The sequence below is a fragment of the Rhodococcus sp. As11 genome (genome assembly GCF_048957735.1).
Taxonomy (GTDB): Bacteria; Actinomycetota; Actinomycetes; order Mycobacteriales; family Mycobacteriaceae; genus Rhodococcus; species Rhodococcus gordoniae.
Genome location: NZ_JARDJE010000007.1, coordinates 228025 through 284436, shown reverse-complemented (window position 1 = coordinate 284436; position 56412 = coordinate 228025). Strand labels below are relative to the sequence as shown.

The 56412-nt window shown below is 67.2% G+C and carries 56 protein-coding genes (2 of these 56 cut by a window edge); 29 read left to right on the top strand and 27 right to left on the bottom strand.

Going from position 1 to position 56412, the window contains the following annotated elements; all coding sequences use genetic code 11:
• The 4 genes in view from PV766_RS12370 to PV766_RS12355 are tightly spaced (each overlapping or abutting the next) and all read left to right on the top strand, a layout consistent with a single transcriptional unit that may run on beyond the window.
• On the top strand, positions 1 to 1056 hold the 3' portion of the coding sequence (locus PV766_RS12370) for an acyl-CoA dehydrogenase family protein (RefSeq protein WP_129975294.1). 141 nt of this gene lie to the left of the window's left edge; 1056 of the gene's 1197 nt are visible here — the last part of the coding sequence; its start codon lies off the left edge, out of view; it ends in the stop codon at positions 1054 to 1056.
• Positions 1053 to 1793, top strand: a complete 741-nt coding sequence (locus tag PV766_RS12365; protein ID WP_129975296.1) for a hypothetical protein — start codon at positions 1053 to 1055, stop codon at positions 1791 to 1793. Before PV766_RS12370 ends, PV766_RS12365 begins: the two co-directional genes overlap by 4 nt.
• Positions 1790 to 2665: an alpha/beta fold hydrolase gene (locus PV766_RS12360; protein WP_421097096.1), complete on the top strand. Its 876-nt coding sequence runs from the start codon at positions 1790 to 1792 to the stop codon at positions 2663 to 2665. Before PV766_RS12365 ends, PV766_RS12360 begins: the two co-directional genes overlap by 4 nt.
• Complete coding sequence (locus PV766_RS12355; protein WP_371053467.1) at positions 2662 to 4359, top strand: AMP-binding protein; 1698 nt, start codon at positions 2662 to 2664, stop codon at positions 4357 to 4359. The genes PV766_RS12360 and PV766_RS12355 overlap by 4 nt, the downstream gene beginning before the upstream one ends.
• A 50-nt stretch (positions 4360 to 4409) precedes the next feature.
• Here PV766_RS12355 and PV766_RS12350 read toward each other — a convergent pair whose 3' ends face one another.
• Positions 4410 to 4739 carry a GYD domain-containing protein gene (locus tag PV766_RS12350; RefSeq protein WP_026002754.1) on the bottom strand — a complete coding sequence of 110 codons (330 nt, stop codon included), beginning with the start codon at positions 4737 to 4739 and terminating at the stop codon, positions 4410 to 4412.
• A 130-nt stretch (positions 4740 to 4869) separates the two neighbouring features.
• Between PV766_RS12350 and PV766_RS12345 the strand changes: the two genes are divergently transcribed.
• The gene (locus PV766_RS12345) at positions 4870 to 5277 is read left to right on the top strand and encodes a PPOX class F420-dependent oxidoreductase (RefSeq protein WP_064062421.1); all 408 of its coding nucleotides are present in this window, start codon (positions 4870 to 4872) and stop codon (positions 5275 to 5277) included.
• Between the two features lie 24 nt (positions 5278 to 5301).
• Here the strand turns inward: PV766_RS12345 and PV766_RS12340 are convergent, their stop codons facing one another.
• On the bottom strand, positions 5302 to 5883 hold the full coding sequence (locus PV766_RS12340) for an HdeD family acid-resistance protein (protein ID WP_129975304.1): 582 nt from the start codon (positions 5881 to 5883) through the stop codon (positions 5302 to 5304).
• Positions 5884 to 5981: 98 nt separating this feature from the next.
• Here PV766_RS12340 and PV766_RS12335 point away from each other — a divergent pair, with 98 nt between their 5' ends.
• A complete protein-coding gene (locus PV766_RS12335; protein ID WP_064062423.1) occupies positions 5982 to 6794 on the top strand; it encodes a DUF72 domain-containing protein in 813 nt (270 codons plus the stop codon).
• A gap of 32 nt (positions 6795 to 6826) precedes the next feature.
• Positions 6827 to 7306 carry a hypothetical protein gene (locus PV766_RS12330; protein ID WP_064062424.1) on the top strand — a complete coding sequence of 160 codons (480 nt, stop codon included), beginning with the start codon at positions 6827 to 6829 and terminating at the stop codon, positions 7304 to 7306.
• Positions 7307 to 7319: 13 nt separating this feature from the next.
• On the opposite strand, the gene PV766_RS12325 is transcribed toward PV766_RS12330, so the two are convergent.
• Entirely contained in the window at positions 7320 to 7832 is a 513-nt protein-coding gene (locus PV766_RS12325; RefSeq protein ID WP_129975308.1) for a MarR family winged helix-turn-helix transcriptional regulator, read from the bottom strand.
• A gap of 70 nt (positions 7833 to 7902) precedes the next feature.
• On the opposite strand from PV766_RS12325, the gene PV766_RS12320 reads away from it, so the two are divergent.
• The gene (locus PV766_RS12320) at positions 7903 to 9315 is read left to right on the top strand and encodes an FUSC family protein (protein ID WP_421097095.1); all 1413 of its coding nucleotides are present in this window, start codon (positions 7903 to 7905) and stop codon (positions 9313 to 9315) included.
• 62 nt (positions 9316 to 9377) lie between these two features.
• Here the strand turns inward: PV766_RS12320 and PV766_RS12315 are convergent, their stop codons facing one another.
• Together PV766_RS12315 and PV766_RS12310 are read right to left on the bottom strand one after the other, a co-directional pair.
• Entirely contained in the window at positions 9378 to 9776 is a 399-nt protein-coding gene (locus tag PV766_RS12315) for a histone-like nucleoid-structuring protein Lsr2 (protein WP_064062427.1), read from the bottom strand.
• A gap of 38 nt (positions 9777 to 9814) precedes the next feature.
• Positions 9815 to 10909, bottom strand: a complete 1095-nt coding sequence (locus tag PV766_RS12310; protein ID WP_255161834.1) for a nucleoside hydrolase — start codon at positions 10907 to 10909, stop codon at positions 9815 to 9817.
• Between the two features lie 41 nt (positions 10910 to 10950).
• Between PV766_RS12310 and PV766_RS12305 the strand changes: the two genes are divergently transcribed.
• Positions 10951 to 11757 carry an acyl-CoA thioesterase domain-containing protein gene (locus tag PV766_RS12305; RefSeq protein ID WP_064062429.1) on the top strand — a complete coding sequence of 269 codons (807 nt, stop codon included), beginning with the start codon at positions 10951 to 10953 and terminating at the stop codon, positions 11755 to 11757.
• Between the two features lie 19 nt (positions 11758 to 11776).
• The gene (locus PV766_RS12300; RefSeq protein ID WP_129975314.1) at positions 11777 to 12427 is read left to right on the top strand and encodes a cyclase family protein; all 651 of its coding nucleotides are present in this window, start codon (positions 11777 to 11779) and stop codon (positions 12425 to 12427) included.
• 49 nt (positions 12428 to 12476) lie between these two features.
• Here PV766_RS12300 and PV766_RS12295 read toward each other — a convergent pair whose 3' ends face one another.
• On the bottom strand, positions 12477 to 13148 hold the full coding sequence (locus PV766_RS12295; RefSeq protein WP_006553137.1) for a FadR/GntR family transcriptional regulator: 672 nt from the start codon (positions 13146 to 13148) through the stop codon (positions 12477 to 12479).
• Positions 13149 to 13335: 187 nt separating this feature from the next.
• Between PV766_RS12295 and PV766_RS12290 the strand changes: the two genes are divergently transcribed.
• Positions 13336 to 15120 (top strand): 2-isopropylmalate synthase, encoded by a 1785-nt coding sequence (locus tag PV766_RS12290; RefSeq protein WP_371053471.1) that lies wholly within the window; start codon positions 13336 to 13338, stop codon positions 15118 to 15120.
• On the opposite strand, the gene PV766_RS12285 is transcribed toward PV766_RS12290, so the two are convergent.
• On the bottom strand, positions 15089 to 15820 hold the full coding sequence (locus tag PV766_RS12285) for a M50 family metallopeptidase (protein ID WP_064062433.1): 732 nt from the start codon (positions 15818 to 15820) through the stop codon (positions 15089 to 15091). The genes PV766_RS12290 and PV766_RS12285 overlap by 32 nt on opposite strands.
• 53 nt (positions 15821 to 15873) lie before the next feature.
• Here PV766_RS12285 and PV766_RS12280 point away from each other — a divergent pair, with 53 nt between their 5' ends.
• Together PV766_RS12280 and PV766_RS12275 are read left to right on the top strand one after the other, a co-directional pair.
• Positions 15874 to 16572 carry an AzlC family ABC transporter permease gene (locus PV766_RS12280; RefSeq protein ID WP_064062434.1) on the top strand — a complete coding sequence of 233 codons (699 nt, stop codon included), beginning with the start codon at positions 15874 to 15876 and terminating at the stop codon, positions 16570 to 16572.
• The gene (locus tag PV766_RS12275) at positions 16565 to 16894 is read left to right on the top strand and encodes a branched-chain amino acid transporter permease (RefSeq protein WP_016933208.1); all 330 of its coding nucleotides are present in this window, start codon (positions 16565 to 16567) and stop codon (positions 16892 to 16894) included. Before PV766_RS12280 ends, PV766_RS12275 begins: the two co-directional genes overlap by 8 nt.
• On the opposite strand, the gene PV766_RS12270 is transcribed toward PV766_RS12275, so the two are convergent.
• The 4 genes from PV766_RS12270 to PV766_RS12255 all read right to left on the bottom strand — a co-directional run bounded on the left by PV766_RS12270 (position 16864) and on the right by PV766_RS12255 (position 21522).
• Complete coding sequence (locus tag PV766_RS12270; protein WP_064062435.1) at positions 16864 to 18102, bottom strand: glycosyltransferase 87 family protein; 1239 nt, start codon at positions 18100 to 18102, stop codon at positions 16864 to 16866. The genes PV766_RS12275 and PV766_RS12270 overlap by 31 nt on opposite strands.
• 232 nt (positions 18103 to 18334) lie before the next feature.
• Positions 18335 to 19561 (bottom strand): zinc metallochaperone AztD, encoded by a 1227-nt coding sequence (gene aztD / locus PV766_RS12265; RefSeq protein WP_421097094.1) that lies wholly within the window; start codon positions 19559 to 19561, stop codon positions 18335 to 18337.
• 168 nt (positions 19562 to 19729) lie between these two features.
• Positions 19730 to 20404 carry a nitroreductase gene (locus PV766_RS12260; protein WP_064062437.1) on the bottom strand — a complete coding sequence of 225 codons (675 nt, stop codon included), beginning with the start codon at positions 20402 to 20404 and terminating at the stop codon, positions 19730 to 19732.
• 110 nt (positions 20405 to 20514) lie between these two features.
• Complete coding sequence (locus PV766_RS12255) at positions 20515 to 21522, bottom strand: NAD(P)H-dependent glycerol-3-phosphate dehydrogenase (protein WP_064062438.1); 1008 nt, start codon at positions 21520 to 21522, stop codon at positions 20515 to 20517.
• 158 nt (positions 21523 to 21680) lie between these two features.
• Between PV766_RS12255 and PV766_RS12250 the strand changes: the two genes are divergently transcribed.
• The 3 genes from PV766_RS12250 to PV766_RS12240 all read left to right on the top strand — a co-directional run bounded on the left by PV766_RS12250 (position 21681) and on the right by PV766_RS12240 (position 25028).
• Entirely contained in the window at positions 21681 to 22130 is a 450-nt protein-coding gene (locus PV766_RS12250; RefSeq protein WP_064062439.1) for a helix-turn-helix transcriptional regulator, read from the top strand.
• A gap of 5 nt (positions 22131 to 22135) precedes the next feature.
• Entirely contained in the window at positions 22136 to 22546 is a 411-nt protein-coding gene (locus PV766_RS12245; RefSeq protein ID WP_026003156.1) for a VOC family protein, read from the top strand.
• An 82-nt stretch (positions 22547 to 22628) separates the two neighbouring features.
• Positions 22629 to 25028 carry an ATP-binding cassette domain-containing protein gene (locus PV766_RS12240; protein WP_421097093.1) on the top strand — a complete coding sequence of 800 codons (2400 nt, stop codon included), beginning with the start codon at positions 22629 to 22631 and terminating at the stop codon, positions 25026 to 25028.
• Here the strand turns inward: PV766_RS12240 and PV766_RS12235 are convergent.
• The 9 genes from PV766_RS12235 to PV766_RS12195 form a co-directional block, all read right to left on the bottom strand.
• A complete protein-coding gene (locus PV766_RS12235) occupies positions 25018 to 26259 on the bottom strand; it encodes a benzoate/H(+) symporter BenE family transporter (RefSeq protein ID WP_064062441.1) in 1242 nt (413 codons plus the stop codon). The genes PV766_RS12240 and PV766_RS12235 overlap by 11 nt on opposite strands.
• A 12-nt stretch (positions 26260 to 26271) precedes the next feature.
• Complete coding sequence (locus PV766_RS12230) at positions 26272 to 29001, bottom strand: helix-turn-helix transcriptional regulator (protein ID WP_064062442.1); 2730 nt, start codon at positions 28999 to 29001, stop codon at positions 26272 to 26274.
• Positions 28998 to 30341 carry an MFS transporter gene (locus PV766_RS12225; protein WP_421097092.1) on the bottom strand — a complete coding sequence of 448 codons (1344 nt, stop codon included), beginning with the start codon at positions 30339 to 30341 and terminating at the stop codon, positions 28998 to 29000. Before PV766_RS12225 ends, PV766_RS12230 begins: the two co-directional genes overlap by 4 nt.
• 100 nt (positions 30342 to 30441) lie before the next feature.
• The gene (locus PV766_RS12220) at positions 30442 to 31239 is read right to left on the bottom strand and encodes a 1,6-dihydroxycyclohexa-2,4-diene-1-carboxylate dehydrogenase (RefSeq protein WP_421097091.1); all 798 of its coding nucleotides are present in this window, start codon (positions 31237 to 31239) and stop codon (positions 30442 to 30444) included.
• Positions 31236 to 32855, bottom strand: a complete 1620-nt coding sequence (benC, locus tag PV766_RS12215) for a benzoate 1,2-dioxygenase electron transfer component BenC (RefSeq protein ID WP_421097090.1) — start codon at positions 32853 to 32855, stop codon at positions 31236 to 31238. The genes PV766_RS12220 and benC overlap by 4 nt, the downstream gene beginning before the upstream one ends.
• Before the next feature lie 31 nt (positions 32856 to 32886).
• Positions 32887 to 33390 (bottom strand): benzoate 1,2-dioxygenase small subunit, encoded by a 504-nt coding sequence (gene benB, locus PV766_RS12210; protein ID WP_064062446.1) that lies wholly within the window; start codon positions 33388 to 33390, stop codon positions 32887 to 32889.
• Between the two features lie 14 nt (positions 33391 to 33404).
• The gene (gene benA, locus PV766_RS12205; RefSeq protein ID WP_064062447.1) at positions 33405 to 34778 is read right to left on the bottom strand and encodes a benzoate 1,2-dioxygenase large subunit; all 1374 of its coding nucleotides are present in this window, start codon (positions 34776 to 34778) and stop codon (positions 33405 to 33407) included.
• Positions 34779 to 35072: 294 nt separating this feature from the next.
• The gene (locus tag PV766_RS12200) at positions 35073 to 36077 is read right to left on the bottom strand and encodes a 2Fe-2S iron-sulfur cluster-binding protein (protein ID WP_129975328.1); all 1005 of its coding nucleotides are present in this window, start codon (positions 36075 to 36077) and stop codon (positions 35073 to 35075) included.
• Positions 36065 to 37276, bottom strand: a complete 1212-nt coding sequence (locus tag PV766_RS12195) for a cytochrome P450 (protein ID WP_016932776.1) — start codon at positions 37274 to 37276, stop codon at positions 36065 to 36067. The genes PV766_RS12200 and PV766_RS12195 overlap by 13 nt, the downstream gene beginning before the upstream one ends.
• A 167-nt stretch (positions 37277 to 37443) precedes the next feature.
• On the opposite strand from PV766_RS12195, the gene PV766_RS12190 reads away from it, so the two are divergent.
• Positions 37444 to 38367 (top strand): AraC family transcriptional regulator, encoded by a 924-nt coding sequence (locus PV766_RS12190; protein ID WP_421097089.1) that lies wholly within the window; start codon positions 37444 to 37446, stop codon positions 38365 to 38367.
• Positions 38368 to 38443: 76 nt separating this feature from the next.
• On the opposite strand, the gene PV766_RS12185 is transcribed toward PV766_RS12190, so the two are convergent.
• From PV766_RS12185 to PV766_RS12175, 3 genes are all read right to left on the bottom strand, one after another.
• A complete protein-coding gene (locus PV766_RS12185) occupies positions 38444 to 38938 on the bottom strand; it encodes a hypothetical protein (protein ID WP_421097088.1) in 495 nt (164 codons plus the stop codon).
• A 95-nt stretch (positions 38939 to 39033) separates the two neighbouring features.
• On the bottom strand, positions 39034 to 40647 hold the full coding sequence (locus PV766_RS12180; protein WP_016932773.1) for a 4-hydroxyphenylacetate 3-hydroxylase family protein: 1614 nt from the start codon (positions 40645 to 40647) through the stop codon (positions 39034 to 39036).
• A gap of 35 nt (positions 40648 to 40682) precedes the next feature.
• Positions 40683 to 41249: a flavin reductase family protein gene (locus PV766_RS12175; protein ID WP_064062451.1), complete on the bottom strand. Its 567-nt coding sequence runs from the start codon at positions 41247 to 41249 to the stop codon at positions 40683 to 40685.
• A 245-nt stretch (positions 41250 to 41494) separates the two neighbouring features.
• Here PV766_RS12175 and PV766_RS12170 point away from each other — a divergent pair, with 245 nt between their 5' ends.
• The gene (locus PV766_RS12170; protein WP_371053481.1) at positions 41495 to 42421 is read left to right on the top strand and encodes an AraC family transcriptional regulator; all 927 of its coding nucleotides are present in this window, start codon (positions 41495 to 41497) and stop codon (positions 42419 to 42421) included.
• Positions 42422 to 42432: 11 nt separating this feature from the next.
• Here PV766_RS12170 and PV766_RS12165 read toward each other — a convergent pair whose 3' ends face one another.
• Entirely contained in the window at positions 42433 to 43230 is a 798-nt protein-coding gene (locus PV766_RS12165; RefSeq protein WP_421097087.1) for an IclR family transcriptional regulator domain-containing protein, read from the bottom strand.
• Positions 43231 to 43422: 192 nt separating this feature from the next.
• Here PV766_RS12165 and catA point away from each other — a divergent pair, with 192 nt between their 5' ends.
• The 5 genes from catA (at position 43423) to PV766_RS12140 (ending at position 48086) form a co-directional block, all read left to right on the top strand.
• Complete coding sequence (gene catA, locus PV766_RS12160) at positions 43423 to 44274, top strand: catechol 1,2-dioxygenase (protein ID WP_129975332.1); 852 nt, start codon at positions 43423 to 43425, stop codon at positions 44272 to 44274.
• Positions 44275 to 44423: 149 nt separating this feature from the next.
• Positions 44424 to 45551 (top strand): muconate/chloromuconate family cycloisomerase, encoded by a 1128-nt coding sequence (locus PV766_RS12155; RefSeq protein WP_016934178.1) that lies wholly within the window; start codon positions 44424 to 44426, stop codon positions 45549 to 45551.
• Positions 45552 to 45588: 37 nt separating this feature from the next.
• Positions 45589 to 45870, top strand: a complete 282-nt coding sequence (gene catC / locus PV766_RS12150; protein WP_064062455.1) for a muconolactone Delta-isomerase — start codon at positions 45589 to 45591, stop codon at positions 45868 to 45870.
• Positions 45871 to 45905: 35 nt separating this feature from the next.
• Positions 45906 to 47042, top strand: a complete 1137-nt coding sequence (locus PV766_RS12145) for an alkaline phosphatase family protein (RefSeq protein WP_064062456.1) — start codon at positions 45906 to 45908, stop codon at positions 47040 to 47042.
• Between the two features lie 75 nt (positions 47043 to 47117).
• Positions 47118 to 48086 (top strand): alpha/beta hydrolase, encoded by a 969-nt coding sequence (locus PV766_RS12140; RefSeq protein ID WP_421097086.1) that lies wholly within the window; start codon positions 47118 to 47120, stop codon positions 48084 to 48086.
• Positions 48087 to 48090: 4 nt separating this feature from the next.
• On the opposite strand, the gene ygiD is transcribed toward PV766_RS12140, so the two are convergent.
• Positions 48091 to 48933 (bottom strand): 4,5-DOPA dioxygenase extradiol, encoded by an 843-nt coding sequence (gene ygiD / locus PV766_RS12135; protein ID WP_421097107.1) that lies wholly within the window; start codon positions 48931 to 48933, stop codon positions 48091 to 48093.
• Positions 48934 to 48953: 20 nt separating this feature from the next.
• Positions 48954 to 49793 (bottom strand): alpha/beta hydrolase, encoded by an 840-nt coding sequence (locus tag PV766_RS12130; RefSeq protein WP_129975338.1) that lies wholly within the window; start codon positions 49791 to 49793, stop codon positions 48954 to 48956.
• Between the two features lie 251 nt (positions 49794 to 50044).
• Between PV766_RS12130 and PV766_RS12125 the strand changes: the two genes are divergently transcribed.
• Positions 50045 to 50674, top strand: coding sequence for a TetR family transcriptional regulator (locus tag PV766_RS12125; RefSeq protein WP_421097085.1), 630 nt, complete (start codon positions 50045 to 50047; stop codon positions 50672 to 50674).
• Between the two features lie 71 nt (positions 50675 to 50745).
• The gene (locus PV766_RS12120) at positions 50746 to 52869 is read left to right on the top strand and encodes an FAD-dependent oxidoreductase (RefSeq protein ID WP_421097084.1); all 2124 of its coding nucleotides are present in this window, start codon (positions 50746 to 50748) and stop codon (positions 52867 to 52869) included.
• Between the two features lie 43 nt (positions 52870 to 52912).
• Here the strand turns inward: PV766_RS12120 and PV766_RS12115 are convergent, their stop codons facing one another.
• On the bottom strand, positions 52913 to 53809 hold the full coding sequence (locus tag PV766_RS12115; RefSeq protein WP_064062461.1) for a LysR family transcriptional regulator: 897 nt from the start codon (positions 53807 to 53809) through the stop codon (positions 52913 to 52915).
• A gap of 155 nt (positions 53810 to 53964) precedes the next feature.
• Here PV766_RS12115 and PV766_RS12110 point away from each other — a divergent pair, with 155 nt between their 5' ends.
• The 4 genes from PV766_RS12110 to PV766_RS12095 all read left to right on the top strand — a co-directional run.
• Positions 53965 to 55338 (top strand): NAD(P)/FAD-dependent oxidoreductase, encoded by a 1374-nt coding sequence (locus tag PV766_RS12110; protein ID WP_064062462.1) that lies wholly within the window; start codon positions 53965 to 53967, stop codon positions 55336 to 55338.
• 247 nt (positions 55339 to 55585) lie between these two features.
• Entirely contained in the window at positions 55586 to 56017 is a 432-nt protein-coding gene (acpS, locus tag PV766_RS12105) for a holo-ACP synthase (RefSeq protein WP_064062463.1), read from the top strand.
• Positions 56014 to 56256, top strand: a complete 243-nt coding sequence (locus tag PV766_RS12100; protein ID WP_016931556.1) for an acyl carrier protein — start codon at positions 56014 to 56016, stop codon at positions 56254 to 56256. The genes acpS and PV766_RS12100 overlap by 4 nt, the downstream gene beginning before the upstream one ends.
• On the top strand, positions 56253 to 56412 hold the 5' end (the start) of the coding sequence (locus tag PV766_RS12095; RefSeq protein ID WP_064062464.1) for an acyl-CoA dehydrogenase family protein. 1028 nt of this gene lie beyond the right edge of the window; only the first 160 of its 1188 coding nucleotides appear in the window; it begins with the start codon at positions 56253 to 56255; its stop codon lies beyond the right edge, outside the window. The genes PV766_RS12100 and PV766_RS12095 overlap by 4 nt, the downstream gene beginning before the upstream one ends.

Here is a 56412-nt window from a genome sequence, read left to right as displayed (position 1 = left end):
ACGATCCCCGACTCCCTCAAGAAGGAGATGGCCGAGATCGGCTTCTTCGGGATCATGATCCCCGAGGAGCACGGCGGTCTCGGACTCGGAGTGTTCGAGTACTGCCTCGTCGCCGAGGAACTCTCGCGGGCCTGGATGAGCGTCTCGGGTCTGCTCGCCCGCGGCAACGGCATGGGCGGCGGCTTCACGCCCGAACAGGAGGCGGCGCTGCTGCCCAAGGTCGCGCGCGGTGAGTATCTCGGTGCATACGCGCTGTCGGAGGCCGAGGCCGGATCCGACGTCGCCAACATCTCGTGCCGCGCCGTGCGCGACGGTGACGACTGGGTCGTCAACGGCACCAAGATGTGGTGCACCTACGCCGACGAGGCCGACTATCTCGTGCTCTTCGCCCGCACCGATCCGAACAAGGATCCGGCCAAGCCACACCGCGGGATCAGCGCCTTCCTCGTCGAGAAGGAACGCGGCGTGTTCCCCGAGGGCATCTCGGGCACCAAGGTCCGCAAGATCGGCTACTTCGGCTGGAGCACCTGGGAGCTGTCGTTCGACGACTTCCGCATCCCGGCCGACACGATGCTCGGCGAGGAGGGCAAGGGCTTCTATCTCGCCGTCTCCGGTCTCGAAGTGGGCCGTGCCCACACCGCCGCCCGCGCCATCGGTCTCGCCCGCGCCGCGCTCGAGGATTCCATCGAGTACGTGCACACCCGGCGGCAGTTCGGCCGTCCCATCGGCGACTTCCAGCACCTGCGGTTCAAGATCGCGAAGATGGCCGCCGACATCGAGGCCGCGCGCCAGCTGATGTATTCGGTGGCCACCGACATCGACACCGGCCGCCGCTGTTCGCTCGAGGCGTCGATGTGCAAGCTCGTCGCCACCGAGATGGCCGAGCAGGTCACCAGCGAAGCCGTGCAGATCCACGGCGGTGCCGGTTACACCACCGACTTCCAGGTCGAGCGCCACTGGCGCGACGCGCGTCTGACGAAGATCTTCGAGGGCACCAGCGAGATCCAGATGCGGATCATCTCCGACGAACTCCTGGGAAGGCCCGAATCGGCATGAGCGCACACACCACCACCCGACCGCTCACCGTGGGAGACCGGGTCACCTCCGAACCTCGTGCCGTGGCCGACGTCCTGACCGCCGCCGGTTCCGTCGCGCCGGCCGGCTCACCCGTCCTCGGTGCCCTCGCCGTCGCGTCGCTCGTCCCACCCGTGCCGGGTGGCGTTCCGTCCGGATTCGACTGGCACGCACATGATCCGGTCTCCGCATCGGACGTCGTCTCGGCGGACGCCGTGCTCACCCGCGTGTCCGGCCGGACGGTACGCCGCTTCGTCCGGCTCGTGGACGCCACCGGTACGGTGCGCGAATCCGGAACCGAGACCTGGTCCTTCGGCGACGAACTGCCGACGGTTCCCGAGTTGGACTTCTGCACTCCTGCCTGGGGCGGCTTGCTGGCCGAGAGTCTCTCCGAGGATCGGGAATTCACCGCGGCGCTGTCCACCTGGGACGGCACCATCGGGTTGCGCAGCGGCGAGACCGAACTGCACCTGCGCATCTACAAGGGCCGCATCGTCGACGTCACCCGGCGCACCCCGCACGGCGCGACGTTCACCTTCGTCGCACCCGACCACGCCTGGGCCGGCCTCGTCCTGTCCGAGGAGAACGACTTCATGCGCCGCGCCATCCGCGGTGAGTTCTCGTCCACCGGAGACGGATACGAGTACCTGCGCCTGACCAAGCCGCTCAACACGATCATCGGGCACGCCCGTGCCCTCGCCCGGAAGGCCCGCTCATGATCGAGGCCCGCTACCTGGAGATCGGCGGAGCGCTCGGCTTCGTCGAGATCGTCACGCCCGACGCGCATTCCGGTAACGGGGTCGACGCGGCGGAACTGCCCACGGTCCTGTGCCTCCACACCGCCGGCCAGAGCGGGGTGCAGTGGCGTCATGTCGCTCGCGCGCTCGCCGAACGCGGTTACCGCGTCGTGGTACCCGATCTGCCCGGGCACGGCCGTTCCGAACCCGCCCCCGGTGGTCCCGTCACGAGTCTCGTCGCCTACGGCGACTGGCTGTGCGCGATGCTCGACGCGCTCGGCATCGACCGGCCGTTCGTCATGGGCTGCTCGATCGGCGGCAAGCTCACTCTCGAGCTCGCGACCCGCCCGGACCGTCCGCTGTCCGGCGCCGTGGCCATGGAAGCCGAGGCCGGCCCGGGGCGTGTCAACGTCGCCGGATTGCGCCGCGAACTCGAGGACGTCGCCGGTCCGTCGCGTTCCGAACGCACCTATCTGGGAACTCTTGCATCCGTGGGCCGTTCGGTCCCGGAATCGAAGGCGCACACGATCGCGCTCATGCACAAGCGGGAGGATCCGGAGATCTCGTCGTCGGATCTCATCGGGTGGGGAACCCACGATGTGCGCGACCGGCTCGACCAGGTGGCCGCACCGATCCACCTCGTCGCCGGTGTCGACGACCCGTGGATCGACCCTGATGCTGTGGCACAGGCCGCGGACGCGATCAACGACGTTCTTCCCGGACAAGCCCGCTTCACGGCACTGGTCGGCATCGGGCACTATCCGATGGAGGAGATCGACGACTTCGCCGCACTCGCCGACACCTGGATCGGTGAGCTGCGCCGGGCCGGCATCCCCGAGGAGGCAGCGCTGTGACCACCACCCGACTCGACACCCTGCCTGCCATGCTCGACGGGCTCGCCGCCGCGAATCCGGACGCACCGATCGTCTACGACATCGTCGACGACGCGGCGGTGGCCCGCAGTCGCGGAGAGTTCCGCGACCGCGTCGCAGCCGTGCGAGGCGAACTCGAACAGATCGGCCTGAGCGCCGGTCGATGCGTCGCCGTGATGCTGCCGAACTGGTCCGATGCCCTCGTGTGGCAGTTCGCGGCCTCCGCGCTCGGTGCGCACGTCATCGGCGTCAACACCCGTTACAACACCCGCGAGGTCGCCCACATCCTCACCGCGGCGCGACCTGCCGTCGTCGCGGTGCCGGCCGCCTTCCACGGACTCGACCTGTTCGGCCGGCTCACGGAGGCCGCGGAGTCCGTGTCCGAGGTGGACACCCCGGTGGTCGCGGTGGTGCCCGGACCGGCGAACGCGTCGGCGTCCCCGGCCGATTTCGACCTCGGTGGAGGGGCCTGGATCGCGGGTAGCGGCGACACCCGTGGTGCGACGGCGCCCGAGACGCCCGACACCGCGACGCTCACCCCGGCGGGTGCCGACGACGATCCCGAGGACCGGATCGCAGTGGCGTTCACGACGTCCGGTTCCACCGGCGTGCCCAAGCTGGCCGCGCACCGCGACAGCGCGATCGTCCGCCACGGTCGCGCCGACGCCGCGGTCATGAAGGTCACCGACGGTGATGTCGCGCTGTGCGTGCTTCCCGTCTCGGGGGTATTCGGTTTCAGCACCGCGATGGCTGCCCTCGCCGGTGGTGGAGCACTGCTCATGGAGACCGTCTTCGACCCGGCGGCCGTGCTGCGCCGCATGCGGGAGGTGAAGGTCACCCATGCGGTGGGCGCCGACGACCTGTTCGGCCGCCTCTACGACGCCTGGCACGAGGGTGACGGCGTCGATCTGTCGTCGCTGCGCTGGGTGGGCATCGCCGACTTCCTCGGCCGCTCCCACGAGATCGCCCGCTGGTTGCGCGACGAGTTCGGCACCCACACCTCCGGTGTGTTCGGCTCGTCGGAAGTGTTCGCCCTCGCGATGCTGTGGAACGCCGACGATCCGGAGTCGGTGCGATGGAACGGTGGCGGTCGCGCGGTCGACACCGCGATCGAACTGCGGGTCGCCGATCCGTACGACGACCGGGTCCTGCCGGCCGGAGAACAAGGCGAGTTGCAGTTCCGCGGTCCGAACGTCGTCGACGCTTATCTCGGCAACCCCGACGCTGCGGCGCGCGCGTTCACCGCGGACGGATGGTTCCGCAGCGGCGACCTCGCGGTCGATCTCGGTGACGGAGGTTATCGCTACGTCTGCCGGATGGGCGACGTGCTGCGCCTGCGTGGCTTCCTCGTCGACCCCGCCGAAATCGAGGTGCGGCTGGCCGAACACCCGGGCGTGGGCACCGCCAAGGTCGTCGGTCTGACCGGTGAGGGCGGCTACACGGAGGCGGTCGGCTTCGTCGTGCCGACACCCGACGCTCCGGCCGGCACCACCGCCGACGCATTGAAGGCGTGGTGCCGCGAGACCCTCGCAGCGTTCAAGGTGCCCACGGCGATCCACATCATCGAGCGGATGCCCACGACGGTCGGCGGTAACGGTTCCAAGATCCGTGCCGTCGAGCTGCGCGAATGGGCCCGGGAGTGGGCCGGTGGCGAGCGCGACTTCCGAAGCGTCTGAACGACCCCCGTGCCGGTACCGGGTGGATCCGGGCCGACGGAGGCGAGCGATCAGCTGTCCGAGCTCCCCGGTGTCCGGTAGCTCGCCTCGCGCCGCGCGGCCTCGTCGACCTGTTCGGGCGTGAGCAGGGCGATCGGCGTGGACCGCGCGGCACCGGACGCGATGGTGCGGAGTTCGAGTGTCGCGGCCGCGATCTCGTCGGGCACTTCGCCGAGCACGTACAGGTCGTGGCCACCGAGTGCGAAGTGCACCGAATCGACCGTCCCACCCACGCTTTCGACCATCCGGACGATGGCGTCGCGCCGGGACGTGCCACCGTCCGTGAGCAGACCGCGGGCGCCGTCCGCGGTGTAGTTCACCTGCCAGAGATATCGCGGCATGATCGTCTCCTTCTCGGGGATGTCGACCTCCATGGTCGGTCCACCTCGCGTCGTTGCGGACGGTTTCGCCGGTAATCGAGGCATAGTCTCGATACGGAAGAGCGCATCCGCCGCATCGAAAGGGAGTGCCGTGCCGAAACGACCGATGCCCGAGGCCGTCGCAGAATTCCTCGCGCAGCCCAACTACGCCACGATCAGTTCCCTGCGCCCGGATGGGCAGCCGGTCTCCGTTCCGACCTGGTACGTCGTCGAGGACGGCCGCATCCTCGTCAACATGGACTCCGGGCGCAAGCGCCTCGAATACCTGCGGAACGATCCGCGGGTCAGTGTGTCGGCGATGGATCCGCAGGATTGGGTCACGCATGTGAGCATCCAGGGACGGGTCGTCGAATTCGCCGACGATCCGTCCCTGGAGGACATCGACCGGATCGCTCGCCACTACACGGGCAAGCCGTACCACGCGCGGGACGGCAAGCGCGTGAACGCGTGGATCGAGATCGATCGCTGGCACGCATGGGGTCGTCTGCGTGATGCCTGAGGCGGGACGGCGGAAGGCCGGTGGTCAGAGGACGCCGGCCTTCTTCGCGACGCTGCGCACCTGGAACGCCAGGATGATGAGCAGCACGCCGAACAGGATCGCGTAGATGCCGAGCAGAACGATCAGACTCAGGATGCCCTCGCCGGGGAAGATCAGCAGCACGATGCCGAACAGGACGGCGACGACGCCCGCGAGCACCGACCACACCCACCCGGAGCCGGGGACCTTCCGGAAGCGGAGGCCACCGACGATGCCGGTGATGCCGAACAGGATGGCGTAGAACGCGATGATGTACAGCAGTGCGAGTGCGGTGATGCCGGGCCAGAACAGCGCGACGAGACCGGCGAGGACGGAGACGACGCCCATGGCGAGCCACCAGCCCCAGCCCTCGGGCTTGTCGCGGATCGACTGGACGACCAGCACGATGCCGTCGATGATGGCGTAGGCCGCGAAGACGACCACCAGAGCCCAGACGGTGATGCCGGGCCAGACGAGGGCGACGACACCGAAGAGAACGGCGAGGATGCCGCGCAGCAGCACCACCCACCAGATCTGCTTCAGCAGTGATCGGAACGGATCGTTGGAAGAAACCGAGCTCGTGGACATGACGGCTCCTGGCGTGTGATGTGATCTTGTAGCCCAGAGGATAAGCGCGGTTGTGGTGCTGCGCGTGCCGAATCGAACCCGAGGTTACGCTCGGGAACGTGGCCGGGGTGAGGATCGGGATATCGGGATGGCGCTATCCGGGCTGGCGCGGAGACTTCTACCCGGAAGGGCTCGTCCAGCGCCGCGAACTCGAATACGCCGCCCACCGGTTCGGATCGATCGAGATCAACGGCTCCTTCTACTCGCTGCAGCGCCCGAGCAGTTATCTCGCGTGGCGGGACGCCGCACCGGACGACTTCGTCTTCGCCGTCAAGGGCGGGCGGTTCGTCACCCACATGAAACGGCTCTCGGGTGTCGACGACGCACTCGCGAACTTCTTCGCCTCCGGTGTGCTCGCGCTCGGCCCGAAACTCGGACCGGTGCTGTGGCAGCTCCCGCCGACCCTCGGTTTCGAGGAGGACAGGCTCGCGGAGTTCTTCGCCCGGTTGCCGCGGACCACGACGGCCGCGGCCGAACTCGCCCGTCGCCACACCGACAAGCTCGCCGACGACCGGGTGTGGGTGGAGGTGGACGCCGAGCGTCCGCTGCGTCATGCCGTCGAGGTGCGGCACCCCGACCTCGCGAGCCCGGAGGCCGTGGAGTTGCTGCGTACGCACGACATCGGGCTCGTCGTCGCCGACACGGCCGGAAAGTTCCCGTTCCTCACCGAGGTCACGAGCGATTTCGTCTATGTGCGGATGCACGGAGACAAGGAGTTGTACGCGAGCGGGTACACCGCCGAGGTTCTCGACGTGTGGGCCGAGAGGATCCGCGGGTGGCTGGGCGACGGCAGGGACGTCTACGTCTACTTCGACAACGACATGAAAGGCTGTGCCCCGCACGACGCGCTCGCGTTGCAGGAACGCCTGTGACCGGGCGTCCACGAGGAGGACAGGAGATCGCTGTGTGGCCCGACCACTGGCCGAGAACGCCGCGGGAGATCGCGGCGGCCACCGCCGATGCGCTCGCCGCCGTCCGCAGCGAGTCGGCCGAGCCCTTCGACGAGGCGGTCGCGGTGCTGGCGGACCTGCCCTACGAGCAGGTCACGGCCGTGCACGCGGGCATGGTCCGGGAGTTGCTCGAAGAACTGCATCCCGACGGACTGGCCGGTGCGGACGTGCAGGCGGTGCTCGAACGCTCCGTCCGCTCCGGACTGCGATGGGTGCCGTCGCTCGAACCCGATGCCGTCGTCGCCGTGCTCACGGGTGCGCTCGGTGTGTCCGATCCCGACGCCGGACGTCCGAGGATCCGTCCCGAGCAGTATCTGGCGGCCGGGTTGCTCGTGGTGGCCGACCTCGTCGCTGCGCGCCGCGTGGCTCCCGAGGCGTACCTGCGCCGCGCCGTGAGCGAGATCGAACGGGCCGAGACGCACGAGATGCCCTGACCGTCGTCGGGGTTCAGTTCGGGTAGTGGTTCTCGACGTTGCGGACGACTCTGCGCAACAGGTCGGACAGGGTCTGCAGTTCGTCGTCGCCGAGCCCTTCGAGCATCTGTTTCTCGCGTGCCAGTCGCCGGGGGAACTCTGCCTCGACCAGTGCGCGGCCTTCGTCGGTGAGGGTGAGCAGCACGACGCGGCCGTCGCGCTCGAGTCGTGTGCGTTCGACGAGACCGAGTGTGGCGAGTCGCTCGGTGTGCTTCGTGGTGGACGCACCGGAGATGCCCGTGATCGAGGTGACCTCGCTGGCACGTAACGGATGGTCGCTGCGGGCGAGCGCGCTGAGCACCTCGAACTCGCTGCGGCTGATGCCGCTCGGTTCGAGTTCCCGATCGAAACAGGTGAGTGCGAGCGACCCGATGCGGGTGATGCGGCCGATCACGTCGATGGGGCGGAGGTCGAGGTCGGGGTAGTGAGCGGTCCATCCGAGACGTACGCGATCGACGTAATCGGGCTGGGGTGTCTCGGAGGGCATGTGGCAAGTCTAACGGCCGCGGACAAACAATTTCATAGATATTTTACTGGTGAAGTAATAGAGTGGACGGATGCTCGACCGCCGACTCGACGACCGCCCTCAGCTCCGTCACGCCCGGGGAGCGCTCGCGCATCCACTGTCGGTGAGTGCGTGGAAGGACGCCCTCGAGGTGCGTCACGGCGACCCGACCGTGGCCGTCGCGCTCCGTGTGGGGTTCGCGACGATGCTCGCTCTCGTCGGCGGTGGTCTGCTCGGTTACGCGCAGGTGGCCGGTTTCGCCGCCCTCGGTGCACTCACGAGTGCCTTCCTGAGATACGAGCCGTATCGGCGTCTCGCGGTGCGACTTCCGTGGGTCGGTCTCGGCATCGTCGGGTACACCGCGTTCGGTGCTGCGCTCGGCGCGATGGGTGCTCCACTGTGGGTGCAGATCGTCGTGCTCTCAGTGGGTTCGGCCGTCGCGTACTGGGCGTTCACGGCCTTCTCCCTCATGGGCCCCGGCCCGGTGATCCTCATCTTCGCGGCCGCCGGCGCCGCCGGTTTCTCCGACGGATGGGAAGATGCGGGCCTGGTTACCGCCGCTGCGGCGATCGGTGCGCTGCTCGGATACGTCGTGGCGATGCTGCCCGCGCTCTCCCATCCCCACACGCCCGCTCGTCTCGCGGTCGCGCGTGCCCTCGCGGCGGTCTCCGACGTCGAAACTCGCGGTGCGGAAGCCGTTCCCGTAGCGCGGCAGAGCATCCGGAAGGCGCGCGAGACCGTCGCACTCAACGCTCCGCGGCGTCCGGACGCCCATGTCCACGAACTGGTCGCCCTGCTCGACGCGGCCGAGACGGTGCTCGACAGCGGACCGCACGACACCTTCCGCGCGCGCCGCGGCGACTTCACCCGATTCGAGTCGGAACTTCGGAAAGCACGGCGCGACATCGAGATTCCACGCGTCGATGTCGAGGGCCGGCCGGTGCTGCCGACGCCGCCCGGCTTCGTCCGTGAAGGATGCGGTCGTCTGCTCGACCGCCTCGTGCTGATCGGAGCGGCCCGGATCTTCGTGGCGTCGTTGCTCGCCGCGTCGCTCGCCGCACTGATCGGGCTCGACCATCCGTTGTGGGCTGCGATGGGTGCCCTGGCGGCGCTGCAAGGACTGAACTACCGCAACACCGTTCAGCGCGGCATCCAGCGTCTGATCGGAAATGTCGGCGGTGCGATGATCGCTGCCGTGCTGCTCGCGCTCGATCCGGGCTACTGGCCGGTGGTCGCGGCCGCCGTGCTGTTCCAGACGCTCACCGAACTCACGGTGACCCGGAACTACGGGCTCGCCTCGGTCGGGGTCACGACGATGGCGTTGCTGCTCACCGGTCTCGGGCAGCACGCGGGTCCGGGCCTCGCCGTCAACCGGGTCGTCGACACCGTCATCGGCGTGGTCGTGGGCGTGATCGTCGCTGCGGTGACCATCCGACGCGACGACCGGCACCATCTCGTCGCGTGACGAGACGGCACCGGTCGTCGGTGGTGCTCATGGCCTGCTGCCGGAAAGCGGCGGGGTGATGCTCAGGAGTGGGCGGCTTCGAACCGCTCGAGGATGTGCCGCGGGATCCGGCCGCGCGAGCTGACGTCGTAACCCTTGTTACGAGCCCAGTGTCGGATCGCGGCCAGTTGCTCCGGCGACCGAGTGGGCGGAATCGCCTTGTGGGTTCCCGCCGTCCGTGTGCGGGCTCGTGCTGCCGTCGTCTTCGGCGTGATGGTGCGGGTGGTCGACGCGGGCTTCGCAGGTGCCTTCTCGTGAAGCCACGGGCGGAGTACCGCCAGGAACTTGTCTGCGTTCGCCGGCCGCAGGTCGATTTCGTACTCGTCGTCGTCGACCGTGATGCGGAACGACTGCGCCAGGCCGTCCATGATCGGTTGGCCGTCGATATCGTCGAAATATTGGACGCGCACTTTCTGTGCCACGTTTTATCTCCTTGTCCCCGAACTGTGCGCTGTCGACGCTAGTTCTTACTCGGGGGTAGGCTCAAATCGCGAATGTACGATCCCACTCGCTCGACGAAATGATCGAAGAACTCGGCCGGGCGGGTGCCCGCCACGATAACCGCGTTCGGCGTCCTCTGCCACATACCGGACAGATCGGCGACCGTCGTACCCCGGGTGAGCCGCCCGTCGAGTTCGACGTCGACCGTCGCGGGCCGGGAGGTGTAGGGAACCGCGCCCAGCGCGACCGCCGCGGCGAACGGGTCGTGCACGTGCGCGAGGAAGCCCAGGCCCTGATCACGATGGAACTCCATGTAGAACCGCAATGCGTCGGAGATGTGGCGGACGAGAGGGACATCGGCCGTCGATCGCGTACCGCGCGGGGCGTCCGGGGAGAGTTCCCCGGAGCGGGGCACCCCGACGACGTCCCCGATCCGCGCGACATGCTCGGGGTACATCTCGATCGACTCGGTGACGTCGAGCGGGCACACGATCGGCCGCCGGTCCGGAGGCGCGATCGAGAAGGCGTCGAACACGACCTTGGCGGCCTCCGGATCCACCGCGACGTTCCATTCCGAGGTCGGTGTCGTATTACCCGGATGGTGGAAACATCCACCCATGATCACGAGGCGACGCAACCGCGTCGGCAGCCCGGGGTCGATACGCAGGGCGAGCGCGAGATTGGTGAGCGGACCGGTGACGAGCCCGGTGAGCTCCCCCGGATGCTCGCGGGTGAGATCGACCCATGCCTGCGCGGCCGATCGCGACGACCGCGAGCGCGACGCAGCGGGAAGTTCCGCGTACCCGATCCCCTGCGGACCGTGGGTGTCCTCGGTGGTCATCAGCGGCGCGACCAACGGAACCTGCGATCCGGCAGCCACTTCGATGTCCGGCCGGCCGCACACCTCGAGCCACGACAGAGTGTTGGCGGTGACCTGGTCCACCGGCACGTTCCCCGCCGTGCACAGGGCGGCGACGATCTCGGCTTCCGGGCTCGCGACGAGATAGAGCAGGGCGAGGGCGTCGTCGATGCCGGTGTCGACGTCGACGATCAGGCGGGTACGGGTGGCCGGAACATCGGGTTCGTGTACGTGCACGATCCCATCTTGGGGCATCCCGATGAGCGCGCCGCGTCCGGTGCTGGGAGAATTTTCGAATGCACGAGCGTAAGAACCGCGGTTATTTCACCGAGGACGACGGTGTCTACCTGCCGACGAAGTACGCGACCAGTCCGTGGTCGGACACGATGCTCAACGGGCCGTGTGTGAGTGGCCTGGTGGCGCGTGAGCTCGAGATCCACCATGCCGTCGATGGTTTCGTCCCGTCCCGGTTCACGCTCGATCTCTTCAGGCCGGTGCGCAACGAGCCGATCACCTTCACCACCACCCGGGTGCGCGACGGCAACCGCATCCGCGTCGCCGACGCGAACCTGATGCAGGGCGGTGAGGTGTCGGCGCGCGCGACGCTCACCTTCCTCCGTAAGTCGGCACCGCCGCCCGGATCGGTGTGGATGCGTGGTGAGTCCCCGACGCCTCCGCCCGGTTCGCCGGAGACACAGCCGGGACCGCTCGAGTACTCGTCGTGGTACGGCAGCGACGGCCCGGGATGGACGCGGGTGCGGTCGGAACACCAGAACTCCGATCGCAAGCGCCTGTGGTCGCGGCAGCTGTCGATCATCGTCGGCGAGGAGCTGTCGCCGTTCGTCAACACCGCGACCGTCGGTGAGGGTACGTCGTTCGTGACCAACTGGTCGGACAAGGGTGTCGGCTACATCAATTCCGATGTCACCCTGGCACTGTCCCGTCTGCCGGAAGGACCGGAGGTCGGTATCGAGGCCGACAACCACATCAGCAGCGAGGGCATCGCGGTCGGCACGGCGGTGTTGTTCGACCGTCTCGGTGCGTTCGGCACCGGTGTGGTCACGGCGCTCGCGAATGCGCAACGGCAGGTCGATTTCGGCTGATCCGAACAGGAGTGATGTCATGCGCGTACGGCGGATCGTCGACCTGACCCACGTGATCTCCCCGGACATCCAGGTCTATCCCGGGGATCCGGCACCGACGTTCACACCGCACGCCACTGTCGAGACCGACGGATTCGACCTGATGCGCATCGACATGGGATCGCAGACCGGCACCCACGTCGACGCGCCCCGGCACGTGCGCAGCGGCGGCGCCGCGATCGACGCGGTACCGCCGGATGTCCTCGTCGGACGCGGTGTGGTGCTCGATGTGCGCGCTGGTGTCGACGCCGGTTCGCTTGTCACCGCCGACATGTGGGGCCGGTGCACGATCGGTCCCGGCGACATCGCGCTGGTCCTCACCGGCTGGTCGCGGTATTTCGGCACCGATCGGTATTTCGACCATCCGGCCATGAGCGTCGACGCGTGCCGGTGGTTGCTCGACCGCGGGGTCCGCACCCTCGGGATCGACGCGCCGAGCGTGGACCCTACGGGTGACGAGACGCTCGCGGCGCATCACGTGCTTGCCGAGGCGGGCGCGATCATCTGCGAGAACCTGCGCAATCTCGACGCGATCGACTTCACGGATCCGCTCGTGTCCTTGTTGCCGATCCCGTTCGCCGGCGTCGACGGGGCCCCGGTGCGGGCGGTCGCGATGCAGATCGAGAAGTGACTGTCCCGCACCCGGGAGGTCGAGAACCGTCCGCAGAAAACCGGCCCGGCTATCGGCCGAGTGCCGTCGTGAGCGAGGACAAGTGGTCGCGGGTGACGGCGGCGGCGGTCACCCCGTCACGGTCCGCGATGGCGTCGTAGATGCGTCGGTGGGTATCGTGGTCGGCGTCGTCCCCGTGGGTGCCGCGCGTGCGGAGCATTTCGATCATGGCGTGACGGTTACGGGGTGTGAAGCCGTCGAACAGGTCGAGAAGGATCGGGTTGTGTGCGGCGACCACGATGGTGCGGTGGAAGACGATGTCGGTGTCGACGTGTTCCTCGATGGCCGTGCGATGGGTTTCGCGTTCCCGCAGTGACTTCTTCAATGCCCGCAGTTCGGCGGGGGTGCGGCGCGCGGCGGCAAGCGCCGAGGCCTCGACCTCGACGGCGATGCGGGCCTCGATCACGGCGAGGATGTCGGCGCGCGCGACCGTGCGCGTCCAGTCCTCGGGTGCGTCGAGAGCGGTGACGAACACGCCGGCGCCCTGCCGGGTGGTCAGGATGCCGCGTCCGGCGAGCTGACGGATCGCTTCGCGGACGGTGGAGCGGCCGACGCCGAGCTGCGGAGCCAGCGTCGTCTCGCCGGGCAGCTTGGCGCCGAGCGGCCATTCTCCGGATCGGATGCGCTCGAGGAGCAGTTCGGCGGCCTGGTCGGCGAGAGGCTCGCGGCGGACGACGGTCATGGTTCCATCATCGCAGAGTCGCCTACTCCTCTACTTGTCTGAGGAGTTATGTTAGCCTTCGGGGCATGTGCTCCTTCGCGTTCCTTCTCCTTCGCCGCCACGGCGGGGCCTAGCCGGACCGGCTCCCCGTCGTGGAGTCGAACACGCGCCGGTCCCTCGTAACGACGATCGACGAAGGACTTCTCCGATGAGCACCAGCACGTTCCCGCGTATCTCCACTCCTGCCGGTCCGGTTCCTGCCGACGCCCCCGTCTGGAACAGGCAGCGGCACTCCGCCATGTCCTCACATCGCTACCGTGATGTGTCCTCCCGCGTGGAGGTTCCACTGACGCAACGGAACTGGTCCACACAACGCCTGACCGCGGCCCCGCTGTGGGTGCCGGTGGACCTGCGCGACGGCAACCAGGCACTGGCCGAACCGATGGATCCCGGCCGCAAACGCCGCTTCTTCGAGCTGATGGTCGCGATGGGGTACAAGGAGATCGAGGTCGGTTATCCGTCCGCCTCGCAGACCGACTTCGACTTCGTGCGCCTGATCGTCGAGACCGACATCGCGCCGCCGGACGTCACCATCGTGGTGTTCACCCCGGCACGTCGCGACCTCATCGAGCGGACGGTGGAATCCGTCCGGGGTGTCCGCAACGAGGTCGTCGTCCACATGTACACCGCGACCGCTCCCACCTGGCGCGAGGTCGTCCTCGACCGCGACCGTACCGCGCTGACGGAACTGATCGTCGCCGGTGGCCGCGACGTCCTGGAACTGGCCGGCGACCTGCCGAACGTGCGGTTCGAGTTCTCACCCGAGGTCTTCAACCTCACCGAACCCGACTACGCGCTCGAGGTGTGCGACGCGATCACCGAGTTGTGGGACGCGACCCCCGAACGGCCGGTGATCGTGAATCTTCCGGCCACCGTCGAGATCGCGACCCCGAACGTCTATGCCGACCAGATCGAGTACATGCACACCAACCTGGCGCGACGCGACGCGGTGATCCTGTCCGTGCACCCGCACAACGATCGCGGCACAGGTATCGCGTGCGCCGAACTCGCCGTCCTCGCCGGGGCGCAGCGGGTCGAAGGGTGCGTGTTCGGCAACGGGGAACGCACCGGCAACGTCGACATTGCGACACTCGCACTGAACCTCCACGCACAGGGCATCGATCCGATGATCGATTTCTCCGACATCGACGAGATCCGCCGCACCGTCGAATACTGCAATCGCATCGAGATCCACCCGAGGCACCCGTATGTCGGCGACCTGGTGCACACCGCCTTCAGCGGCACTCATCAGGACGCGATCAGGAAAGGGTTCGCCGAGCACCGGGCACGCGCCGTCGCCGAGGGCCGTCCCGAGTCCGAGATCGATTGGCGAGTACCATATCTGCCGATCGATCCCGCCGACATAGGACGTACCTACGACGCGGTGATCCGTGTCAATTCGCAATCCGGTAAGGGCGGGGTCGCCTACCTGCTCGAGAGCGAATACGGCATCGAAATGCCGCGTCGGCTCCAGATCGACTTCACTCGCCACGTGCAAGACCACACCGACACCAGTGGCGGGGAGGTCACTGCGACCGAACTGTGGGAGATCTTCGACGCCGCATATCTCGCACGGCCGGACGTCCCGGGTGCACCGGTGCTGCGCGCCTTCGACGTGACCGACGCGGGCACCACGATCACGCTGGGTGTCGGCGGCACCGAACACCGCAGTGTCCACGAGGGCGTGGGTCCCGTCGAAGCATCGACCGACGCTCTCGCCCGTCTCGGCATCGATATCGAGGTGCTCGGCCTCCATCAGAGCAGCGTCGGCACCGACGCACTCACCCTGATCGAATTCCGCAGCGGCGACGACACACGGTGGGCAGCGGGGCGTCACCGCTCCGTGCTCACCGCGAGCCTGCACGCGGTCGTCCGTGCTGCCGCCCGCATCCCGAGGCCACTCAGGACAGCTGGGTCACCACGATCCGTGTGACGCCGTAGAAGGCGGTACCCGCCGTGACGATCGCGAACAGCGCGATCCATACGGCCGCCGGCACGCGGGTGAGTCCGCGCAACTGGTCGGCGTCCGAACCCCGGCCACGACCGCGCGAATGGGTGCGGGCGAGTTCGAGGACAGGGCGGGTCGCGCCGAGGAGCAGGACCCATGTGATCAGGTACGCCGCGGTGTACCGGACGATCGGGTCCCCGAGATAGGCGGCCGCACCGACGAGCGCACCCGCGATCACCACCGAGACGAATCCGTACAGATTGCGGATCAGCAGCAACAGGACGGCGAGCGCGGCGAGGATCGACCACAGCACCGCGGCGGGCCGATCCAGGGTCAGCAGCGTCGCCGCCGCGAATCCCAGCACGGCCGGACCGGTGTACCCGGCGAAGGTGGTCGCGACCATGCCGGGGCCTCGCGGGTTGCCGGACGACACCATCACCCCCGAGGTGTCGCTGTGCAGACGGATGCCCGACAGCTTTCGGCCCACGAGCGCCGCGACCAGCGCGTGCGACCCCTCGTGCGCCTGCGTGACGACATGGCGGGTCTTCAGCCACAGCGGCCGAACGGTGACGAGCACGAGTGCGACGATCGCCGTTCCGACGACGACCATCGTCGGAGCGGGCTGGTCGACGGTCGACACGGCCTGCCAGGCGGAGGACACGACCTCCGTGAACGAGGTGGACACAGATCACCTTCCTCCGGGCCGGGCGCCGAGACTTCCGGCCCGGCGATAGCCTGATGAGCATGCCCGACCGCCGTACCCTCGAGATCCGCGCGGGTATCCAGGACTCCTGGGCCGTCGGGCTGGGACTGATCCCGCTGGGGCTCGCGTTCGGTGTGGTTCTCACCCAGGGCGGGTTCGAATGGTGGTGGGCGCCGATCTTCTCCACCGTCATCTACGCGGGGTCGATGGAGTTCCTCGCGATCGGTCTGATCGCGGCGGTCACGCCGCTCGCCTCGGTCGCCGCGGCGACGCTGCTGGTGAACTTCCGGCACGTCTTCTACGGCCTGTCGTTCCCGCTGCACCGCATCCGCAGCCGGCTCGGGCGTCTCTACGGCGTCTATGCGCTCACCGACGAGTCGTACGCGATCGTCGCCCCCAAGGCACGTGAGCCGCTCTCGGGTACCCGCATCCTCACGGTCCAGGTGCTCTGCCAGCTGATGTGGGTCGTGTCGGGCACGATCGGCGCGTTGATCGGGGCAGTGCTCCCCGACGGGCTCGCCGGACTCGAGTTCGCCCTCACGGCACTGTTCGCGGTGCTTGCGATCGATGCCTTCCGCGCCAACCGCGACGTGCCGGCGCCGGTGCTCGCGCTGGTCTGCGGTCTCGTCGCATTGCTGGTCGCGAAAAGCCAGATGCTCGTCGTCGGGCTCGGGTTGTTCGTGGTGTGCCTGTTCGTGCGGTTCGTCTACCGGAACAAGGTGGCCCGTGCCTGAGTCGGTGCCCGGCGCCGGATACGTCCTCGGCGCTCTGGCGGTGATGTTCGTCGTGACGGTCGCGTTGCGCGCGGCGCCGTTCCTCGCGTTGTCGGCGCTGAAGAACTCCGCCTTCGTCGATTTCCTGGGCCGTACGATGCCCGCGGGCGTCATGGTGATCCTGGTGATGTACACACTGCGCGACGTGGGGGAGTCGACCTGGCTACCCGCGAGCGTCGGTCTCGCGGGCACGATCGCGGTGCATCTGTGGCGACGCAACGCCGCGCTGAGCACCGTCGTCGGGACGGGTCTCTATCTCGTCGCGTCGGCGTTCTGGACCTGAACCGGCGCGGCGACGGTCTCCTCGCGCTCGACGGCGTTCTCGGCGCCGGGGCGACGATGGCGCGCGGCGACCATCGCGGCGACGAACACCGCGATCGCGGCCAGGCACTGCGAGGTCCCGAGGACTTCGAGGAGAAGCTGCTCGACCCAGCCACCCGAGGACGCTTCACGCAGCAGGTGGTTGGGTCCGATGAGGAAGACCACGGTGGCGGGCAGCAGCACCGGCCACCAGCGGCGGTAGGCCGGCGCGATCAGCAGCGGCACGAGGAACAGGGCGTACACCCAGTGGTGGGTGACGGCGATCGGAGCGGCGAGCAGCGACGCCAGGCCCACCAGGGCCACCGCGACCACCGGCTCGTCGGCCCGCAGGAAGCGGTAGGCGGCCCACGCGGTACCGGCCACGATGATCAGCGCACCGGCCAGCCACAGTGCCTTGGCGGTGCCGTCGGAGAAGTCGAAGCGGGCGATGAGACCGGTGAGGGCCTGATTGCGGAAGAACGACGGGTCGCCGGCACGGTCGGTCGCGAAGAACTCCGTCGTCCAGAAGTAGACGGTCGAATCGGGGCGCAACCAGTAACCGAACGCGACGGTCGCGGCGAAGGCGCCCAACGCGCGGAATGCCGACGGCCAGTCGCGGCGCAGCAGGAAGATCAGACCGAAGGCGGCCGGGGTCACCTTGATCGCGGCGGCCAGCGCGATACCGACACCGCGGAAGCGCTTCGGGATCACGCCGAGCAGATCGGCGACCACGAGCGCCATCAGCACGATGTTGATCTGGCCGAACGTGAAGTTGGAGCGGAACGGCTCGAGCCACAGCACCGGCCCGAGCGACGCGGCGGCGATCAGACTCGGCTGGGACATGTCGAGTCGCCGGTAGACGACCCTGAGCACCCACCACACGAGAGCGATGAGCCCTGCCGTCCACAACACCTGCAGTGCGGTGCTGCCCACCAGCGCCATCGGCGCGAACAGGAACGCCGCGAAGGGTGGGTAGATGAACCGGAAGCCGGAATGACTGAAGAAGCCCTCCGTGTACAGGGGGGTGTGATGCAGGAAGGCCCAGCCGGCATCGCGGAAGACGTCGAGATCCATGAGGTACTCGTTCACCGCGTCGCGCATGTATCCCGCGACTGCCAGCGCCGAGACCGTCAGACCGATGGCGATCAGCAGGGATCGAACAGGTCGGGAACGGACTTCGGTCGACAGCACGGGCGATACCTCCCGGTCGGAAACAGGTGCGTCGCCACGTTACACAATCGTTGTCTTCGGGATCGGGCGACGAGAACAATGCCTCCCCAGCCGTTTTGACGGAGATTTCCGTTTCGCACGCTTGCCGGGTGAGGTGGATCACAGTTCGGGAAGGCCTCGGCCGTCTGTTCGCGAGGAGAGTATTCGGCTTTCCGGCCCTTGCATCGGAAAGCCGAATACTTCCGTAGCGGAGTCAGTCGACGCTGCTGATCTCGTTCGGGGTGCGCGGCAGTTCGGCCGAGCGAATCTCCCCGGAGGTCACATCCACCGCGTGCAGCGAGTCGGTGGTGGGATCGGTGACGAACGCCGTCCCGTCGCGCACCTCGAGTGCGGGCCGGGGTGCCTGCCACTCGTCGGGTTCGGTCCACGGCTCGAGTACCTCGATCCGCCGGACGATCTCCCCGGACCCGGGATCGATCACGTGAAGGTTGCCGTCGGTGCCGAGGACGAGTGCTTCACCCGCCGGCCCGCGACCGAGTGAGCGGAAGGTGTAACTCGTGCCGAGGTCGACGAGGCGCACCGACGCGGTTCGGGTGTCCACGAGCGCGACGCGTTCGGGGCGTTCGAGTTCCGCGTCGGGATCGATCTTGTAGTCGCCGAGGACGATGGTCGAGTCCTCGCTTCCCGCCTGGTTCCCGATCCGGCCGTACGGGTCGGGCACCGGCGCCTTGGTGAACGATCCGTCGCGGAAGATGACCGTGCCGTCCTCGCATCCGAAGGTGACGCCCCCGTCGGCCGCGACCGTCTCACCGTGGACGCCGGGGCACTCGTCGGTGCGCGCGATCTCGGTGCCGTTCTCGTCGAGCAGTGCCACCCCCGTCCGCTTCTCGGAGTCGCCGAGGGTGACGAGCATGCCGCCGTCGGGCATCGGGACGGCCACGCCGTGGTGGGCCTCGGGGAGCGTGCGGCTGTCGAGGGTCGGGAGTTCGGTCGCCGAGGCGAGGTCGGCGGGGTCGAAGACGTCGATGCGTCCGGTGCCGTCGTCGAACAGCGCGGTGACCCCGGCATGCGGCACGACGTGTCCGGGCTTCTCCGCGGTGAACGTCAGGTCGGTGAGAGCGGGCGCTCCGGAGTAGTGGTGGCCGTGGTCGCCGTGCGCCTCCGTCCAGCTACCGGTGTCGAGGACGCGGAATCCGCCCTCGGTGGAGATCAGCACGTGCCGTCCGTCGCCGGCGGGGGAGAGTCGGTTGAAGCCGTCGAGTGCGAAGTCGCCGACGACGGTGAGGTCTTCTTCGTCGACGACGAGGACGCCGCCGTCGTAGGTGACGACGAGGCGTGGTTCGGCGCTCGCCACCTCCGCGGCGGCGGTGGATGTGGGCGTCTCGGGGGTGTCGGCCTCTGTCGTGCCGGTGCATGCGGCAGCGAAGGTTGCAGCGACGGCGGTGAGGGCGGCGCCGCCGTAGCGGGAGAGCGTTGTCATGCAGAAAGGAATAGCCGCTATCGAAAATGAATGTCAAAGTCTGGAATGCGCATGCGTGCATGGACCCGGCAGGCGCCGAGGTTGCAGTTGTCGTCGAGAATTCACCGAAACATCGACAACGACCACGGTTTCAGCCGCGGGCGCGACCTGCGGCCGGAACGACCGGGATCAGTCGTGCCACTCGATGGTCTCGTCGAGCGTGGCGCGATCCGTGCGACACGCATTGGCCGGATGCGCCTCGTCGGCGTAGCCGAACGAGATGGCGCAGACGATGTCGCGGTCGTCGTCGATGTTCAGTTCGCGTCGCAGCGCGGTGGAGGTCATTGCGACGGCAGCCTGCGGAACGGCGGCGATGCCGAGCGATTCGGCGGCGAGCAGCAGCGTCGAGACGTACCCACCGCAGTCGACCGCCCCGTACACGCCGAGGGCCTTGTCGGTGGTGATGATCGCGACGTGCGGCGCGCCGAAGAAGCGGTAGTTCTCGAGCATCTGCTCGGTGCGGCGCTGGTAGTCGTCGCGGGCGATACCGAGCGCGTTGTACAGGGCATAGCCGGCACCGCGTCGACGTTCGGCGTACGCGCCGCGGTATTCGGCGGGCCCCGGGATGTCGGGATCCGGATTGCCGGAGGTCGCCTGCGCGTAGACGGCCTCGCGCAGGCGGTCGGTGGTCTCGCCGCTGACGATGTGGGTCTGCCACGGTTGCGAATTGCACCAGGACGCCGTGCGCTGCCCCATGAGCAACATGCGTTCGATGTCCTCGCGCGGGACCCGCTCGGCCAGGAACGCGCGGCAGCTGAAACGAGTGTCGAGGAGGGACGACAGCGTGTCGGCGGCAGAAGTCATGGCACCACGATGGCACAACATTTCAATTAGCGTTCGCTCAGCCTGTGGGAGAGGGAGGGCAGCTCTTCGTTCGGCTTTCCGGCACCTGCCCGGGAACGTCGAACAAAGGGTCAGACGATGTCCTCCTCATGGCCGGGAGCGACGCGACGCAAGCCCCGGTACGCGTCGGTCGGCGTGCTCTTCCCCGTCACCACCGCCGCGACCTCGGCCGCGATGGGCATCTCCACCCCGTACTCGTGTGCGAGTTCCATGACCGTCGGCGCGGTCTTCACTCCCTCGGCGACCTGCCCCAGTGCCTCGACGGCCTCGTCGATGCCGAGTCCGCGCGCCAGCGCCTCTCCGATCCTGCGGTTCCTCGACGACGGGCTCGTGCACGTCGCGATCAGATCTCCCATGCCCGTGAGCCCGGCGAACGTACGCGGGTCCGCGCCCATGGCTTCCCCGAGCCGCGTCATCTCCGCCAGTCCGCGGGAGAGGACCATCGCCCGGGTGTTGTCGCCGACGCTGAGCCCTTCGGCCATTCCGGCCGCGATCGCCACGATGTTCTTGAGGATTCCGCCCAGTTCGCAGCCCAGCACGTCGGTGTTGCGGTAGACGCGGAACAGCGACGTGGCGAAGAGGGGTTGCAGTGCGGCTCCCACTGCCTCGTCCTGCATCGCGACCACCGCCGCGGCGGCCATCCCGTCGGCGATCTCCCCGGCGATGTTCGGCCCGGCCAGTAACCCGACGGGATGCCCCGGCAGGCATTCGGTGATCACCTCGGTGGGCCGGAGTCGCGTGCCCGGCTCGAGACCCTTGACGAGGGAGACGACCGGTACCCATGCTCGCACCTCGTCCGTGACCTGTTCGAGCGTCTTGCGCATCGCATGCGACGGGACACCGACGACCAGGACGTCTGCTTCGCGCGCGGCCGCGGCCAGATCGGAGGTTGCGCGCAGGCTCTGCGGCAGAGGGCGTTCACCGAAATACCGGCGGTTGCGGTGCTCGGTGTCGATCTCACGGGCCGTGTCGTCGTTCCGCGCCCACAGTGTCGTCGGAGTGTTCCGCGCGGACAGGGAGGCGAGCGTGGTGCCCCACGACCCGGATCCGAGAACGACGACGCGAACCGCACGAGCCATCGGTGACCTTTCGTCCGTACATGAGCAGGTAGGGACAGGTTGTCAGTTTTCCGGGTTCGCCGGGTCGTGTTTGTGCTTCCGTGGTCCTCACGGGGTGAATCGTCTGTGGACTCCCACGAGGAACGGATTGTGACGCCGCCACGTGGCACGATCGGAGCGTGCCCGGTAGACCCGTCACCGATCAGCGTCTGCGCGACCTCGCGTTGCTGCGCCGCGTCCGCGATCGCATCGATCGCGAGTACGCGCAGCCCCTCGATGTGGAGGCGCTCGCGCGGGGCGTGAACATGTCGGCCGGACATCTCAGCCGCCGGTTCCGCAGCGCATACGGCGAGTCGCCCTATTCGTATCTCATGACCCGGCGCATCGAGCGGGCCATGACCCTGCTGCGACGCGGCGACCTCACCGTGACCGAGGTGTGTTTCGAGGTGGGGTGCTCGTCGCTCGGTACCTTCAGCACCCGGTTCACGGAACTCGTCGGTGTGCCTCCGAGCGTCTACCGCACACAGGCATCCGAGGAGACGAACGGGATCCCGTCGTGCGTGGCCAGGAATGTCACCAGACCGATCAGGAATCGAGAAGCGCGGACGGGTCCGCCGGTCCTACCGTGATCGACATGGACATCACCATTCACCAGACATTCCTTCCGCACACCGATCCCGAGGCGTCCCTCGCGTTCTACCGCGATCTGCTCGGCTTCGAGGTCCTCAACGACGTCGGCTACGCCGGGAAGCGCTGGATCACGCTCGGACGCAGCGACACTCCCGGTACGTCCCTGGTGCTGTACCCGCCGGACGCCGACCCCGGCATCACGGAGGAGGAGAACGCCACCATCGCCGAGATGATGGCCAAGGGCACCTTCGCGTCGATCATCCTCGCCACGAAGGATCTCGACACGGCGTTCGAGCAGTTGCAGGCCGGCGACACCGAGATCGTCCAGGAACCCACCGACCAGCCGTACGGCGTCCGCGACTGCGCTCTCCGCGATCCCGCGGGCAACATGGTCCGCATCCAGCAATTGCGCTGACCGATCCGACGATCGGTCCTACTCTCCGATCGTTGTATTCGTTTCCGAGTCCGTACCGATACGAACACTGGAGTCTTCGATCATGACCTCGACGAAGGACGCACCGGCACACGAAGAGCACGTCGCCGACACCCACGACGCGATCCGGGTACACGGAGCACGGGTGAACAATCTCCGCGACATCAGCGTGGAGATCCCGAAGCGGCGGCTCACCGTGTTCACCGGTGTGTCCGGCTCGGGGAAGAGCTCGCTGGTGTTCAGCACCATCGCCGCAGAATCCCAGCGGTTGATCAACGAGACGTACAGCGCGTTCGTGCAGGGTTTCATGCCGACCCTGGCCCGCCCGGACGTCGACGTGCTCGACGGCATCACCGCGGCGATCATCGTCGGACAGGAGCGCATGGGATCGAACCCGCGCTCGACGGTCGGCACCGCCACCGATGCCAACGCGATGCTGCGCATCCTGTTCAGCCGGGTCGCGCAGCCGCACATCGGTCCGCCCAACGCCTATTCGTTCAACGTGCCGTCGGTGCGGGCGAGCGGCGCGGTGACGGTGGAGCGGGGCGCGGGGAAGACCCAGGCCGAGAAGGTGACCTTCAACCGGCTCGGCGGCATGTGCCCGCGCTGCGAGGGTAAGGGGTCGGTATCCGATTTCGACCTGACCGTGCTCTACGACGACGGTCTCTCTCTCAACGAAGGCGCCCTGAAGATCCCCGGCTACAGCATGGACGGCTGGTACGGCCGGATCTACCGTGGGTGCGGCTTCTTCGACCCCGACAAGCCGATCGCGAAGTTCACCGAGCGGCAACTCCACGACCTGCTGTACAAGGAACCCACCAAGGTCAAGGTCGAAGGCATCAACGTCACCTTCGAAGGGTTGATACCGAAGATCCAGAAGTCGTTCCTGTCCAAGGATCTCGATGCGATGCAGCCGCACATCCGCGCCTTCGTCGAGAAGGCGGTCGTCTTCTCCACGTGCCCGGACTGCGACGGTACGCGCCTCGCTCCCGAAGCCCGGTCGTCGAAGATCGACGGCAGGAGCATCGCGGACGTGTGCGCGATGCAGATCAGCGATCTCGCCGAATGGGTTCGAGGACTGGATCTTCCGCAGGTCGCTCCGCTTCTGAAGAGCCTCCGGCATCTGCTCGGCTCCTTCGCGGAGATCGGGCTGGGATATCTGTCGCTGGATCGCCCCACCGGCACGCTCTCCGGTGGAGAATCGCAGCGCATCAAGATGATCCGCCATCTCGGATCGTCGCTGACCGATATCACGTACGTGTTCGACGAACCGACGATAGGCATGCACCCGCACGACATCGCGCGGATGAACAACCTGCTGTTGCAGCTGCGCGACAAGGGCAACACCGTGCTCGTCGTCGAACACAAGCCCGAGGCCATCACGATCGCCGACCACATCGTCGATCTCGGTCCCCGCGCCGGCACCGAGGGCGGACAGGTGGTCTTCGAGGGCACCGTCGACGAACTACGTCGTGCCGACACCCTCACCGGTCGCCACCTCGATGACCGGGCGTCGCTGAAACCGACGGTGCGCACCCCGAACGGCGCCTTGGAGGTCCGCGGCGCCGACACGCACAACCTGCAGAACGTCGACGTCGACATCCCCCTCGGCGTGCTCGTCGTGGTGACCGGCGTGGCCGGGTCGGGCAAGAGCTCGCTGATCCACGGCTCGGTGGCCGACCGCCACGGGGTGGTCACGATCGACCAGAGCCCCATCAAGGGTTCGCGTCGCAGCAATCCCGCGACCTACACGGGTCTGCTCGAACCTGTCCGCAAAGCGTTCGCGAAGGCCAACGGCGTCAAGCCGGCCCTGTTCAGTTCCAACTCCGAGGGCGCCTGCCCGACCTGCAACGGTGCCGGTGTCGTCTACACCGACCTCGGAGTGATGGCCACCGTCGAATCGGTGTGCGAGGACTGCGAGGGCAAGCGTTTCCAGGCCGTCGTGCTCGAGTACACCCTGGCGGGACAGAACATCGCCGAGGTGCTCGGCATGTCCGTGGCGCAGGCGCAGGAGTACTTCGCCGAGGGCGAGGCGCGCACACCTGCAGCGTCGAAGATCCTGCAGCGACTGTCCGATGTCGGGCTCGGCTATCTGCGGCTGGGCCAGCCCCTGACCACCCTGTCGGGAGGTGAACGGCAGCGGCTCAAACTGGCCACGGCCATGGCCGAGAAGGGTGAGATCTACGTCCTCGACGAACCCACCACGGGCCTGCACCTCGCCGACGTCGAACAGTTGCTCGGCCTGCTCGACCGGCTCGTCGAGTCCGGGAAGTCGGTGATCGTCATCGAACATCACCAGGCCGTGATGGCCCACGCCGACCGGATCATCGACCTCGGTCCCGGCGCCGGCCACGACGGTGGACGCGTCGTCTTCGAGGGCACCCCCGCCGAATTGGTGGAGCAGCGGTCGACGCTCACCGGCGAGCACCTCGCCGAGTACGTCGGGGTCGGGGTCAGCGGCTGAAGTCCGGACGCTCCATCAGCCACGACACGGCCACACCCGCGACGAGCCCCCAAAAGGCTGCGCCGATGTTCCAGACGGTGATGTTCGAGGCGGTGACCACGAACGCGACGAGCGCACCCATGGTGTGCTTGCTCGCGAATCCGGCCACGAAGGCGCCCTGCAACGCCTTGAGCATCGCCAGGCCGCCGAGGGTCGCGACGAACGAGGCGGGCGCGGCGATCATCCACCGGACGAACAACGGTGCGAACAGTCCGAAGACGATCGCCAGCGTCCCGCACGTGATCGCCGCGGTGTACTGACGGGACCGTTCGCCCGACGACACGAGCAGCGCGTTGGTCGGCCCGGTCAGGCAGGTCGACACGGCACCGACGCAGGCGGCGGGGAAGGACCACAGCCCGCACACGATCGCCGAGACGTTGACGGGCGGGTTGTGGCCGGCCGAACGCAGCACCGCGATGCCCTGCCCGTTCTGCACGACCAGCACGGTGATGGCGAGCGGCACGACGAGTTCGAGGATCGCCGACCACGTGAACTGCGGGGCGGTGAACACCGGTGCGGCGAACACCGCGCTGTCGGTCCCCGACGGTGAGAACCGGCCCGACAACGCGACCGCGCACACCCCGGCGAGGAGCGCGCCGAGGATCGGCGGCATCCACTTACCCAGAACGGCAACGGAACTGAGCAGGAGAAAGACGATCACCATCGGGGCGGCGATCGCGACGTCGGAACCGAGCGCCGCCACCAGATCGATACCGAACTTCAGGAACACACCCGCGACCATCGCCATGACGATCGGCATCGGCAAGGCCTCCATCACCCGGCGGACCAGCCCCGAGGCCCCCAGCACCGTCACGAGGGCAGCGGTCACGAAGAACGCGCCTACCACCTCCGCCCAACTCAGGTGCGTCAGCGACCCGCCGACGAGCACCGTGCCCGGGATCGTCCAGAAGAACCCCAGGGGTTGCCGGTAGGCGATGCTCATCACGATCGTGAGCAGGCCGTTGAGTACGAACACCCCGAAGATCCACGACGCCAGTTGCGGCGCGCTCAACCCACCGGCGGCGCCGGCCGCGAGAATCACCGCGACCGGGCCCGTGCACGAGAAGATGAGGCCGATCAGACCGTTCGCGGCGTATCGCGGACCGAGATCCCGGAGTATGCCGCGCGGCCCGACGACGGGACGTACGGGACGTTCGTACAGGTCGGTCTCGGCGGTGGGGCGATCGTCCACGGCGGTCAATGGTCAACCTCGATCCTGTTGTCGGAACTTCGCGGCGAGCTCGCTGCGCGAGCGGATGCCGAATTTCGAATACACGCGGGTCAGGTGGTACTGCACAGTCTTGACGGACAGGAACAGCTCACCGGCGACCTCCTTGTTGGTGCGGCCCGACGCGACGAGTGTGGCCACAGCGCGTTCCTGCGGGGTGAGGGTCGTGAAATCCGAACGCAGGGAGTCTGCCTCATTGTCACCGGTACGAAGACCGCCGGCCTTGAGTTCCCGGTCGCAGCGTTCGACGTACGAGACGGCACCGAGCGACGAGTACAGTTCACGGGCGGTGCGGATCACCGCGTCGGCGTCGCGGCGGCGCCCCGCCCGGCGCATCGTCTGGCCGTACGCGAAGTTGATGCGCGCGCGGTCGTAGGGCAGTGGCAGCGTGTCGATCTCGTCGAGGGCGCTCTCGAAGGCGTCACGGGCAGCGTCGATGTCGCCACGTGCGCCGAGAATTCGGCCGCGTACATAGCCCAGCCGTGCCCTGGCGGACCGGTGCTCGCGCTCGGCGGCGAGTTCCTCGTGTGGACGCAGGAATTCGTCCGCCTCGTCCACCCGTCCGGTGACCACGAGGGCGTTACCGTACAAGTCCGGCCACGGCCAGTGCCCGGGTTCGTCGATCGCACCCCGGCCGCGCATGGTGACGATCGGCTGAAGGTAGCGCAGGACACTCGTGTAGTCGGAGACCACTTCGGCGCACTGCGCCAGACACAGGCAGGCGGGTACGAGCATCAGCGAGTAGTCACCGGTTCCGGCGCGAGCCCGATGGGCGTGCTCTCTTGCTGCACCCCAATTCCCGCGCAACGCGTGGACCTGGGCCCCGGTCCAGTGCACGAGCGGTCGGAGCAGATCGAGTTGCGTCGCCTCGAGTTGTGCCGCGGCACGGTCCACGGTGCGGAGAGCGTCGGACCATGCGCCCAGGGCGAACTGCGTTCGGGCGAGCCACGCCTGTGCCCACAAGGAGATCCGCAGCGACCCCCCGCGCAAGGTGGTCGGCTCTGCGGCTTCGAGTTCCGTGCGCGCGAGATCGGGCTGGTCGAGCGCGAGTGCGAGCCATCCCTCGGCCATGCGGATGCGCTGGCTCTGCGCCCCGAGCCGGATGGCGTCGGACAGAGCCGAATACGATTCGACCGCTTCGTCGACCCGTCCGGTCATCGCCAGTCCGAGGCCCCGGATGGCTCGCGACTCCACCACTGGAGGAGTTGTCTCGGGGAGGGTGTGCGAGGCGCGATCGGCCCACAGGACGAGGTCGTCGCCGCGCAGTCGTGCCAGCGAGTGCAGCACCATTCGCTGGGAGATCGTCGCAGCGAGTACAGGGTCGGACTCCGGGTCGTCGAGCATCGACCACGCTTCGGTGAGCAGATGATGGGCTTCCGCGGCCCGCCCCTTCTGGATCGCGAGATAACCCAGCACGGCATTGCGCATCGGCCCGCTCGGCACGCTCTCGATTTCGGGAACGAACGTCTGGGCCTGAGGGAGATCCGCCGCGCCGGTCAGTGCGTCGACACCGCGAATCATCCTGCGAGTCCGCAATTCTCGGTCGAGGGTGATGCGGCTGGAGGTGATCAGCGCTTCGGCTGCCTGGGACCAGGCGCCGTCGGCGGCGCAGCGCCGGGCATAGGAGTCGAGGCGGGCGGCGAGTTCCTCGTTACCGGTGGGCGTCGCGGACACGAGGTGGAACAGCCGGGCGCCTTCGTCGTCGACGATCGAGGCGGCCCGCTCGTGCAGACTGTGCCAGCGTGCCGGACCGATCTCGTCGGCCACGGCGGCACGGGTCATGGGGTCGGGGAACGACAACGACACCACGCCTCGTTGTTCGCGCATCGTGAGCAGACCGAGTCGGTGCGCTTCGTCGAGTGGTCCGGTGGTGTCGCCGATCTCGGCGAGTTCTGCGACGAGTGTGAGTGATTCGATGGATCCCCGCGTGGCGGCAGTGTCCAGGACGGCAACCGATTCGACGAGGGCACGCGTGTCCGGTGAACATCGAGCGAGGATGCGGGCCACCCTCCCGGAGTGTTGCCGAGGGGCCGGGAAGCGCGCCTGCCACCGATACCATTCGTCGCGGGGGATCTCGTCGAGGAGTTGCAGGACCGAGCGGGGATTTCCGAGAGTGTGCTCCTGCAGACGACGAGCCGTCCACGCGGACAGATCGACACCGATGCGATGTAGGGCGAGCTGCGCGACATCCGGTGGGGTCAGCGGACCGACGTGGATCGTGTCCACGCGATGATTGTTCGAGAGAAGGCGCGCGGTCGCCTCGGCGACATCGTCGGGAAGCACGTCGGGCACGATCCAGATCATGAGAAGGGGGCGTCCGTGCGCTCGCCGTATCGAGGAGGACAGCGACTGCAACGACTCGACGTCCGCGTAGTGCGCGTCGTCCACGACGATCACGGTCACATCGTCGATCCGATCGAGGAGAGTGCGGGCCGCTTCCACCGGGTCGCCCGCGACGACGGTGTCGCCGAGAAGCTGTTCGAGCACGGACCAGGGATGTCCGGCCTCCCAGGGCGCGCCGGATGCGTCATGGACGGCCAGGTCGTCGTGGCGAGCGACGAAATGCGAGACGAGGGAAGATTTTCCGACGCCGGACGCCCCCTCGACGAGGACGAGCGAGGGGACCCCCGCGCGGGCTTCGTCGAGGAGGCGTTCGAGTTGCATCAACTCGGAGTTCCGGCCGATCAGCACAGTGTTGCCCGTCACACGTCCACGGTAGTCGGCGCGGAACGGTCGGAACTGCGGACCGGCGAGACGATGCCGGCGGGACGGGGGACGAACCAGGTGACAAGACCGCCGGCGAGCGCGATCCCCGCGAAGATGTAGAAGTTCACGTTGTTCGCGAAGCCCGCACCGATCAGCAGTCCGCCGATGACCGGGCCGACGATGCCGCCGAGGCGGCCGAAACCGGCGCACCATGCCACGCCGGCGGCGCGGGCCGGGGTGTCGTAGTAGTTGGACACGAAACCGTAGATGAGCACCTGGGTGCCGATCGTGCCCGTACCGGCGATCGCGACGGCGGTGAGCAGCACCGGCAGCGGGAAGCCGAGGGTCAGCAGCACCAGGGCCACGGCCGCGAGGAAGAAGGTGGTGACGATGACGGACTGCGGTCCCCGGCCGTCGGCGATCTTCGAGGCGAGCAGGCCACCGAGGATGGCGCCGCCGTTGAGGACGAGCAGGAAGGCGAGCGATCCGTTGGCGTTGTAACCGGCGTCGGCCATGATCTTGGGCAGCCACGTGTTGAGCCCGTAGGTGAGCAGCAGGCCGGCGAAGCTCATCATGCCGAGCAGGCCCGTACCGAGCGCGTACTTGCGGGTGGCGAGTGCTGCGAACCCGATCTTCTCGGTGGGAGCGACAGGTGCCGCGGACGGCAATGGGAAACCGAACTTCGCGCACACCTGCTGTGCCTCGTCGGATCGTCCCCGCGACTGCAGCCAGGCGGGCGACTCGGGAAGCTTGATCAGCGCCAGCGGAAGCAGGATGACGAGGGGCAGCGCGCCGATGAGGAACAGCCCGCGCCAGCCGATGGCGTCGCGCAGCAGGATGGCGAGCAGCGAGGCCAGGACACCACCGGCGGGGACACCGCTGTAGACGATGGCGTTGAAGAGGTTGCGCTTACCGGGCGGAGCGAACTCGGCGACCACGGCGCCGGCGGTGGCGACGAGACCGCCGACGCCGATGCCGGTGAAGAAGCGGAGCGCACCGAACATCGTGATGCTCGTGGAGAAGGCCGCCGCACCCATGCCGACGGAGAACCAGACGATGTTGATCAACATCATCTTCCGGCGGCCGACGCGGTCGCCGAACGCTCCGGTCAGCAGTGCGCCGACCATGACGCCGATGAGCGCGTAGGAGCCGAGGGCACCACCCTGCTGGGCGGAGATCTCCCCGAGCTGGGTCGGATCGGCCATCAGGGTGGGAAGGACGGTGCCGTACACGACGAGGTCGTAGCCGTCGAAGATGATCGCGAGGGTGGCGAGCGCGACGATCCAGACGACGCTGCGCCGATGTTGTGGACTGGCCCAGGTCTGCGTGGCATGGGTCATGAGCTGCTCCGGTCTGTGAGGGGAGTCACAAGCTGATTCGGGGAGAAAAGTGGCCTCACCGGAGGGATCGGTGCCTCCGGTGAGGCCGAGCGAGGGGCGGTCAGCCCAGATCGCCGCCGGCGACGGGAAGAACCGTGCCGGTGATGTAGGAGGCCTCCTCGGAGGCCAGGAAACAGATCGCGGCGGCCTGCTCCTCGAGCGTGCCGTACCGCTTGAGCAGGGAGGAGTCGACGGTCTGGTCCACGATCTGCTGGTACCAGCCCTTCTCCTGCTCCGACTGCGGGGACGGACCGCGAGCGATCCGTCGTTCCGGCGCGACGGTGCCGCCGGGCGCGGTCGCCACCACGCGAACGCCGTAGGGTGCCAGCTCGAGAGCGAGCGACGCGGTGATCGCGTTGACTCCGCCCTTCGCCGCCGAATACGGGACGCGGTTGACGCCGCGGGTCGCCACCGACGAGACGTTCACGATCGTCCCTGCATGTCGCTCGATCAGGTGCGGCGCGACCGCGCGGCACGTCCACAGGGTGGGGAACAGCGAACGCCGGATCTCCTTCTCGATCTCCTCCGGCGCGTAGTGCTCGTACGGCTTCGCCCAGATCGTTCCACCGACGACGTTGATGAGCACGTCGATGCGGCCGGTGGTCTGGATCGCGTACGAGATCGCTTCCTCGGCCCCTTCGAAGGTCTCCAGATCCGCCGTCACCGAGTGGGCCCTGCCGCCGGACTCACGGAGTTGCTCGGCCACCTCGTGCACGAGTTCCGCGCGGTCGACGAGCACGACCTCACCGCCCTCGGCGGCGATCCGCGTCGCGACCTCGAGGCCGATGCCCTGCGCGGCGCCCGTGATCGTCAGGCACCGGCCGTCGAACCGGCCGGGAAAGATCTTCGTGTCGGTCATGAGGAGGCACCGGCCGTGGCACCGCTGGCGATCGCCCGGCGCATCGTCTCCTTGGCGTGCTGGGAATGGACGACGATCAGATCGCGCGCTGCGGTCTTGTCGCCCTTCTCGAACGCCTCGACGATCTTCATGTGCTCGTCGACGATGTGCTCCTCCACCCACTGCGCGTCGCGCAGGACCTGCTTCATCAGCCGGGTCACCTCGAGCTTGTCGTAGGCCTCGAGCAGGACCGGGTTGGTGCAGCAGCGGAAGAGGAACTCGTGGAAGGCCGCGTTGGTGTCGGTGAACGCTGCGGCGTCGGTGAAGTGCTCACCCTCGACCGAAGCGCCGGACGCCTCGGCGAGGATCCGGAACTCGACGAGCTGCTCGGGGGTGAGCCGGCCGATCGTCAGTTCGACGACGCCGAGTTCGAGAGCCATGCGGGCATCGAACTGCTCGTCCGATTCGGCGACGGGAGGGTGCTCCTCGCCGATCTCGTAGTTGCCGGGCTCGGGGTTCTCGAGCACCACCGGACGGCCGGTCTCGGCGGCAGCCTTCTCGGCAGCGGCCTTCTCCGCGTCCGTCGCCACCGGGGCGGTCGCCCCGCCCGGGGTCGCGGACGTGTTGAACTTCTCGAAGTAGAAGTTCGTCGGATTGATGCCGTTGTCCGACAGGTGGTTACGCACTGCCTCCACCATCGGCGGCGGACCGCACAGGTAGATGTCGACATCCCCGTCGTTGAGGTGCGACGGCTCGAACAGGCCCGTCACGTATCCCTTGTTGGGAGCGGACGACGACTCGTCGGCCACGCAGTAGTCGAACGTGAAGTTCGGAAGCTTCTTCGTGTACTCCTCGAGCTTGTCGAGTTCGACGAGGTCGTGATCGAAGGTGACGCCGTAGATCAGGTGTACCGGGTGGTCGGAGCCGTCGGTCTCGATCTTCGACAGGATCGACAGCAGCGGCGCCAGGCCGGTACCGCCGGCGAGCAGCAGCGACGGGCGTTTGCGCTCGCGCAGGAAGAAACTGCCGAACGGGCCGGTGAACTCGAGGGTGTCGCCGACCTGCGCGCGGTCGCGCAGATACTCGGACATCAGACCGCCCTCGGTGATCTTCACCAGGAACGCGAGCGAACTCTCGTTCGGACCGGTGCTGAACGAGTACGAGCGGGTCGCGGGCCTACCGGTGCCGTCGTCGCTGCCGGGCACGCCGATGTTGACGTACTGGCCGGGCAGGAACACCAGGTCGTCGCGGTTGTCGATCTCGACGGTGAACCCGACGACGCTCTCGGAGAAACGGCGCAGGTCCGTAATGGTCGCGGTGTACGACGCAGCCGCGGTCTTCGCGACATCGGAGGTGCTCGCGATCTGCACCACGAGGTCGGATTCCGGCATCATCTGGCACGGCAGGCAGTAACCCTGCTCGGCCTCTTCGTCGGTGAGAGCGTCCTCGATGTAGTCGCCACCGTCGTAGCTGCCCGATTCGCAGAAGGCCTTGCATGTTCCGCACGCGCCGTCACGGCAGTCCAGCGGAATGTTGATGCGGGCCTTGTACGAGGCGTCGGCAACGGTCTCGTTGGGGTTGACCTTGATGAAGCGGGTGACCCCGTCCTCGAAGCTCAATGCCACCTGGTACGCCATGGCACGTGCCTCCTTTCGTGATGGGGTCGGACTAGACGACGTAGACGTCGACGATGTGGTGGATGTAGTCGTTCTTGAGGACGATCTTCTTCTTCTTGATCACCGGCTGTGCGCCCGAGACGTCGAGGGTGAGGAAGGTGGTTCCGAAGTAGGTGTCGGTGGTGTTGTAGCGGAAGTACAACGAGAACCAGTTGTGCCGCAGGTCGATCTCGGTGCCGCGACGCTCGAGGATCTCGACGTTGGTGATGTTGTGTCCCGTACGGGGTTCGGGCAACGAGGTCGCCGACGAACGGTCGGTGCGGATGCGGAACACCCGGTCCTCGAGGCCACCGCGATTCGGGTAGTAGATCAGCGAGATCTCGGTCTGCGGGTTCTCGGTGAGAGCACCGGCGTCGTCCCAGGCCGGCATCCAGTACTCGGCGTCGGGGTGGTAGCACTCGAGCCACTTCTCGAACTCGCGGTCGTCGAGCAGCCGGGCCTCGCGGTAGAGGAACTGTTCGATGTCGGTCTGCGTGAATTCGCGTACAGCAGTCATGATCTGGAGTCCTCTCAGAGCGCGGAGGGGTCGGCGGCGGAGCTCTCGGATGCGATGGCGTCGCGCATCACTTCGAGCCAGTAGCCGTGCTGGATCGGGTACAGGCCTTCGTCCTCGGTCTTGACACCGCTCGACAGCACCTTCGTCATCCCGAGATCCTTCGCGACCTCGTCTGGTCCGTTGAGGATGTGGGTTGCGCCGCGACTCATGTCGTTCCAGGGCGCGGCCGTCGCGAGGTAGGTCTTCTGGCAGGAGCGGAACTCCTCGAGATCGTCCGGGGTGGCCATGCCGGTCGCGTTGAAGAAGTCCTCGTACTGACGGATCCGGTTGGCGCGGGACTCGGGGCTCTCGCCCTTCGGCGCGATGCAGTAGATCGTCACCTCGGTCTTGTCCACGGAGATCGGGCGGAAGTGCCGGATCTGCGAGGAGAACTGATCCATGATGTACACGTTCGGGTACAGGCACAGGTTGCGCGACGCACCGACCATGAACTCGGCCTTCTTCTCGCCGAACTCCTTCGCCAGCTCCTCCCTGCGCGGGTACAGCGGGCGATCCTCGGGGTTGCCCCACCACATCCACAGCAGCAGGTGGCCGTGATCGAACGAGTAGTAACCGCCACCCTGCTTGCCCCACGTGCCGGCGTCCATCGCCTTGGTCTCGTTGGTGGACTCACCGGCGGTGCGGCGCGCGGTGGTCGCGGCGTAGTTCCAGTGGGTGGCCGAGACGTGGTAGCCGTCGGCACCGTTCTCCGCCTGCAGCTTCCAATTGCCGTCGTAGGTGTAGGTGGACGAACCGCGCAGCACCTCGAGGCCCTCGGGCGACTGGTCGACCAGCATGTCGATCATCTTCGTGGTGTCGCCGAGGTGATCCTCGAGCGACTTGACGTCGGGATTGAGGCTGCCGAACAGGAAACCGCGGTAGCTCTCGAAACGAGCGACCTTCCGCAGGTCGTGGCTGCCGTCGGTGTTGAACTGCTCGGGGTAGCCGGCGTCGCGGGGATCCTTGACCTTCAGCAGCTTGCCGTTGTTACGGAACGTCCAGCCGTGGAAGGGGCAGGTGAAGGTGGTGCGGTTGTCGGTCTTGCGACGGCACAGCATCGCGCCACGGTGGCTGCACGCGTTGATCAGGCAGTGCAGCTCGCCTTCCTTGTCGCGGCTGATGACGACCGGCTGCCGCCCGATGTTCGTCGTGAAGTAGTCGCCGACCTCGGGGATCTGGCTCTCGTGCGCGAGGTACACCCAGTTGCCCTCGAAGATGTACTTCATCTCGAGTTCGAAGATCTCTTCGTCGGTGAAGACGTCACGGCGGATCTGGTACCGCCCGGTGGTCGGGTCCTCGATCAGAGCGCCGTCCAGTCGAGCGCGCACGTGTTCCACGGTGTCGGTCATGAGATCCTCCAGGTATCGGCTTCGTTCCGGGACGGACGGGCTGGGTCCGACGCGGCCGACGCGGGCGGAAAGTGCGGCGGACGAGTGTGTCGTCCGGTCCTGCCCGGCCGCGGGGTGTCCGGCAATACATCCACGATGACAGCCTGTGTCCACAGTCACACCGGGTAAATGCCTAGGGATACCTAGGACCCCTGGGAACCGGGTCGGAAGACCCTCGACAAGCGAACGCCGCCCGTGACCACACGGGCGGCGCTGCCGAATTCCTGATTCAGCCGGCGGTACACAACTGCCGGCTCAGCCGGCGGTGAATCGTTCCCGTCGGATACGCCGCGGCGACATGCGGCGCCGTTTGAACGACTTGACCGATGCTTCCACGAATGCGTCGGATCCGCAGATGTAACCGGTGAACTCCTTCGCGGACGAGACGTCCTCCACGAACGCGTCGGTGACGTAGCCCTCCCGGTCGCCGCCGGTCTCCCGGCTCACGCAGGTGACGTACCGGAAGCCTGGATGGCGTGCCTCGAGTTCGCGGAAGAAGTCGGCGTCGTACACATCGGCGCAGGTGCGGACCCCGTGGTAGAGCAGGACCTCCCGATCGGGATTCAGGACGAGTGCATGCCGGACGATGCCCTTGAGCGGGGCGAGGCCGGTACCGCCGCCGAGGAGCGCCATCGGTCCGGCACTCTCGGCATCGAACGTGAAGTCGCCGTAGGGACCAGTGATCTCCACGCGTTCACCCACCTCGATGCTTCCGAAGATCCAATCGCTCGCGATCCCACCCGGCTGCCGCCGGACGTGCAGTTCGAGCAGTTTCGGCTCCGAGGGTGGGTTGGCCAGGGAGTACCGGCGACGAACGGAGGTCCCGGGCACCGTGAGCTCGACGTACTGCCCGGCCGAGAATTCGAGCGGCTCGTCGGCGGTGAGCAGGACCCTGCGGGTCTCGGCGGCGATGTCCCGGACCTCGATGACGGTCGCCGCGAGGTCGCGCAGCGTGTGCGTGCCGGTCGTGTCCTGCCCGGCAGGGGTGTCCAGGACGGCGTCGCTGCACGGTGTGGTCTGACACGCCAGTGCGTAACCGGCGGCACGCTCGTCGGGTGTGAGCGTCTGCTCGGGTGAGTTCCGATGATCCACCTCGCCGCTGTGAATCCTGATCTTGCAGGTACCGCACGTGCCCTGATTGCACGAGTTGGGCATCCACTGCCCGCTGCGCAGGAACGCGTCGAGCACCGTCTGGCCGGGTTCGCACGGCACTGTGCGGGTGCCGGCAGTCAGTGTGTACGTCACGGTCAGATCTCCCATCGGGCGTGCAGAGCCTTCGGTCCACGGAAGCCCCAGCCCCAGAACTCGACGTCCTCGGAGGTATCGCGTTCGAGATTGGGAATCGTCTCGAGCAGCTCTTCCAGACCGATGCGGCTGACGTTGTTCGCGAAGTAGATGCCCGCACAGGCATGCTTGCCGGCACCGAAGGCGAGATGCGGAAGCGGCGGACGCGTCATGTCGTATCGGCTCGGTGCATCGAAGATGTCGATATCGTGGTTCGCCGATCCGTACGACAGCATCACCACCGAACCCTCGGCGATCTCGATTCCCGAGACGATGCTGTCCCGCTTGGCGATACGCGCCGTTCCCGACCAGATCGGTGCAGTCCAGCGCATCCCTTCGGAGATCGCACGGGGGATCAGCGACGGTTCGTCGACGACCGCTTCGAACTGCTCCGGGCGGGTGAACAGACCCGCCAGCGTCGAACTCATCGCGTGACCCGGCTCCTGCATCGCTCCCAGCAGGAAGACGTACAGCGTGGGGTAGATGTAGTCGCGGTCGCGTGTCTTCCCCTCGGGCATGCCGTCGTGCAACCAGTGCGAGATGGCGCTGTCGTCGGGGTGCTCGATCCAATGGTCGATGAGCGGATCGACGACCGATCGGATCTCCTCCTTGGCCCGGTCGCCTTCGTCGAAACGCTCCTGGCCGGTGAAGTTTCCGTTCTCGTCCACCGCCGCGTTGGTGAACGAATCCGACAACTTGTGGAACCACTCGCGCAGCGTGTCCGAGGAGACGTCCTTCAGCCCGAGCAGGTCGCCGAGGGCGCGCACGCTCACCGGCTCGCAGTACTGGGCGACGAGATCCGCCGTGCCGTCGGCTTCGAACGCCTCGACGTAGCGTTGCGCGATGGGACGGACGAGATCCTCGACCCACCGGTCCACTTCGGCGGGCTGGAGTGCAGGTTCGACCATGGATCGCAGGTCCCGGTGGATGTCGCCGTTGACGCCGATGATCGCGGGATGGCCGAAGGTGCGCCCACCCGCCGGCGTGATGATGCCGTCGAAGTCGTCGCCGGTCGCGACCTCACGGCAGGCCTCCATCGTGGAGGCGACGTAGGCGCCGAGAACAGGGACGAAGGCCACCGGCGCCTCGGCGCGAAGACGCTCGTAGACGGGATACGGGTTGCGCTCGAGCTGTTCCATCGTGACCTCGTCGAGCCACGAGAGGGTGCTGGTCATTCGATCTCCTACGCGGTGGGAACTGCGGTCCCCGGGAAGGGGCCCTCGATGTGTGTGGCGTGGACCATATGGCGCAACCGGACCGAAGGTCGATGCACATTGCGCGGCTTCCGGACGGATCGCGCGACTATGTGATCCAGGTCTCCGCAGTGGTTAGTCTCGAAAGCGTGAGTGTGCCCGAGATCGAGGATTGGGACGAGGCTTCCCGTGCGGTGGCGGATGTCTACTTCCCGCACCGCCTCACAGGCCTGGGGACGACGGATCGGCCCGGACTCGAACTCGTGTCGGCCGATCTCGGTGGTGTGACCATCGGCCGGATGAGCTGGGGAGCGGACGTCGCGATCGAATGCGACTATCCCGGTGCCTACGAGGTGAACATCCCCTTGAGTGGACGTCTGGAATCGCGGGGCCGGTCGGGAGTCGTCGTCTCCGAACCGGGCTCCGCGACGGTCTTCCGCGCCGACACTCCCTCGCTCATCACCCGCTGGGATGCGGAATGTTCCGTCCTGGGAATCAAATTCGACCGCGAGCACCTCGAACGCGAAGCGGACCGGATCCTCGGTGGCCCGTTACGGTCACGACTCGAGCTGCCCGATCGGATCGACTTGAAGGGTTCCGCGCAGGAATGGCACGTGCTGGTGGCATCACTGAGCGACCAGCTCACCGGCGCCACGCACGTCTTGACGAACCCTCTGGTGTCGGCTCAGCTCGCGGGAGCGGTCACCACCGCCTTCGTCCTGGCGGTCGCGCCGGCCGACGGGCTGTCACCGGCACCGCGTCCGGGGATGGTGCGCCGGGTGTTGAACGCTCTGCGGGAGGATCCGGGCCGTGCCTGGACGGCGGCCGACATGGCGGAGATCGCCGGAACGAGTGTGCGGCGGCTCCAGGAGGCGTTCTCCGAGTACGTGGGAAGCAGTCCGTCCGCATGCCTGCTCGACATCAGATTGGATCGGGCGCACGCAGACCTCGCGGCAGGGGGAATCACGGTGGCGGACGTAGCGTTCCGATGGGGCTTCGGCCACCCGGGGCGCTTCGCCGCGGCCTTCCGGAAGCGGTACGGTGTCGCTCCCGCCGAAGTCCTGCGTGGCTGAGCAGCGGGGAGAGCGAACGTACGCGAGCGGGCGACGACTTCGTTGTCGTCACCCGCTCGGTGCCCTCTCGGACGGCTCAGCCGAACCAGAGGATCGGCATAGGCCGATCGAACGACAGCTCGGGGAAGTCGTCGTCCGCGACCGGCGTCCGCAGCCGTCGCTCGACATAGTCCAGACCGTTGCTGCGCATGTACTCGATGCACGACACCGTGTACCCGATGGGATCCGTGTGCGTAGTGACGATGGGACGGAACAGATTCGGGAAACCGTTCACTGTCACGGTGCGCCGGTCGGTCGTGCTGTCCTCGCGGCCCAGGACCGCGAGACCGCCGTGTCCGTCGACGACGAACTTCGCTCTGGTGACGACGGTGTCGCCGATGAGGATCTCCCATCTGTGGTCGATGTCGTCGTAGCGGACGAGACTCGCGGTGCCGATCTCGTGGATCGACAACCGCAATTCGTCGCGCAAGCGGGCGGCCACCCGTTGAGAGGCGAAGGAGCGTCCGAGGACCACGGCGTCGAATTCCGGTACAGGGGGATGGGATACGGAGTTCGAAGCAGTCGTGGTCATCTCGGACGCTCCTTCGCGGGATGAATGGTGGTGGGACCGCGCGCGGGCGGGCAGGGGGAACGGAGATCATCCGCCCGCGCGCGGAGTGCGGGTTTCTACTTGTAGTACGCGCTGACGTCGGCGTTGCCGATCAGGTCGGGCACGGTCCAGCCGTCGAGGTCGTACTCGCTCATGAACTGCTCCGCGAAGCCCTTCATGGAGGCGACGTCGCCGCGGCTCTCGGCGGCGAACAGCAGTTCGGCCTTGACGTTCTCGTGGTTGCCGGCGTAGTTCCGCTCGTACAGTTCGTGGCGGCCACCGAACTCGGAGCCGATCGAATCCCACAGTGCCTTCATGACCTTCACGCGGTCGACCGCCTGGATGCCGTCGGAGCCGCGGACGTACTTGTCGAGGTACGGGCGCACGTCCGGGTTCTTGAAGTCGGCGGCGGACGAGGGCAGGTAGATCAGGCCCGAGGCGACATCCTGCTCGATGATCTCCTTGATGCGCGGGTAGCCCTGCATCGCGAACATGCGATAGGTGAGGCCGTATTCGAGCTTGGGGATGACGGTGCCGTCGATCCACGGCTCCGGGTTGTTGACCATGGAGTCGGTGAGCGACCAGAACAGGTTGCGCCAGCCGATCACCTCACCGACACGGGTCTGCACGCCGCGGAATCCGCCGGCGCCGGTGGCGTCGAGGGCCTTCATGAGCAGACCGGCGATGAAGTCGAGCTTGACGGCGAGTCGCGTGCAGCCCTGCAGCGTGAAGCGCTGGAGGAAGCCGGAGCCACCGAGGAAGTTGTTGATCTTCTCGACGTCTCCGTACATGAAGACGTTCTCCCAGGGCACGAGCACCTTGTCGAAGATGAAGATCGCGTCGTTCTCGTCCATCCGCGACGACAGCGGGTAGTCGAACGGCGAACCGACGACGTTCGCATTCTGCGAGTAGGAGGCGCGCGAGATGAGCTTGATGCCGGGTGCGTCCATCGGCACCGTGCAGATCAGCGCGAATTCCTTCTTCTTGATCGGCAGGCCGTAGTGGGCGATGAAGTTGTAGTTCGTGATGGCCGAGCCGGTCGCGACGACCTTGGCGCCGGAGACGATGAGGCCGGCATCGGTCTCCTTCTCGACCTTCATGAATACGTCGCCGACCTGGTCCGGCGGCAGCTGACGGTCGACCGGCGGGTTGATGATCGCGTGGTTCCAGTACAGGACCTTCTCCTGCGACTCGCGGTACCAGCGCTTCGCGTTGTCCTGGAAGGGCGAGTAGAACTCGTCGTTCGCGCCGAGCGTGCCGAGGAAGGACGCCTTGTAGTCGGGGCTGCGGCCCATCCAGCCGTAGGTCAGCCGCGCCCAGGTGGCGATGGCGTCGCGGTCGGCCCGCAGGTCGTCGGCGGACTTCGGGGTCCGGAAGAACGGCATGGTCACGCCGCCGTTGCCGGTGTCGGTCGGGGTGGTGAGGGTGTTGACGTGCTCGCCGGTGTGCAGGGCGTCGTAGAGACGTGCGGTCATCCGGATCGAGTTACGGAAGGCCGGATGGTTGGTGAAGTCCTTGACGCGCTCACCGTGCAGGTAGATCTCGCGACCGTCGTCGATCGAAGCGATGTACTCGTCGCCGGTCATGGGACGGGAGGCGAAGTTCGTCTGCTGGTTGGCCGGGGAGTCCGCGGCGACGTTCACCTTGGAACGGTCGAGGGTTTCCGAGGGCCGGGGTTCGGTGGTGGTCATGGGATTTCTCCTTGTCCGGGGGGAGTGGAAGACGTTCAGGCGCGGGCTGCGGCGAGGTGGAACGGCACGAAGCGGGTCTGGGAGTCGAACCATCCGCTGTGCGGGTCGTCCAGCGAGCCGTTCCACGCGGTGGAGGCACTCGGAGCGCCGAGTTCGTGGAAGGTGCTGCGGTAGAAGAGAAGCGGGTCGGCGGTCTCGTCGAAGGTCGCGTCGACGATCTCGCCGATGTAGATGACGTGGTCGCCACCGTCGTACTCCCGCCACGGAGTGCACGACAGGGTCGCGGCCGTGCCGGCGAGGACAGGGGCGGTCGGTCCCTGCTCCCAGACGGGTTCGGGCGACTGTGGCCGTCCGGCGAAGTGCATCGCGGTGCCGAGCTGGTCGGCGGCGAGGATGTTGACGGCGAACGGCGCGTCGGACAGGAATCCGCAGGCCTTCGACGTGCGGGTCAGGGTGACCTGGCACAGGCGCGGCTCGAGTGAGATGGCCGTGAACGCGGTGACGGTCGCGCCGTGAGGCTCCCCGTCACTGTTCGCGCAGGTGATGACGGTGACGCCGCTGGCGAACTGTCCGAAGATGTTGCGGAGTATGCGCTGATCCATGATTGCGTCCTCCTGTCCGGTGCGAAGGGGTGGGGTTCGATGCGCTGTGACACAGACCATATGGAGGTCGAGAGGCTTGTGCGATCCGGTGAGCGCGGTCACTATCCACCTAGCGCGACGAGTAGGTCCTAGGTCCTTGTTTGCCTGGGACGGTGTTCCGCATCACACTGGGTCGCATGCGTTCGGATCGTGTGGATGTGCAGGTCGGAACGTCGACGACGAGCCGGAACGAAGGTGAGGAGCCGATGGCAGTGGAGCCGACTCCGAGGCCCGCCGAGTGGGAAGAGGTGGAAGAAGCCGTCTCGAATGCGTATTTCGAGCACGAATTGAGCCCCCTCGACGACGTCGCGCCGTCGCTCCGGCTCCGTACGCTGCCGCTCGGGCCCATCCGTCTCGCGCGCATCCGCTGGGGCGCGGCGGTGTCGATCAGAAGCGATCATCCCGGTGCGTATGCGGTGAACATTCCGCTGTCCGGTCTCATCACCGCGGGCGACGAGGTGGTGTCGCCGGTCGGCCACGGCGCCGTCTTCCGTCCCGACACCGCCGCGCCGGAGCAGAAGTGGACGAACGACTGTGAGGTCGTCGGGATCAAGCTCGAGCGCGACTACCTGCAGCGCGAGATGGCGCGCGTCCTCGCTCGCCCCGATCTGCGTCTTCCGGACCGGGTCGATCTGACGACCCAGGCGGGGCAGAGCTGGATGACGCTGTTGCGTTCGGTCGTGGAGCAACTCGGGGCAGACCAATCGCTCTGGGGGAATGCGCTTGTCGCGGAGCAGCTGTCGGGTACTCTGACCACGTCGTTCATCCTCGCGGTCATGCCCGAGGACGCGGATCCGACCGGGGGTGCGCGTCCGCGCATCATCAAGCGGGTTCTCGACCGCCTGCACGAGGACCCCGCTTCGGCGTGGACCACCGCCGACATGGCCGAGGTGGCCGGGGTCAGTGTGCGGCGCCTGCAGGAGGGCTTCCGCGAATATCTCGGGGTGTGTCCTCGCGACTACCTTCTCGACCTGCGCCTCGAGCGTATCCACGAAGCACTCACCATGGGCGACGCCGCGGAGTTGTCGGTCACCGATGTGGCTCTCGAGTGGGGCATCACCCATACCGGGCGGTTCGCGGCGGCCTACAAGCGCAAGTACGGGGTGCCACCGTCGACCACCTTGCGGGGATGAGGTGAGCGTCCTCAGTGGTGGCGGTAGCCGAGTTCGCTGCTGAGCCGCTCCGCGCAGTCCACCACCCGTTTCGCGGTGAGATCGCGGAACGACTCGAGGGTGTGCCGGCCGGTCGACGTCGAACATGCGAGCACTCCGACCGCGTGGCCCGAGGGGTCGAAGACGGGCGCGGCGATCGTGATGAGTCCTTCTTCGAGTTCCGCGGCGGTGAGGGCGTATCCCCGGCTGCGCACGTGGGCGAGTTCGGTACGCAGGTCGTCCGGGTTGTCGATGGTTGCGCTCGTGAGTCGCTCGAACTGTGTCCGGTCGAGTATGTGGTCGACCAGTTCGCGTGGGGACCAGGCCAGGAGTGCCCGGCCCATCGAGGTGGCATAGGCGGGGACACGGGTGCCGACGGAGACGTTGATACTCATGATCCTGCGGACCGGAACGCGCGCGGCGTAGACGACCTCGGTACCGTCGAGCACGCCGAGCGACGCCGATTCGTTGGTGTGTTCGGCGATCTCGACCAGTTTCGGTAGCGCCGAGTCCACGAGGGTGTGGGACACGGTGTAGTGCTGGCCGATGCTGAGTACGCGCGGGGTGAGCGACCATCGCGTCCCCTGCGAGGTGACGTATCCGAGTTTCTGCAGGGTCAGCAGGATACGTCGAACCGCAGGCCTGGACAGATCGGTCTTGGCGGCGAGTTCGGCGAGGGTGGGATTCGGGTCCTTGTCGTCGAAGGCGTGCAATACCGCAAAACCACGCTCGATGCTCTGAATGAAGTCCCGGTCGTTGCTAGGACCATTACCTAGGTCGATGCTCGGCATCCTGCCTCCTACCTGCGTACTCGTCGATGGTGCCCGATCCGGTGTTGACAAGCTGTGTGACACCACGCACAGTATGTGGTGTACGCACTGCGATACACAAGTACGCACAGCGTACAGACCGGTGATCACCGCAGCCCCCGTGTCGCACCGGCCCCACACTTCCCGATAGTTCAGTCCTTCACGAGGAGAGCCATGACCACCATGGAGAACCCCACTGCCCACGGGTCCGGCAACGCTGCGACCGACAAGTTCAAGTCCGAGCGGGTCACGTCCGACACCTCGGTCGAGCGCGCGTCGGCGATCTACAAGGACCTGCTGGACGCTCTCGCCGGTATCGTCGACAAGCACCAGGTGACCTACGACGAGTACCGCGTGCTCAAGCAGTGGCTCATCGACGTGGGTGAATACGGCGAGTGGCCGCTGTGGCTCGACGTCTTCCTCGAGCACGAGATCGAGAAGGTGCACTACAACCGCAAGGGCTTCACCGGCACCAAGGGCTCCATCGAAGGCCCCTACTACGTCCCGGACAGCCCCAAGCTCCCGTCGAAGTGCACCATGCCGATGCGCGAGAAGGACAAGGTCGCGCCGCCGCTGGTCTTCAAGGGCCAGGTCACCGACCTCGAGGGCAACGGTCTGCCCGGCGCCACCGTCGAGCTGTGGCACGCGGACGAAGAGGGCTTCTACTCGCAGTTCGCCCCCGGCATCCCCGAGTGGAACCTGCGCGGCACCGTCGAGGTGGACGAGAACGGCAACTTCGAGATCACCACGCTCGAGCCGGCTCCCTACCAGATCCCGTCCGACGGCCCGACCGGCTGGTTCATCAAGTCCTACGGCGGACACCCGTGGCGCCCCGCCCACCTGCACCTGATGGTGAAGGCTCCCGGCAAGCGCGCCATCACCACCCAGCTGTACTTCCAGGGTGGCGAGTGGGTCGAGGACGATGTCGCGACGGCCGTCAAGCCCGAACTCATCCTGGATCCGCAGCCCAACGCCGACGGCATCGCCGAGGTGACCTACAACTTCGTGCTCGACCCGGAAGCGTGATCCGGACCGCGGATGCGGCCTGATCACATCCGAACGAGAGCGCGGTTCGCATCGTGAATGCCGGTGTCCCTCTGGGGCACCGGCATTCATGCTGAATACACCGGCGACGTACCCCCTGTCACACCCCGACCCGATTGTGAGCAATTCCGATGTCCGATCCCGATCTGAAGATCGCATCCGTCACCACGACGATCATCGATGTGCCGTTGATCCGGCCCCACAAGTTCGCCACCACCACCTCGGAGGCGCAGCCGATCCTGCTCGTCGCGGTGACCACCGAAAGTGGCGTCACCGGTTACGGTGAGGGCGTCGTGCCGGGCGGACCGTGGTGGGGCGGCGAGTCGGTCGAGACGATGCAGCAGATCGTCGACCGCTATATCGGTCCCTACATCATCGGGCGCGGCGTCGACGAAATCAGCGGCGTCATGGTCGATATCGAGCGCATCGTCGCCAACGCGCGTTTCGCGAAGGCCGCCGTGGACGTCGCGATGCACGACGCCTGGGGTCGTGCACTGGGTGTGCCGGTCGCGTCGCTGCTCGGCGGTGCTTTCCGCACCGGCGTCGACGTGCGCTGGGCGCTCGGCGCGGCTCCACTCGAGGAGATCGTCGAAGAGGTCACACACAAGCGCGAGCAGCGCCTGAACTTCTCCTTCAAGCTCAAGATGGGTGCGCTCGACCCGGCGGTCGACACCGGCCGCGTCGTCAAGATCGTGGAAGCGTTCGGCGGCGAGGTCGGATTCAGCATCGACGTCAATGCCCGCTGGGACCGCTTCACCGCGTTGCGCCACGTCCCGCAACTCGTCGACGGTGGTGTCGAGCTCATCGAACAGCCGACTCCCGCAGACCAACTCGATGTTCTCGCCGAGATCAACCGCCGCGTCTCGGCGCCCGTGATGGCCGACGAATCCGTACAGACTCCGCACGACGCGTACGAAGTGGCCAAGCTGGGCGCCGCCGATGTCGTCGCCCTCAAGACCACCAAGTGCGGTGGGCTGCAGCGCAGCAAGCAGGTCGTCGCCGTCGCGAAGGCGGCAGGTCTGCGCTGCCACGGCGCGACCTCCATCGAAGGACCCATCGGCACCGCGGCGTCCATCCACTTCGCCTGCGCCGAACCGGGGATCGACTACGGCACCGAACTGTTCGGTCCGCAGCTGTTCGCCGTCGAACTTCTGCAGAAGCCGCTCGACTACTCCGAGGGTCAGGTGCACCTGCCCGAGGGGCCGGGTCTCGGCGTCGACCTCGACATGGACGTCGTGAAGAAGTACGCGCGCTCCTGATCCGCATTTTCGCCAGAACAGAAGAAGGAGAAATATCATGGCACTGTTCCACGTTCGGATGGATGTCGACATCCCCCGTGATCTCGACCCCGACGTGCGCGCCGAGACCGTCGCCAAGGAGAAGGCCTACAGTCAGGATCTGCAGCGCCAGGGCAAGTGGCGCGAGATCTGGCGGATCGTCGGCCAGTACAGCAACATCTCGATCTTCGACGTCGAGTCGGCGGACGAGCTGCACGAGATCCTGTGGAACCTGCCGCTGTTCCCCTACATGAACATCGAGATCATGCCGCTGACGAAGCACGGGTCCGACATCAAGTGACACCCGCGCGCACGGCCGTGGCTCATACTCGGAATATGAGCCTGCCCCTGCGCGACGTCTACGCCGAGCCGACCCTCGCCGACCTGATGCCCTCGGTGCTCTCGTCGGCGGGGGTCGCCGGTGAGAGCAATCGACTCGACCTGGCCCCGGCCGACCACACCGTCGTCCTGCTCGTCGACGGAATGGGATGGGAACTGCTGCAGCGCAACACGAAAGCAGCCCCGTACCTGACACAGGCGCCGGGGAGCCCGATGCGTGCCGGTTTCCCCACGACCACAGCGGTCAGCCTCGCTTCCCTCGGGACCGGGCTGCCGTCCGGTCTCCACGGCATCACCGGCTACCAGTCGTATGTCGACGAGATCGAAGCTCCGGTGAACTGGCTGCGCTGGACCCTCGCCGGAACCGCGATCGACCAGCGCGACGACCTCGTTCCGGAGACCGTGCAGCCCCACCGGACGGTGTTCGAACGCGGCCGCGAGGCCGGGCTGACCGTCACGACCGTCGTGCCGAAGGCCTTCGAAGGGAGCGGTCTCACCCGGGCCGTGCTGCGCGGCGGCAACTTCGTCGGAGTCTCCGCCTACGGCGATCTGCTCGCCCAGGTCGCCGCCGCGGTGCGCACGGGCGGCCGCAGTCTCGTCTATTGCTACATCGGGGAGGTCGACACGCTCGGGCACGTCTACGGGCCGGAATCCGCAGCGTGGCTCGCGCAGCTCACGGTGGTCGACCGTTTCGTCGAACAGCTCGCCGGGGCGCTGCCGGACGGCACCCGTCTGCTCGTCACCGCCGACCACGGCATGGTCGACGCCTCCCGCGGCCGTCGCATCGACTTCGACCACACACCGGGTCTGGGTGAGGACGTCACCGTCATTGCCGGCGAGCCGCGATGTCGCCACATCTATACCGACCACGTCGGCCGGGTCCTCGAACGCTGGCGCAACGAACTCGGCGACCACGCGTGGGTCGGCACCCGCGACGACGCGTTCGCGGCGTGCCTGTTCGGATCCGATCCCGATCCGTCGCTGGCCAGGCGGATCGGCGACATCGTGGCCGTCGGACGAGGCGAATCGACGGTGATCCGCAGCGACGGGGAGCAGGTCATGTCCAACCTGCCCGGGCAGCACGGGGCGTTGACCGACGAGGAACTGCTCGTGCCGCTGCTGCGGATCGGGTGACCGGTATCCCTGCCGGGACTCGCGGGTGTCGGAACTCTCGATGCCCGAACCGTATCGGTCACATAGTGTGTGCACATGCGTACCGATGCGGTGACCTGGCACGACCGCAGCAGTAGGGTCGCGCTGATCCTCCTGTGGGTGGTCCGGATCCTCTTCAAGCCGATCCTGAGCCTCTGGCCGAGCAACGACTTCGGAATCGCCGTGCTCGGCCGGCTGTCGTGGGTGGTCGACAGGATCACGCCCACCCCGCGTGCCGTGCACGTCACGCAGACCGAACTCGGTGGAGTGCCCGGTGAGCGGATCATCTCCCCGAAGCCGGTCGACGACCCGCTCGAGGACGCCACCATCCTCTACTTCCACGGCGGCGGTTTCATCTTCTGCGGCCCGTCCACCCACCGTCAGCTGTGCGTGCAACTGGCCCTGGACTCCGGCGCACCGGTGTACTCGATGGATTACCGGCAGGTGCCCGCGGTGCCGATCGCAGGTTCGGTGCAGGACGCGATGAACGCGTACACCGCACTGCTCGAGGTGGCCGACGACCCCACCCGCATCGTCGTCGGGGGCGATTCGGCCGGTGGTTATCTCGCGGCGAAGGTCGCCGAGCTCGCCGCGCGTCGCGGCATCCAGCGACCGGCAGCGGTGATCGGTTACTCGCCGCTGCTCAACCTCGATCTCGACAGGCACGATCCGAAGTACATGGCGAGGGACGCCTACCTACCCATCAAGGCCCTCGGGAAGATCCGTCCGCGCTGGTTCGCCGGAGAAGAAGCGATCGAGGGCGAGATGAACCCCGTCGACGCCGATCCCGCGCTGTTCCCCCCGATGTTCATGTGCGCGGCCGAATACGAGCTGACCAGGCCGGACGTGGAGATCATGACCGAGCATCTCGCGTCGGCAGGTCGGTCGGTGGAGACACATCTGTGGCGCGGGCAGATCCACGCGTGGCCGGTCCTGGCCCGCGCGATTCCCGAGGCCATGGAGCTGATCGGGCTCAGTACCCGGTTCGCACGGCGCGTGATCGTGGCAGTGGACGACGCTGCCTGACCGCTCACAGGTTGGTGTCGGATGGCTCCGGGGTCTCGGGTAATCCGGCCCCGTGCCCGTCACCGTCGGCGGACGGGCAGTCCGTTCCGAGGGCGTACGAGGTCATCGACAACGATCCGTATTCGACCCCGTCGACGAGAGTGGCCGGCTGGTCCCCGGCCTCGGCGGTGAGACCCGCGACGTACAGCAGCGGCAGGAAATGGTCCGGGGTGGGCACGGCCTTGCGATAGTCGGCGTGCTCGTGCAGCGCAGCCGCATCTCCGGGACGGTCGTGAAGGACGGTGAGGACGTCCTCGTCGAATCGATGCGCCCAGTCGAATCCCGCCCCCGGTCGCTGCGGATCCAACGCGCCGAGGTTGTGGACGACGTTGCCGCTCGCGACGATCAACACCCCGCGGTCGCGCAATGCGGCGAGGCGAGCGCCGAGGTCGACGTGATAGTCGAGCGGTTTGTAGGCATTGAGGCCGAGCTGCACCACCGGGATGTCCGCATTCGGGAAAGCATGGGTGAGCACCGACCAGGTGCCGTGGTCGAGGCCCCACGAATCGACGTCGGCGCCCACCCACGTCGGGTGCACGAGATCGGCGATCTCCTCCGCCAGTTCCGGAGCACCCGGAGCCGGATACTCCACGTCGAACAGGTCTTGCGGGAACCCGAAGAAATCGTGGATCGTGCGGGGCGATCGCATCGACGTCACAGCAGTGGCGTTGATGTACCAGTGCGCGGAGATCGCCAGGATCGCGCGGGGAGTCGGAACGGAACGTCCGAATGCCGCCCATGCCTGCGTGTAGCGGTTCGATTCGAGCGCGTTGAGCGGACTGCCGTGGCCGAGGAAGGCGACCGGCATGCGTGTCGGCACGAGTTCTCCTATCGGCCGGCGAGCCGGGCCTTCAACCAGGCCGTCAGGTCGTCGAGCACGCGGTCCTTCTCCGGTTCGTTGAATATTTCGTGGAACAACCCGTCGTACAACTTCAGCGTCAGATCCTCCGAACCGGCACGGTCGGCGATGAGTTGCGCCCCGGCCGGATCGGCGAGGGTGTCCTCGGTGCCGTGCATGACGAGCAACGGCAGGGTCAGGCTCGGAAGGCGCTGCTCGAGGCTCTGCTCGTTGAGCACCAGCACTCGCGCGAGCCCAGCGGGCACGAGACCGTGGTGCACGAGCGGATCGGCGTCGTACGCCGCGACCACGGCGGGATCGCGCGACACCGCCGTGCTGTCGAGTTTCTGCACCGGCACACCGGGCAGGAAACGTCCGATCAGCTTCCCGATCTCCACGACCGGCTTCGGTGTTCCCGACGTGACGATCACGGCCGGTCCGGACAACAGGAGCGCGGTGAGCCTGTCCTGATGGTCGAGCGCGTAGGCGAGTGCGATGGCACCCCCCATGGAGTGCCCGAGCATGAACACCGGCAGTCCGGGATGCTCGTGGAGCGCAAGGTCGATCAGGGTGTCGAGATCCTCGGTGAACTCGCGCATCTCGCGTGCGTGTACACGCTTGCCGCCCGACCGTCCGTGACCGCGGTGGTCGGGCGAATACACGACCAGGCCGAGGTCGGTGAGCCGTTCGACGACGTGGTCGTAGCGACGGGCGTGCTCGCCCAGTCCGTGGCTGAGGATCAGCACGCCCGTAGGGGCCTCCGGCGACCACACGTCGTACACGATCGGGATCGCCCCGCCGCCGGTGAACGACGATTCGGTGTGCTCCATGAGCGCCTCCTGCGGCCTCGTCGACTACTGCTCCTCGCATCCTTGCACGAGGGCCGGCCGAACGGTCCGAGTCCGGTCGGCGACGGGTGCATCCGTAGGTGCGTACGAGGACGGTCATCGTGCTCACGCCGGATGCGACGTGGACCTTCATCGGTGAGCCCGGTTTCTGTGACGGTGAGACGGTCAACACTGTTGACATGGTCTCGTCAACGCCGTTGACTGAACTGGCGGAACTACAGGTGAGGACGAGGATGTCTGGCGAAATCGAGCAGGGTGCCCGTACCGGTACCGCCCACAACCGTGCTGCCGTGGAGAAAGCGGCCGAGGAATTGTTCACCGAGCAGGGCTTCGCCGCCACCGGCGTCCGGGATATCGCGCGCCACGCCGGTGTCGATCCCGCGCTGGTCATTCGCTATTTCGGATCCAAGGAAAAGTTGTTCGTGCGGACGATGACGATGTCCGGCGCGTTCCTCGAGGTCATCGGGGGGCCACTCGACGGATTGGGCAGGGCGCTGGTCGACTTCGTCGTCCGGCGCACCCGCGCCCGGCAGACCGACGAATCCGGTGCCGTCTACGCCGCACTCGTACGCGCGTCGGACCGCCCCGCCGTCCGCGAGCACCTGCAGGACGCCATCGAACAGATGATCATCACCCCCTTGGCGCCGCGTCTCGACGGCGACGACGCCGAGTTGCGCGCTCATCTGCTGGCGGCACAGCTCGCGGGGTTGATGACTGCCCTGTACGTCGTGGAAAGCCCGTGGCTGCTCGCCGCGCCCATCGACGACATCGTCGACCGCTACGGTGCCGCCCTGCAGGCTCTCGTCCGACCCCGCCGGGATGCGCGCCGAAACACACTTCCGAGGAACGCCCATCGCGTATAGACCTGCTGCACAACACATTCTCATGCCATTCGAGAGATCTCTCTCGGCTATTTCCAGGAGCTGCTTTCCTTATGAACGACACCCGGTCCTATTCCCACCTCCTCTCCGCCGGCACCATCGGCCCGATCACCCTCGACAACCGAGTGGTGCTCGCGGCGATGGACATGAACCTGTGCGAGGACGGTGAGATCCACCAGCCCGACATCGACCACTTCGCCGCGCGCGCCGCCGGTGGTACCGGCATGATCATCACCGGCTGCTGCGCGGTCGCCTATCCGCTCGGCTGCGCCAGCGAGAAGGAACCCGGCCTGTCCGAGGACCGATTCATTCCCGGTCTCGCGGCCCTCGCCGACGCCGTCCACGCGGCCGGAAGCAAGCTGTGTGTCCAGATGACCCATCACGGCAGGGTCGCGCGGATCGACACGCTCGAAGACCGCCCTATGCTGGTTCCCTCGCAGCCCCGGCCGCCGAGCGACATGAGCGCCATGATCGACTGCACCCCGGCGGAACTGAAGAAGATGGCCGCCATCCAAGGGGGCAAGACGTCGACCTATCACGAAGCCACCCACGAGGATCTGGCGTGGCTCGTCAGGATGTTCGCCGAGGCGGCCGCCCGGGTGAAGGCGGCAGGCGGTGACGCGGTGGAGATCCACTGTGCTCACAACTATGTGCTCGGCGGGTTCCTCAGCCGCTACTCGAACCAGCGCACCGACGAATACGGCGGCTCGCTCGAGAACCGGGCACGACTCGCCTGTGAGGTCGTGCGCGCCGTCAAGGACGAGGTCGGGGACAGCCTCGCGGTGATCGTCCGTCTGGCCGGGCAGGAGTACGGCGAATCGGACGGCATGGCACCCGACGAGGCAGCTGCCGCAGCGGTATTGCTCGAACAGGCCGGTGCCGACGCCATCCATGTGACGGGTACGGCGCTCAACGCGTTCGCGAACTTCACCGACGGCCCGCTGCCGAACAAGGTCGGTTTCTACACCGACAACGCTGCCGTGATCAAGCGCGCGGTGTCGGTCCCGATCATCACCGTCGGCCGTATGCTCCCCGAGGTCGGAGAGAAGATGATCGCCGAAGGACGCACGGACTTCGTCGCGATGGGTCGTCAGCTCCTGGCCGATCCGGAAGTGGTGAACAAGCTCGAAGCCGGTACGCCCGAGCGGATTCGCCCCTGCATCAACTGCTACGTGTGCGTCCAGGAGAATTTCTGGGACGACACCCCGTTGTGCGCCGTCAATCCGGCGCTCGGTAACGAGACCCTGCTGCCGTTCCCGAAAACGGAGACCCGCAAGCATGTCGTGGTCGTCGGATCCGGCCCCGGCGGTCTCGAGTCCGCGCGCATCGCCGCCGAACGCGGGCACCGGGTCACCGTGCTCGAGAAGACCGACCGGCTCGGTGGCACCCTGTGGTTCTCCACGCTGACCACCCCCGACAACGAACGGCTGCTGAACTGGTTGAAGAGTGAGGTCGCCCGCCTCGGCGTCGACGTCCGGCTCGGCACCACCGCCACCGCCGCGACCGTCCGGGCGCTCTCGCCCGACGTCGTCGTCGTCGCGACCGGCGCCGTCCGCGACCGGCCCGACGTCCCGGGCGGCAATCTCCCGCACGTACACACCGGCGATACCATGCGCGCTCTCATGACCGGATCCGGTGACGTCTCCGGCCAGTCCCCTCTGCTGCGCGTGATGGGGCGGCTCGGGGGTGCGCTGGGGATCACGAAGAGCCCGGACAGGATCCGGTTCCTGAGCACCAAGTTCCTCAAGTTCCTGCCGATGACCCGCAACGTCGTCGTGGTCGGCGGTTCTCTCGTGGGCCTCGAGCTGGCCGAGTTCCTCGCCGAGCGCGGCAGCCGCGTGACCCTTGTCGCCGAGGGCGGTCAGCTCGGTGTGCCCATGGCGATGCCGCGCCGGTGGACGGCGGTCAAACATGCCCGCGACGTCGGCGTCGACATCCACCGCAATGCCGCCCTGAAGCGCATCACCCGCAGGACCGTCGAGTTCGTCGCAGGCGGAGAAACGCATTCGGTGCGGGCATCGATGGTGATCGTTGCCACGGGGGTGTCGGCGGCCGCTCCTCTGGCGGAGGAACTGACCGGCTCGGGCATCGACGTCCGGGTCGTCGGTGACGCCGGTTCGGTCGATTACATCGAAGGCGCAATGCACTCGGCGTGGCAGGTTGCCACCACGCTGTAGGGGGCGGACTCTCCGATTCCTCCGGGCCGTGGGGAGGATCGGGTCACGGCGCGCTGTCGGTGGGCGGCACGATCGAATGCGCGAGCGCCCGCATGAGGAATTCGAGTTCGGGGTTCGGGTTCGCGTTCCTCTGCACCACCCCGCACACCGGCACCTGCAGCCGATGGTGGATCTCGCGCATGAACTTCAGCCCCTTGCGAGGGGTGCCGGCCGCCGTCCCGGCGTAGAGCACGGTCCACGCCCGCGGATTGGTGAGCACCTCGAGCGTCGCCGTGTGGTCGCGGGCGATCGGGGGTCCGAGACGCACGCGGCGTCCGACCTCCACGAAAGCGTCCTCCACGACACGGTGCAACAGCACCTGGTTGGCCCGCGGCGGCAGCAGCAACGGATAGTGGGCGAGATCGCCGAGGTCGACGGTCGAGAACGCCGACAGCGGGTGCTCGCTCGACGTGACGATCACGAGTTCCTCGATGCCGAGGCGCACCGCTTCCAGACCCGGCCGGTCGACGTCGCCGCGGATCAGCGCGAGGTCGGCTTCCCCGGACGCGACCGCATTGACGCGGTCGGTGAAGTCCTTGATGACGAACTCCACGTCGATCTGGGGATGACGTTCCCGGACGCTGGAGATCGCGTCGAGACTCTGCGATGCGAAGCTCATGTTCGCGGTGATCCGGATGCTCTCCCGCGGCTCGCGGCCGACCTCGAGGGCCTTCGCTTCGAGGCCGAGCACCTCGGCGGCGATCGGCATCAGGCGCCGGCCGGCGGGGGTGAGCTCGACCGAACGAGTGGTGCGGTCGAACAGGGTGGCGCCGAGTTCGTGTTCGAGCTTCGCGATCTGATGGCTGATCGCCGACTGCGAGATGAAACAACGCTGGGCGGCACGAGAGAAGCTGCCCTCCTCACCGACGGCGAAGAAGTAGCGCAGCTGACGGAAATCCATGGCTCCTCCCGAGGACAGGCCACCTGTATTTATGAGCAGAACAGATAACAGTTTTTCGAATATCCCAGGTTAGTGGATAACAAGGGTCCTTCGTACCTACGTTGGGAGTCATACATCAACGGAGATGACACCAGCACGCGGAGGTTTACGACAGCATGGACGGTGCGGACACAGCGACCCGGATCGATCGGACGGACGTGGTCATCGTCGGCTCCGGCTTCGGAGCATTGGCCACCGCCAAGAAGCTCGCCAAGGCCGGCACGCCTTTCGTACTGATCTCGGAGACCACCGAGCACCTGTTCCAGCCGCTGCTCTACCAGGTCGCCACCGGGGTTCTCTCGCCCGGTGAGATCGCTCCTTCCGTGCGTGCGATCCTCGCCGAGTACCCCCAGGCCGACGTCCGTCTGGGCCGGGTCGTCGATGTCCTGCCCGAAGAGAACACGGTCGTCTACGAAGCCGGCGGTCAGCGTCTGCGCCTCGGCTACAAGTACCTCGTCGCCGCGACCGGCGCGCGTCAGGCGTACTTCGGACGCGACGAGTTCGCCGACCTGACGTACGCGCTGAAGACGGTCGAGGACGCGGAGCGGCTTCGCCGTCAGATCGTGCGGTGCTTCGAGGAAGCACACGTCACCACCGATCCGGAACGTCGGAAGAATCTGCTCAGCTTCATCGTCGTGGGCGCCGGCCCGACGGGAGTCGAGCTCGCGGGACAGATCAAGGAGCTGGCGCAGCGCTACTTCGCCGAGTCCATCGGCAACATCCGCGCGGAGGACGTCACCGTCACGCTCGTCGAGGGCGCCGACAAGGTGCTGCCCCCGTTCGGCGGCAAGCTCAGCGAGTACTCCAAGGAATCGCTCGAGAAGAGCGGCGTCGACGTCGTTCTCGGGACGATGGTCACCGACATCGACGAGCACGGGGCCACGCTCACCACGCCCACGACCGAGGAGACCCGCCGCCTCACCGCGGAGACCATCATCTGGTCGGCCGGTATCCAGGCCAACGACTTCGCCGACGTGCTCGCCGAGCGCACCGGCTGCGAGACGGTCCGCGGCGGACGCCTGCTCGTCGACCCGGACTTCACCGTCGGCCGCAGCGACGACATCTTCGCGATCGGCGACATGGTCACTCTCGACAACCTGCCGGCGCAGTCGCCGTTCGCAATGCAAGGTGGCCGCCACGTGGCGAAGATGATCATCGGCAAGGTCGCGATGGGCACCCCGTTCCAGTACAAGGACAAGGGCAGCATGGCGATCATCAACCGATTCCGCGCCATCACGCGGGTCGGGAAGATCGAACTCACCGGCTTCATCGCGTGGGTCCTGTGGCTCGCCGTCCACCTCGTCTACCTGGTCGGCTTCCGCAACCGCTATATCGCGGTCCTGTCGTGGTGCGGTTCCTTCCTCGGACACCGCCGCCCGCACTTCTACTACGCGCAGGGCGCCGCGCCGGTGCCCACCGCCGAGAACGAAGCGACGGAGACGAAGGACGAGCGGCCGGGCGACAAGGAAGCCGTGCCGGCGTCCGCATAGTTCTCCGATCACCGAAAGGCCCCGACCATCCGGTCGGGGCCTTTCGCCGTCGACGCGCCGAGCCGGGACCGACGCGGCGTGTAGCGGTGGCGAACCCCGGCTCACCGCGCGAACTGCCGGTGCTCGACGGGCACTCCGGGTGAAAGTCGGGGTGATTTCCGGGATTTCCTGCGGGCCAGAGCTGTTCGGATGGTGTATCTCGGCCGGCCTGCGGTTACCGTGTGCAGCGCATCCCGAGGAGTGACCCATGAACGACGATGGCAGCGGCCCCTGCGTCGCGACGACACGCGTCGGCTGCGATGTCGTCACGGTCCGCGACATCGCGTCGAGCATCGACCGCTTCGGCGACCGCTACCTGCAGCGTGTGTTCACCCTCCACGAGCTGGAGATATGCACCGGCCCGGGTCGCGCACAACGGCTCGCGGCGCGGTTCGCCGCGAAGGAAGCCGTGATGAAGGTCCTGCGTCCCCGCGACCGCGCGGTGCCGTGGCGAGCCATCGAGATCCGCCGCGCGGACTGGGGCGGATGCACCGTCCTACTGGCCGGTAACGCGGCTGCCCTGGCGCGAGATGAACAGGTGACCGACATTCAGGTCTCGATTTCTCACGAGCCCGAATATGCCATCGCGACGGTCGTGGCGACCCGCGTCGAAGAAGCAGAAACTGGAGAACATCCATGACGGAGCAGGTGATCCGCAAGGTCCTCGGTGCGCACGCGAAGCTGTCGGTCGACAGCACGGTGCTCGACTCCACCGCCGACCTCTACGAACTCGGCCTGACGTCGCACGCCAGCGTGAACGTGATGCTCGCCCTCGAGGACGCCTTCGACGTGGAGTTCCCCGACGAACTGCTGCGCAAGAGCACGTTCGCGAGCGTCGGAGCCATCCGGTCGGCGTTGACGGAACTGGGCGTCGCGTGACCTCCGTGTCCGCGCCGCTCACCGTATCGGAGAACACCGAGCTGTCCTTGCTCGCGCGTGCCGAGATCGTCGGACGCGAGAGCGCCGGACCCGCGGCGGCCGAGGTGGATCGGGAGGGACGATTTCCACACGAGGCCGTCGACGCGCTGCGCGCCT

Coding starts and splice junctions, on each gene's coding strand:
- PV766_RS12365 (WP_129975296.1), top strand. CDS start 1,053: ATGAGCGCACACACCACCACCCGACCGCTCACCGTGGGAGACCGGGTC.
- PV766_RS12360 (WP_421097096.1), top strand. CDS start 1,790: ATGATCGAGGCCCGCTACCTGGAGATCGGCGGAGCGCTCGGCTTCGTC.
- PV766_RS12350 (WP_026002754.1), bottom strand. CDS start 4,739: ATGCCGCGATATCTCTGGCAGGTGAACTACACCGCGGACGGCGCCCGC.
- PV766_RS12340 (WP_129975304.1), bottom strand. CDS start 5,883: ATGTCCACGAGCTCGGTTTCTTCCAACGATCCGTTCCGATCACTGCTG.
- PV766_RS12325 (WP_129975308.1), bottom strand. CDS start 7,832: ATGCCCTCCGAGACACCCCAGCCCGATTACGTCGATCGCGTACGTCTC.
- PV766_RS12320 (WP_421097095.1), top strand. CDS start 7,903: ATGCTCGACCGCCGACTCGACGACCGCCCTCAGCTCCGTCACGCCCGG.
- PV766_RS12310 (WP_255161834.1), bottom strand. CDS start 10,909: ATGCCCCAAGATGGGATCGTGCACGTACACGAACCCGATGTTCCGGCC.
- PV766_RS12305 (WP_064062429.1), top strand. CDS start 10,951: ATGCACGAGCGTAAGAACCGCGGTTATTTCACCGAGGACGACGGTGTC.
- PV766_RS12300 (WP_129975314.1), top strand. CDS start 11,777: ATGCGCGTACGGCGGATCGTCGACCTGACCCACGTGATCTCCCCGGAC.
- PV766_RS12295 (WP_006553137.1), bottom strand. CDS start 13,148: ATGACCGTCGTCCGCCGCGAGCCTCTCGCCGACCAGGCCGCCGAACTG.
- PV766_RS12290 (WP_371053471.1), top strand. CDS start 13,336: ATGAGCACCAGCACGTTCCCGCGTATCTCCACTCCTGCCGGTCCGGTT.
- PV766_RS12280 (WP_064062434.1), top strand. CDS start 15,874: ATGAGCATGCCCGACCGCCGTACCCTCGAGATCCGCGCGGGTATCCAG.
- aztD (WP_421097094.1), bottom strand. CDS start 19,561: ATGACAACGCTCTCCCGCTACGGCGGCGCCGCCCTCACCGCCGTCGCT.
- PV766_RS12260 (WP_064062437.1), bottom strand. CDS start 20,404: ATGACTTCTGCCGCCGACACGCTGTCGTCCCTCCTCGACACTCGTTTC.
- PV766_RS12255 (WP_064062438.1), bottom strand. CDS start 21,522: ATGGCTCGTGCGGTTCGCGTCGTCGTTCTCGGATCCGGGTCGTGGGGC.
- PV766_RS12245 (WP_026003156.1), top strand. CDS start 22,136: ATGGACATCACCATTCACCAGACATTCCTTCCGCACACCGATCCCGAG.
- PV766_RS12240 (WP_421097093.1), top strand. CDS start 22,629: ATGACCTCGACGAAGGACGCACCGGCACACGAAGAGCACGTCGCCGAC.
- PV766_RS12225 (WP_421097092.1), bottom strand. CDS start 30,341: ATGACCCATGCCACGCAGACCTGGGCCAGTCCACAACATCGGCGCAGC.
- PV766_RS12220 (WP_421097091.1), bottom strand. CDS start 31,239: ATGACCGACACGAAGATCTTTCCCGGCCGGTTCGACGGCCGGTGCCTG.
- benC (WP_421097090.1), bottom strand. CDS start 32,855: ATGGCGTACCAGGTGGCATTGAGCTTCGAGGACGGGGTCACCCGCTTC.
- benB (WP_064062446.1), bottom strand. CDS start 33,390: ATGACTGCTGTACGCGAATTCACGCAGACCGACATCGAACAGTTCCTC.
- benA (WP_064062447.1), bottom strand. CDS start 34,778: ATGACCGACACCGTGGAACACGTGCGCGCTCGACTGGACGGCGCTCTG.
- PV766_RS12200 (WP_129975328.1), bottom strand. CDS start 36,077: ATGGGAGATCTGACCGTGACGTACACACTGACTGCCGGCACCCGCACA.
- PV766_RS12195 (WP_016932776.1), bottom strand. CDS start 37,276: ATGACCAGCACCCTCTCGTGGCTCGACGAGGTCACGATGGAACAGCTC.
- PV766_RS12185 (WP_421097088.1), bottom strand. CDS start 38,938: ATGACCACGACTGCTTCGAACTCCGTATCCCATCCCCCTGTACCGGAA.
- PV766_RS12180 (WP_016932773.1), bottom strand. CDS start 40,647: ATGACCACCACCGAACCCCGGCCCTCGGAAACCCTCGACCGTTCCAAG.
- PV766_RS12175 (WP_064062451.1), bottom strand. CDS start 41,249: ATGGATCAGCGCATACTCCGCAACATCTTCGGACAGTTCGCCAGCGGC.
- PV766_RS12170 (WP_371053481.1), top strand. CDS start 41,495: ATGGCAGTGGAGCCGACTCCGAGGCCCGCCGAGTGGGAAGAGGTGGAA.
- PV766_RS12165 (WP_421097087.1), bottom strand. CDS start 43,230: ATGCCGAGCATCGACCTAGGTAATGGTCCTAGCAACGACCGGGACTTC.
- catA (WP_129975332.1), top strand. CDS start 43,423: ATGACCACCATGGAGAACCCCACTGCCCACGGGTCCGGCAACGCTGCG.
- PV766_RS12155 (WP_016934178.1), top strand. CDS start 44,424: ATGTCCGATCCCGATCTGAAGATCGCATCCGTCACCACGACGATCATC.
- catC (WP_064062455.1), top strand. CDS start 45,589: ATGGCACTGTTCCACGTTCGGATGGATGTCGACATCCCCCGTGATCTC.
- PV766_RS12145 (WP_064062456.1), top strand. CDS start 45,906: ATGAGCCTGCCCCTGCGCGACGTCTACGCCGAGCCGACCCTCGCCGAC.
- PV766_RS12140 (WP_421097086.1), top strand. CDS start 47,118: ATGCGTACCGATGCGGTGACCTGGCACGACCGCAGCAGTAGGGTCGCG.
- ygiD (WP_421097107.1), bottom strand. CDS start 48,933: ATGCCGGTCGCCTTCCTCGGCCACGGCAGTCCGCTCAACGCGCTCGAA.
- PV766_RS12130 (WP_129975338.1), bottom strand. CDS start 49,793: ATGGAGCACACCGAATCGTCGTTCACCGGCGGCGGGGCGATCCCGATC.
- PV766_RS12125 (WP_421097085.1), top strand. CDS start 50,045: ATGTCTGGCGAAATCGAGCAGGGTGCCCGTACCGGTACCGCCCACAAC.
- PV766_RS12120 (WP_421097084.1), top strand. CDS start 50,746: ATGAACGACACCCGGTCCTATTCCCACCTCCTCTCCGCCGGCACCATC.
- PV766_RS12115 (WP_064062461.1), bottom strand. CDS start 53,809: ATGGATTTCCGTCAGCTGCGCTACTTCTTCGCCGTCGGTGAGGAGGGC.
- PV766_RS12110 (WP_064062462.1), top strand. CDS start 53,965: ATGGACGGTGCGGACACAGCGACCCGGATCGATCGGACGGACGTGGTC.
- acpS (WP_064062463.1), top strand. CDS start 55,586: ATGAACGACGATGGCAGCGGCCCCTGCGTCGCGACGACACGCGTCGGC.
- PV766_RS12100 (WP_016931556.1), top strand. CDS start 56,014: ATGACGGAGCAGGTGATCCGCAAGGTCCTCGGTGCGCACGCGAAGCTG.